Origin of the sequence: Candidatus Hinthialibacter antarcticus, from assembly GCA_030765645.1 — a bacterium.
GTDB classification, from domain to species: Bacteria; Hinthialibacterota; Hinthialibacteria; order Hinthialibacterales; family Hinthialibacteraceae; genus Hinthialibacter; species Hinthialibacter antarcticus.
In genome coordinates this window covers 1-57,671 of the sequence record JAVCCE010000021.1, presented here as the reverse complement: position 1 = coordinate 57,671, position 57,671 = coordinate 1, and the positions used below count along the sequence as shown (strand labels likewise).

Here is a 57,671-nt window from a genome sequence, read left to right as displayed (position 1 = left end):
CTGATGTCTGGCGTACGCGGCGACCATGCGACGCCGGGGGAAATGCGTCGTAGCCAAAATTGGATCGGTGCGCCTGGTTGTACTCTGGATGAAGCAACCTATGTTCCCCCGCCTGTTGAGGAAATGAAGGTGTGCTTGGCTGATTGGGAGAACTATTTGCATTCAAATCCACAAGAGCCGGTGCTGATTCAATGCGCCTTAATGCACTATCAATTTGAAGCCATACACCCCTTTATCGACGGCAATGGCCGCGTCGGGCGTTTGTTGGTTCCATTTTTACTATGTGAGCGCGATGTATTGTCGCAACCCTTGTTATATTTATCGGCATTTTTTGAACGCTATCGTGATGAATATTATCAGCGACTTTTAGCGGTCACTCAAAAGGGAGACTGGGCGGGATGGATTGATTTCTTTCTGAGAGGCGTGTGCGCACAGTCACAAGAAGCGTTAAAAAACGCACAAGATTTAATTAGCCTACACGAAAAATATCGAAATAAATTTATGCGAAAACGAACTCCTCAAACGGCCTTGCGTTTAATTGACCACATTTTTTCAAACCCGATGATTTCGATTTCCAATTTATCAAGAAAATGGGACATCCCCTATATGTCAATTCAACGCGGCGTTGAATATCTAATCAAAGAAGGCATCCTCCACGAAGTGACCGGGCGACAACGCAACCGCATTTATGTCGCCAATGAATTGCTCGCCTTGTTTGGTACCGACCGTACGAAGTCATTGGTAAGGCCCACCCAAGGCCAAACCTTTAACGTGAAGTTGTAGTTAAACCGAGGTTATTTTTTGACTTATTTCTTTCGACTACGCGCTGGTGTTGCTTTCTTTATTTTATCCACAACTTTTTGAAGAATCGTCGATTGCAAGAGGTTTTCTATTATATCCATAACATGCTGAACGTCTTTAGCCTTAGGCGTGTACCCCCGATGTGATACAGCGCTGCCCATGTCAAATGCTGCGAATAAAGCTTCACCATTTTTCTTACTGAGAAAACCCGCTTTTTCCAGAGCGTCTAGTTTATTTCCAAAACTTCCCTTATCGCCAACTTCCTTGAGCATCACCATGTCAATAAGTGTTCTAGTCCCCATCATAGCAAGCCGCCAACTATTTGCCTGAAGTGCGGTATATACCTCTTCGAGAAGTGAAACCATTTCTTCAGGCAGTTCGTCTTTCCATTGCGGAAGTCGACGCGCTATTCTGGGTGGATAAAAATGGATTTCAACATCACCGGGATTCCATTCTGAGAAATAATACCGACTTCGTACTGTGATTTCTTCGCATCCACAGCATTCAAACATTTCATAAACAGTTGTCCAGCTTAAATCACAATACTCATCGTAAGGTTGGGAGCCTCTTTGAGTATGTTCTTTGATTATTTCATGCTTCGTTTTATGACCACATATATTGCAGTGAATACGCTCTGTCTGCTTTTTAGAAGTATCCATTAACATACACTTTCGCTAAGTCTTAAATTCCATTTATTCAAATAATTTACCCGTTTGAAACCTCGATCAACGCTTGCAGCTTTTTGTAGGCGGCGCCCGATTGCAGCGATTCGCGGGCGAGTGCGACCCCTGCTTTGATCTCGCTCGCCTTGCCCGCAATGGTCAGCACCGCGCCCGCATTGAGCAGGGCCGCGTCGCGTTTCGCGCCGGAATCTTCGTTCTTTAAAATCGCCATCGCCAGCACAGCGTTTTGTTCGGCGTCGCCGCCCAGCAGGTCTTCAATTGCGCAAGGTTCCAACCCGGCGTCTTGGGGCGTGATTTGAAATGACGAAATATCACCGCCGTTCATTTCAACAATCTTCGAGGGCCCGGTCAACGACAGCTCATCCAAACCGTTTGTACCATGCGCCACCCAGGCGCGTTGGATGCCCATTTTATGCAGGCACTTGGCGTAGAGTTCCATGTAGGTCGCGTCGCTGATGCCGACCAGCTGATAGGTTGGCTTCGCGGGATTGGTGAGCGGCCCGAGAAAATTAAAGATGGTGCGAAAGCCCAACTCCGCGCGTACGGGGGCGGCGTGTTTCATGGCGGGGTGGACCATGCGGGCGAACAACACGCCGATGCCGCACTGGTTGATGCAACGCGCGATGCCGTCCGGGCCGAGGTTGATGTTGACGCCCAGGCATTCTAACAGATCAATGCTGCCGCATTTGCTAGTGGCGGAGCGGTTGCCGTGTTTGGCGACGGGCGCGCCCGTCCCGGCGACGATGAGGGCGGTCAGGGTTGATATATTAAAGGTGCCGCTGCGGTCGCCGCCGGTGCCGCAAGTGTCAATCAAACCTGTTTGATTTGTGGGGATGGGCAACGCATGGTCGCGCATGGCCCGCGCCGCGCCCGCGATTTCGTCGAGGGTCTCGCCTTTGCAACGCAGCGCTGTGAGTAACGACGCGACTTGCGCCGTCGCCATCTCGCCGCGCATGACGGAGGAAATCGCCTCGCCCGCAACGGATTCAGATAATGATTGTCCTACAATAATTTGGTCGATCCATTCGGCGAACGGCATAGTTTTTCCCCTACGTTGTTATTTCAGTATGAATAAGATTCAACAAAGTTAGAGGATATTGGAGAGCGGATCAACCGCGCCGCTTCATGTGGAACAGCAGGCGTCCGCAGCCGTGGATGCCGAAACCGAATAGCAAGAGGTTTAACGCCAGGAAGGATTGCGTGTTTAACAATAGCAGAAAAAAGCCGATGAAAAAAATCGCCCCGCCGATGACTTGCATACCAGCGCGGTGATACAACATCACCAGGATCGAAAAGAACCAGAGAAACGCGCTGAACAACGCGGCGGCAAGCCCTGGGCCATAACTTTGAGTTACGTGTTCTATAATCATCGCTCAGTCCCTATGATAAAAGCGTATCACAAGTTGGCGGCGGCGCCCATAGTTTTGACGGGTTCAGCCAAGAACGAGACCGTCAGCAAGCGGCGGTTTCATCTTTGTGTAATTGAATTTCAAGCAACGCTTCATCATCGCCTTTGAAGGTAAAATTTATCTTGCCCCATTGACCAGTGCTGGGCAAAAAAGCGTGAAACGAAAAACTTGAGTTAAACGGGAATACGCGCTGGTTGATGTGAAACAACCACCCGTGGTCAATTTTTTCGCCTTCGATTCCAAGCGAACACTTTACCTCCGCGTCATTGAGCAATTTTCCATCTTGATCTTGGACGCGAACTTTGACGCGATACTTTGGGTGTATCCAGAACAAATGTTTATAATATTTTTCGCTGACAGCCGCAATTAAAATGACGAATAAACCAAACAGTAAAGGATTATATCGAATAGGCAGTCCATAATATATAAGCGCAAAATAATAACACGATAGCCAAAACGATACCCAGATTATGGCAAAACGCGTCCTCTTCATGTCACCGTTCCCCCCTGACTCACCAATCTAATATTCGATTGATTTATTCATAAACGCTGCATTGAGATTGTCTGGACCATCTCATAAATACTTGATCTTTCGTTGCGAGCGGCATGGATACAATTCTGCCTGAATACGTTTTCGTAATCAATATGATATCCATCCATCTGTGTAGGCGCTCACTTACCGGATGAACCAAAAATCACGGGAACGACCACAATCAAGCAGAGAAAAAATATGCGGTATAAAATTTCTGCCTCATGCTTACACCTGTTTGACCACCACGCGGTTGCCGTCGACGCGCAAGACCTGAATACGCGAGCCGTGTTCGACAAATTCGCTGTCGGTCACGACGTCAATGCGGTTTCCATCAACCAGCGCGATTCCAGCCGGACGCAACTCGCTTTCGGCCACGCCTTCTTTGCCGACCAGCCCGGCGTCAATGTATGAGTCGGAATGATAGCCGCGCTCTTTTGAGGTCGAGTCTGAAAGAATAAACGCGCGGCCTATGGCGGTTTTTGGAATCACGGTAAACGCGCTCACTACCGCCGTGATGGTCAACACCACCGAGAGCAGCATTACCCCCAGGCCGACCTGAGAACCATATTCGCGAAAACAAAGGTAGACGGCGATGCCCATCAGCGTCATGCCGAGCAACCCCAAAATTCCACCTGGAACAAACAACTCGGCGAACATCAACAACACGCCGGTCAGCATGAGTATCACAACAGTGAGAAACATCGCGCCCTCCCAAATTCGAGCTAGACTACCTTCACTACTATACGACGCCCTTCGACTTTTATTACTTCCACAGCGGAATTCGTTGGTATAAATCCCCCCTGGCTGACCACGTCGATGCGCTTGCCGTTGATATCGGCAATGCCCGCCGGACGCAGCGCACTATGCGCAACCCCGCGCAAGCCCATGAGCGCATCCAAGCCGTCTTCGGCGCTGTGATATCCTGCGGCGCGTTGTTGCGAGTCGCCCAAAATAAGCCAATTACCAAATAGGCGCCGATCCGCAAGCACTGGAATCAGCAACGGCGAGGCCATCGCGCCGATTAGGCCGATGCACACCGAAAACGTGGTCACCATCAACGGACGCGACAAGTCGCTCCACTCAAACGTCTCAGAAAAACCGGGAGTGGTGATGGGCGTATCCATCAGGGTCAACACCACAGACGCCAACAGACAGAAAATGCCCGCGATGCCAGCGACGCCGAAGCCGGGGATGATAAAGACTTCCGCGCTGAGCAAGGCAAGGCCGAGAAAGAAGAACAACAGACCTTCATACCCCGCCAGGCCGGTCAGTGAGTGACTGAAGAAAAACAACAGAAACGCGATCACGCCGACGGCGCCGGGAACGCCAAAGCCGGGCGTACGAAACTCGATAAAGACGCCCAGAAAAGCGAGGCTCAACAACAGGCTCGAGACAAAGGTCGATGACAAAAACCGCGCGAAAACTTCGACGGCGGTTTCATTCAGAAACAACTGTTTCGCGCCGGTCATTCCCAGCTCGCTCAAAACAGCTTCGCGACCGACCCCGGCTTTTTCCGGCGTGGTGAAACCGGGGACGTCAATAATTTTTTCAATAAACCCGAGATCAAGCGCTTCTTGCGCGGTCAGCGTCAACAGTTTGCCCGCTGGTGAAATAATCACGTCGGGGTCATTCGGGTCGGCGACTTCTAAATCCGTGTCAACCATTGCCAGCGCGAGTTGGGTTTTCAATTCATCATACTCGCGGCGCTCGCAAATGGTGCGCACCTGGGCCAGCACAAACGAGAGCGCTTTTGCGTTCATGGTTTCGCTCTCTTGTCCTAACGTGACCGGGGCCGCCGTGCCGATGGTGGTCCGCTGGCGCATATAAATACGCTCGGCGGCGAGGCTGATGATCGCTCCGGCGGAGGTAGCGTTGCCGGTCACAAACACGGTGACAGGAACGGGAGAATCCATAATCAGGTCGGCGATTTTCAGCGCCGAATCGACGCGCCCGCCCGGGGTGTCCATTTCGAATATGATATGGTCGGCGCCGAGTTGTTCCGCCTCGCGAAAGCCGCGCGACAAAAATCCATACAGCGCGTTTTCGACCTCGCCTTCAAAGGGAATAAAATAGACGGTTCCGCGATCGTCGTCTTGCGCGAATGTGGATGAAACGCCGCCTGCCAAAAATAAGAGAAGTGCAATGGTTGCGAATATTGAGATTGAGATGATTGGTTTCATAAGCGTCTTTTTGATTATTTTTTCAGAATGGTTTTGACGCCTTCATTGTACTACAAATTAATCCAATGAGGGGTTGATTCGTTCGGCTTGCAGATAAACCGGTTCGGGCGTGAGTTTGATTTCAAGCTTGTCGCCGACGCGATAGAGCGGCATGCGCTCGCCCAACAGCGTGGTCGCTTCATCAATGGATGCGTCCAGGTTGAGTTGGATGACGTGCGGGCGTCCGGTCGTCCAGGCGGCCAGCGCTTCGCGTTCGCTGTTGCTGAACAACAGCAGGTAGTCTTCTTTCTCTGATGTTTTCAATCGGGTGATATAGGTCATGCCGCGCAGTTGTTCGGTCAGCGTTTTGGCCGCCCAATAGGCCAGTTTGGGTTCCATGTTTTGGTCGACGGTACCAAAGTTGTGTTCGCGCTCTTCGGGGTCGTCGCCGTCGTTGCGCCAGTCGTACCAGATGCTAACGCGTACGCCCGAGATAAAATTCGACAAAAACTGGCGCGCCAGATATCGCGCCTGGGTCATCTCGTCAATATACGTATCGCCGTAGGCGTGGACCGAATAGCCCCACTCGCCCGACAAGATGGGAACGAAACGGTCGGGTGAATATTTATCGATGACTTTGCGTAATGCGCTATATTCTTCCATCACGGTTTCGGGTTCGGAGGTGCGGTAGGGATGAACGCTGACGGCGTCGATCCATTGCAGCATTCCTAACTCGAAACATTGGGTGAGATAGTCGATTTTGATTTGAGAAATCGCGGGCGCGACAATGGTGCAATGCGGGTCGATGCGGCGCATAAGTTTTGAAGTGGTTTCAACCAGCATGACGTAATCTTCAGCGCTTGGTTGCACGTCCCAAAACAGTTCGAGGTTGGGTTCGTTCCATATTTCCCAAATCACCGGGCCTTGGCCCAGCCTCACCAGCGCTTCGACGGCGAAGCGGGCGAACGCCTTTCGGCCTTCGGGGGTGGTCACCGCGCGGCTTTCTTCATAGAGCGGGTTGCTGTAATCCAAAATATAAAGCGGGATCTGGTTGCGCTTGCGCATGGCGTTGGTCAGCTTGCGATAGCCCGAAAAGTCATACACGCCTTTTTCTTTTTCGACCACTTCCCATTTCAGGTCCATCCGCACCACGCCGAAGCCGGCTTGTTGCATCATGTCCATCTCGTCGGGGTCGGGGTCCACAAAATGGATGTTGACGCCCAGGCAATCGGGCACGCGAAAATGCGGCAGGCTGCGCAGCGACGCATGTGCGGTTGAAGTCAACAATACAAGAGCGAATGCAAGATGCCGCATTCTCATGTCAGGCCGTCCCGTTTGCGGTTCAAAATTCCGTTCGGCGTATTTTAGGATAGATAGCTCATTAAGGATAGATATAGTTATTGTCCCTTACCGGGGTGTCATTGCGAGCGCAGCGAAGCAATCTCAAAAACAATTGAGTACGAAAAGGGATTCCGACAGTTCAAAAAACGACAAACCAACTCTGGCATGGGTGCAACTCTGGGAGCGCCTGTGCTTAAGGGCCTGCCATTGACATCAGACTTTTAGCCCCCCTTTTTAAGGGGGGCTGGCGCTGAAAGCGACAGGGGGGATTCGGGCGCAACGCGTTTTCTTTTCATGCGGCTCACCAGGAGGTTCGCCCTCCCCACATCATTCGAAATATTGGTGAGTTATTACCTGCCGTTAATGATGATTGGTGCAAAAGGGCCTGAAAGCCCGCACCGAAGCAAGCAGAGTTGCACCTATGCCTTTCGCAACGAAAGCATAAATTATTTTGAGATGGCTTCGGTCGTTTCACTTCCTCGCAATGACACGGATGAATCGATTTATACTATTTGATCCGTTTGTACTCTAAAAAGACGAATCATTGCTGTCATTGCAAACGCAGCTTCAGGCTCACTCGTAATTGACGCGTTTTTAAAAAAACAGAAGATGTTTTAATATATAGTTCTTCCCGCCTGGCGCCAAAATGCAGAAATGAAAATTGGCCCTTAAAGCGCGTCTAAAATATCTGAGTAGGAAATGGTTCCCGGCCGGAGAATTTGAGGAGGCGAAGTGCGGCAATCGACCACCGCTGAAGGCGACTGCGGCGGTAGCTCGCCCGCGTCGACCGCGATGTCCACCCGCTGAATAATAGGATGTGTTTCGTCAATGCGCGTTGCAGGCGGTTTACCGCTAAAATTTAAACTGGTGTTGACCAACGCGCCCCCGCAGTGCTCTAACAATTGCTGCACAAACGCATGGTCAGGACAACGCAGCCCCACCGCGCCGTCATACGCCGCTGGACAGCTGTTGTGCGACGCGACCACCAAGGTCAGCGGGCCGGGCCAAAAGGCTTTCGCCAGCGTTTCCGCTACGGGGTTCGGCTCGATCCACGCCCGCGCGGTTTCAAACGATTGCACAAACAGCGCGAAGGGTTTATCGACCGGACGGTTTTTGATCTCGAACAATTTTTCCGCCGCGCCAAAACGGTCGTGGCGGCACACCAGGCCGTAAACCGTCTCTGTCGGCAGCGCAACCACGCCCCCCTGGTCTAACCATGCGGCGCATTCGGTAACAGCGTTGCAGCAATCACTCAGTCGTATAATTTTGCTCATGCGTTTGGTTGAAAGGTTTTGGCTTCGCTCGGTGAAAGAAACATTTTGACGAATTCTTTAAACACATCTTCATCAAAGCGGTCGGGCGTTTCCTGGCGAATCTGTTGCAGCGCTTCAAATGAAACAAGCCGCACGTGTTCTTTCTTGCTGGTGCTGAGGTGGTCGAAGCGATCAACAATCGCGCAGATGCGCGCGCCCATCGAGATGTCGTCTCCACGCAGCCCGAATGGATAACCGCTTCCATCAAGCCGTTCATGGTGATGAAGAATGATCGACTCGCTTTCTTCAGGCAAATCGGTAAATTCCTTCACCATTTCAGCGCCTTTGATCGTGTGTTGACGGATCGACTCGATATCCTCGGTCTCGCCCGACTCTTCTTCTTTATCCCACAGTTCTTTTGGAATTAGCAACTTGCCCAGGTCGTGCCACAAAAACCCGGGGCCGAATCGCGTCAGCGCTTCTTGTTTGGAGATATCCATCAGCCGATGCGCCAAGCCAACGCCAAACAGACAGACGTTAAGCGAGTGCGAATACAGCGCATAATCTACGCTGGCTTTGACAATAAAATTATGGGCCGCAGCGTGGTCGGAAAAAATGACGTCCAAGACGGACGGCAGCAGTTGTTCAGAGGTTTGAAAAACATATTCGGGATTCGACGAATTAAAAACGCGCTGCATCCAATTGTAGGAAATATTATAAACCGCTTCGCATTTTTCTTCGACTTCGACGTTTTCGTCGCCCACGATTTCGATCAGGCTTTCTTCAAAGCGCTGGTCCAGGTTGCCCGCCTCGTCATCGCGAACCACCAGCCGCAGGTCTTCTTGGGTTTTCAGATCTTCCCAGTCGCCTTCGCTCAGCGGGTAATTCTTGCTGCGGAAAAGAAGCGGACGTTCGTCGCCATTTCTCAGGATGTAGATATCAACAATGGAGTCGCCGATGCTCTCCAGAATATCTACGGTTATAGGAACAAACGAAACTTCCGCCATAGCAAGACGCCATCCCCTACAAAAATTGGCGAATCATATTACAACTAACATTATAGCGCTAAAGCGAAATCTTCCACAATTTTAATAGATGATCTAATTGATCTAGATCATAAAAATGAATATCAATTCGCCCCTTATTTTTGCCCTTCATGCGGATATCGACCTTTGTTTGCAGGGCTTCTTCGAGTTTTCGTTTCATATCGGAGACGAATATATCTTTATCTTCGGGGGCGGCTTTTGCGGGTTTGGGCGCTGCGGGCGGCTTACCGCGCAGTTCTTCTTCCAGCTGACGGACGCTCCATTCTTCCTCAAGAATGCGGAGCGCGAGCGACTCGATCTTGTCGGTGTCTTTGACCGAAAGCAGCACTTTGGCGTGCCCAACCGACAATACGCCGCTATCCAGTAGGTCCAAAACCGATACCGGCAGGTTAAGCAGCCGCAGCGCATTGGTCACCGCAGCGCGGCTTTTGCCGACCTTGGCGGAAATTTGCTCTTGGGTCAGATTGAAGCGCTCCACCATTTGTTTATAGGCGCGGGCTTCTTCGACGGGCGAGAGATTGCTGCGTTGAATATTTTCTACCAGGGCGATTTCGAGCGCCTGGGTTTCTTGGGCTTCGAGGAGAATGCACGGCACTTTTCCCAGCCCGGCGAGTTTCGATGCGCGCAGGCGGCGTTCGCCAGCGATTAACTGGTAGCCAGCCGAGCCATCGGGTTTGCGCCGCACCAACAGCGGCTGCAACACGCCTTGAGCGCCAATGGATTCGGACAGTTCTTTGAGTTGCTCGTCATCAAACTGGGTGCGCGGCTGCCAGCGGTTGGCTTCGATGGCGCCGACTTCGATTTCGTCTATCCGCTTGGATTGCGGTTCGGCGACAGACTCGACGCTTGAATCAGACAGAAGCGCGGAGAGGCCACGGCCGAGGGCTTTTCGTTTCATTTTCTATGACTTCCTCTGCTAACGCCATATAGGCTTTGGAACCGATTGACTGCGGGTCGTATTGAATGATCGGCGTCCCGTGACTGGGCGCCTCGCTGAGGCGGACGCTGCGGTAAATCACGCTTTGGAACACAAAATCACGGTACACGTTGCGAATTTCTTCTTCAACCTGATGGCTCAAGTTGAGCCGACGGTCTGCCATTGTAAGAAGGATTCCCTCTAACGACAAGCCGGTATTGAAATTTTGGCGCAACATGGTGGTGGTGGTCAAAATATCGGTGAGGCCTTCAAGCGCGTAATATTCACACTGAACGGGGATAATCACCGTATCAGACGTGAGGATCGCGTTGATCGAAAGTTGCCCCAATGACGGCGGGCAATCAACAATAATGTACTTGGGTTGAAGCGCAGGCGGCGTTTCATTGAAAAATTTGACCACCGCCCGGCTGAGACAGCGCTTGCCATCCGGGTCGCCCGCCAGGTGAAGTTCCGCCGACAGCAGATCGCTATTAGCGGGTGCGATCCGCAACTTTGGCTGTTTAGTGGGCTTGAGGATGCTCTGCATGGGGGCTTCATCAATCATTACGTCGAAAATGGTCTTTTCGAGTTCCGCCCGATTGATTCCCAGGCCGCTGCTGGCGTTTCCCTGCGGATCAATATCAAGCAGCAGGGTTTCATGCCCTTTTGCCGCCAGACAGGCTGCGAGGTTCACGGCGGAGGTGGTTTTGCCAACCCCGCCCTTCTGGTTTATGACGCAGATTACTTTTGCCAAGATTATTGTTCCACGTAGAACGGATTGTGATTCTATTTAGAAAGCGGTATCCCGCTTGTAAGAAACCAAAGTGTGACGATTATAAAGGACGCTTCTTGATTTTCCCAGGTTTTCGCGGGTATTTATCGGCAGTTGGGGCATTTTTTCGGTAAATTTCGATGCGAAACGCCTTTTCGCGCCCCGGTAATTGATAGTTCAGCACTTTTTCACGCAGACACCCCAGTGTTTCAGCATATTGGTTGTTGGCGTGAATCAAGTCTTCATCGCTTCGTAAAAGCGCGATACCGCCCCCGGTTTTGACAAACGGCGCGCACAGTTCCAGGCAATACGCCTGTGTTCCTAAGGCGCGGGCGGTCGCACAATCATACTGCTCACGGTGCGCTGGGTCATGCCCAAGGTCTTCCGCTCTCGCACTGACCGCCGAAGAACCGCCCAATTGGAGCGCTTCCAACGCAGACGCTACGAAATCCATCTTCTTTTTCACAGAATCCAATACGCAAAGCCGCATGTCGGTCGAAATGCAATTGAGCAACACCCCGGGAACCCCTGCGCCGGACCCCACGTCAATCAAGGATTCGATGGGTTCATTCGATAAGGCCTGATTTATTGCCAGCGCATCTAACAGGTGATAGTCCACCGCATCCGCAGGCGAATCGTAGCGAGTGAGGTTCATGGACTGGTTTTTTACATGTATTAAATAGAAATAAAGCCCGCAACGCTTTGACGCCGCAGGCTCTATCTGAATGTTGCGCTTGTTCAAATGGGCTTCAAAGGCCCTTAAATAGGCGCTTTCGTCCATTATTGTCCTGGAAACAGGATATTTTCGAGGCCGTACGTCACGCCGCCCCGCTTGATCGCTTCTCTCACCGCCATCAACACCCCCGGCATATAACAGGTGCGGTTATACGTATCATGGCGGATAGTAAGCGTTTGGCCTTCAGCGCCAAAAATGACTTCCTGGTGCGCCAGATAACCCGGAAGGCGGATGCTGTGAATCGGGATGTTCTGATTCACTTCGCCGCGTGAGCGGTGTTCCTCTGTTCCACGTGGAACATCGGTGTCTTTGACCGCATGGGCCATCATGTCCGCTGTTTTGACCGCTGTGCCGGAAGGCGCATCCAGCTTAAAGGGATGATGCATCTCAACGATTTCGACATGGGGCATGTGGTGCGCCACAATGTGGGCGCAGTGCATCATCAGGATGGCGCCGATCGAAAAGTTTGGCGCAATAATCACGCCCGGTTTTTTCATCGCTGCTTTGTCGCGTAATTCATGGATTTGCTCTGTGGAGAACCCGGTGGTTCCAATCACGCCGCCTGCGGTCGATTCGGCAATGATGCAAGCATTTTCAAAGGCGCTGTCCGGTACGGTGAAATCAATCACGATATCTGGTTTTTCGGTCTCAATCGTCTTTGAAAGATTGTCGCCCAAATCTAACGCGCCGACCAACGTCATATCAGGCGCATCGCTCACGGCCTTCACGGCCTCTGCTCCCATACGCCCTTTGGCGCCGTTTACGACAACGCGAATGTTGTCTGCCATGATGAAACCTCCGTTTGTACGATTTCAGTTATTGCACTGGCAAGGCTTTATGATAGGCTTGCTGCAATCTACGCTACGCCGTAGGATACGATGGACAACCGCTACGGTCAATTCTTTCAATGGCGAACTTGCTGCTCTTTCTCTCTTTCTTATCGCTTGCCGCCCTGTTCACTGCGCCGGGCATTGATATGGCGATGCGCGTCCGCCTCGGCTTTGCCGTCGGTTTGCTCGCCGCTTCAATCATCTACTGGGCGAAAAAGCAAGGACGCCCGCTGTCTGCGTTAGAATATCTCTCCAGTATAAAAGTCAATCTGCGCCGTGAAACGATCAGTTTTTGCCTGTTAGCAACCTGTGGAGTATGTTTGTCGTTTTTGCCTCAAAACGGATTGAGCGTCGAATGGAGCGGTTCTAACCGCCAAATCATTAAGACTTTTGGAACTTCTGGCGAGTCCTTCCAATTACGCCCGTCGCAACTTGAAGATGGTGCGCTGTGGATGAATGCAGAAATGCTTCGTTGCAGCGGCTGGTTTGAAAACAAAAATCCGGCGGCTGGATTGGTCTTTTACGCCAACCACGGCGATGCGCGTTGGATGCTCAATGGAAAGCGCATCGCGTCGATCCAAAATGACGATTCAAACCGCTATGTCTATATTCCAACCGAGTTGGCGCCGGGTGCGCACAAACTGGTGTTTGAGAGCAGCGCTGTGACCCCGCCCACACACATGTATGCGGCCACCGTTGAAAAACAGGACGGCGTCCCGGTATTGTTGTCGCCCATTTACTCGCGCCCGCTGAGTCTGAGCGTCGGCTTTCGCTCACTATTCACGGTGTTAGCGCTACTTTTTTGCTATCTCGCGGTGTGGGGTTGGCTGCCGAGGCTGAATGTAGTCCTTAAAAATATGCAGCGGCTGCGGCTGGCAAAGCCAATCGGGTTTCTGATTTTAATCTGTTTGGCTGGGTATTTTTGCATAAAACACTTGGATATTCCACAATTTTTGATTGGCCCGGCCTCGTATGAAGCCGATGAGGCCGCCTTTGGCGTCATGGCGCAGCGCCTCGCGCAAGGCGAACTGCCGCCGCTATTTCACTATGGGCAATCTTATCAAGGCACGCTTGAAGCCTATCCGCTGGCGCTATTGGTTTCAACTTTCGGCCTGGGTTCGATCCATTGGCTTTCTGTTGTGTTCTGTATTGTGTTTATATTAACTGTTTTGCTATGCGCATATCGCCTGGGTTCATTGCCGCTGGCTGTTTTTTCTTTGATCGTCTTATTGCTCTCTGGATCGCATTTTTATTGGATCGCGGCGAAAACCTGGTTTGGCTATTCGTTTTCGCTCGCGTGCGGCGGGGTTATGATGTGGGCCGCGTTGGATTGCTGGCAAAAGAGACGCCTACGCCCCGCCCTCGCGCTTCTATGGGGGACCGCTGCAGGCGCCTCGCTCTATGAACTGCCCATTTCGGCGCCCTTTGTCGCCGCGTCGGGTGTTTTGATCTTGATGGGAATTTTTCGCACACCCTCGCCCTCTGCGAAACCTTCACACTCATACGCCTCGTTGGTTCTGGCGGCGGTCGCATGTTTGATCTTTTTGACGCCGTATCTCCCCGCCAGTAAAAGTTCAGACGCAGCGCAGTTTCTTGCCCAGGGACGCGACTTACCAACAGCGCGGGTCGAAAACGAAGCGCCGTTGATTGACCGTTTTCTCGGCGAGTGTCTACCTGTTTTACTTGGCGCCCGTACGCCGTTTGATCAGCAGCATGATACTTCTAGCGTATTTCTGCCCTATTTTGCGCCGTTATTATTTTTCGCATCGCTGTTTATTTTACCGCTGGGCGCAACGGCTTCGATAAGCCTTTTATCTTGTCATTTTTTGCGAAAAATTTTGGCTGGATTTGGATTTTTTACCATTCTGCTGGTGAGTTACTCGCCGTTTGGCGTCTGGCCCTGGTATGCGTTGGCGTTGTATTGGGTGCTGCCGTTTTCGATGTATTGGTTGTTTCAATGCGTATGGCGCGTTTCGCCCGGATTACTGGTCATTATCGCCGGGATGTTCTTCCTCTCGATGTGGAGCGCATCAAATTATGATTCTGCCCGATTAAACAATCCATCAAGTCTTTCGCTTGACGGCGTGGTTTTAAATACCGATTTTGACGAATTGATTGATCTCGCAAAACAACATGATATTCAATCGTTCATTTGTGAATCGGGTTTTGACTCGACACCGATTAACGCAGGACGCGATTGGATCGGCGAATGTTTAACCTTTGCATCAAACGGATCGTTAAACAGTATCGACCGCCTATCCAGGCGTTTTCCTTCACTTGCCTATGAAAATATACGTAGCCAGCGGGTTGGTTATGTTTTCCAGGAAAATTTTTATTACAACAATCCATCGTTAGAAGCGGTTGAGCGCTACGCGCCTCTTACAATGAAGTCGCTGCAAACTTTGTTTGGCGAAAGTGGGCTTGGGTATCAGGGTTTTTTACTTGACGGCTATCGAGTATTTATTCCAGGACTCTCTCACAGAACGATGAATAAGCCGTCGTGGACGGTTGATTCAAATAATCCAGTCTTTTTGGATGCGGCGTTTGACAATAATATCAGCGTTCGTGGATATGGGCGCCGCACCTATTGGTCGAGCGGCGAGATTCCAAGCGACGGCGGTTGGATTCAAATAGAACTTGCTGAATTCAAACCGATTTCGCGCATGTTGTTATTTCATGGAACCAAAAAACTTGATTACTTGCATGAGAACACCATGCGGGTGCGCAACCGTCAAGGCGAATGGCTGGACGCGGGTTCGTTATCTTACAAGCCGGATATGCGCTCGAGCGTTTTGATCTTGAATGAAGCGGTTGAATGCGACGCTGTGCGAATCGAATTTTCCCGCCCGCAAGACGGCAGTTGGCTGACGATTTTCGAGATGTGGATGTTTTAGCTGCCCTGCCGCTTTTTTTGTTGTACTTACTTCTGCTGAATCCAGCCATATCTGGTGGGTTAAGAACCCACCCTACGGGACTAAGATGGTGGGTCGATACTGCGCGACCCACCCTACCTAACTCATCCTGATCCCCCCTGGCGCTTCGCGCCGTCCCCCCTTAAAAAAGGGGGGCAGAAAAACCGATATAAATCATCTGAACGTTCGTAGAAATCCCCGGCGCCGAGCCAAAGCGGAGTAAATCGAAGCAAGTTTAATCTCTTGGGTTAAGAACCCGCCCTACGGGACCACAGCGACTACGTTTGGTTTGTGTCATCGCGAGCGCAGCGAAGCAATCTCGTTTATTTCTGGTCTTCTTCTTTGATATCTTCGAGTTCGCCCGGTTTCATGTAGGTCGCAACCACAATGGTTGACGGCTCGCGCAGGCCGTTAATCGGGCATTCTTCACAGATATCCAGCGGGGGTTTGGGTGAATCGCAGACAAAATATTCCTGGATGCGAATTTTACTCGGGCTATATGATGGGCAATAACAAGCGCGTTCAATGGCGAGTTCACGATCAAATCGTCGATTACTTTGCGGAGAGTCTGAAGGCATAATTCTCTAATTTCTATAAATTTTTTTGATTGCGTTTCACAACAGAGAGAGAGTATAGCGCGTGAACGCGCACAATCAAGAAAAATTTTATATTTACCTTCATTACATACTGATATTGTTTAGGATATAAATTTTATTCTTCTTTTTTCTCTTCGTCTTCCGGGGGCCGCATTGGCATCAAAACATACAAATAATCATCGACGCCCTCGCTGCGAAACACACCGGGTTTACGTGAATCGGTCAATTCCAATTCGATTTTTTCTTCATCTAACGCGCGCAAAACATCGCTGACATAACGGTGATTGTAACGAATTTCCATTGGGTCGCCTTCATAGCCGCAATCAACCACATCGCGTCCTGATCCGCCTACTTCTTCGCGCTCGCCGACCACTTCGATCTGGCCTTTATCCATCTTAAACACCAACATGCTGGTCTCAAGACTGGTTAAATTGGCGGCGCGTTTGACTGCTGACATCAATTCGCTACGGTTAATCAGCGTTTTGAATTTACCTTCTGAAGGCAAAATTCGTTCATATTGGGGAAAATTATCCACCAGCAAGTTAGAGACGATCACAACATCGCCGCAACTGAATTGTATTTTTCGTTCCTGGATGCGTATCGTCACTTCGCCTTCATCCGGCATGGATTGCTGAATGGTGGTCAGGGTCTTTGAAGGAACCAGAATGCTGATGGGGCCTTTTGGCCATTTTTCGTTTGACGCTTTGTACATCGCCATGCGGCGTCCATCGGTTGCGATGCAAGTGAGTTTTCCATCAGCGAGTTCAAATTTGACGCCGTCGAGTTCATAGCGCGACTTCTCTTGCGAGGTGGCGAAGATGGTGCGCTTAATCAGCGATTTCAGGGTTTCGACCGGCATCCCTAACTCATCGCCTTCATCCACCTGGTTGAAGGGAGGATATAACGCTGCGTCTTGTCCCTTTAACTTCGCAGAAAACTTGGCGCACTTAATCGAGACGTTTTCGTTTTTCTCTTCAAATACCACATCATCATTGGGCAGCGACTGCACCAGGCCGACCAGAATCTTGGCGGGCAACACCGTCGAACCAGGCGCTTCGATTTCCGCCTCGCCGTCGCAACGAATGGTGACGCTCAAGTTGGTCGCTAAAAAAGAAACCAGATTGTCTTCACACGAAACGTGAATGTTTTCGAGAATCTGATTGGAGATCGCGCTGCCAACGGCTGTTTGTACCGCGCTGATTCCACGCATCCAGGTAGCGCTTGATGTGGTAAATTTCATATTCTTAGCCTCATCTATATAATAAAGAGTATTAAATTCTTTATATATCTTTTATTATTACTATTACTACTATGGCTCTTAGTAAAGTGTATAAGTTTTTAAGTCTAATCAATCAAGAGATTAAAAAATTTAATTTCTTGTGGAAAACCCCGAATAAGACTGTGTACGGATTTTATGAAATGTGGATAAAACACGCCATGTTGAAAATAATGCGATACTGTACACAGGTTACAAAACTTAGTCACAGCCAGCTCACAACTTATACCGATTGGCAGAATAGCATATCCTGACCGTGTATCGAAGGCAATAAGTTGACATTATAGAGGGAAAACCCTATATTCAGTTATGTAATCTTATTTTATCCCGGGGAAACCAGGACCATGACAAAAAAAGGCTTTACGCTTGTTGAACTTCTAGTGGTAGTTGCCATCATTGGCATCTTGGCCGCGATTCTTGTACCGAACGTCCGTCAAAATTTAGAGCGGGCCAAGGTCGCTAAAACCAAAGCGCTTATCAGTAGTTTAGAATATGCGCTGGTGGCATACAAAAACGATTTTGGAAAATACCCAGCCAGTTATGATCTGCAAGGGTTATTCATTGCGCTGACTGAACAAGCCAAAACATCCTACGAACCTGACGCCGACGAAGTGTTGAAGTTTCCTGATAGCAGGGGCGGCAGCGACAACGAGCGTTATTGGTTTGACCCAATTTCGAGCGATTCGGAATTAGAAGGAACCCTGCAATCTGCGGGCGTCCCAGACATCGGTATCACAGCGCAGCAAGAAGAAGAGTTTGTTTTTGTTGACGCTTGGGACCGCCCCATTTATTACATCAGCAGCGATGAATATAACCCCGGCGGCCGCAAAGATTTTCGTCGTGGAAACTCTTCTAGGCGCTCGTTGGATAAACCCTGCGCGTATGAATTAAAAGACGGCGACCGTTTTCGTCCGTTTAAGCCGACTTCGTTTCAATTGATTTCATTTGGGCCGGATGGTTTGACTGTTTTTGATAACAATTCCGGCGGTCTCGGTTCGATGATTGACTCAGACAAAGAAGACAATGATGACGATAACTTTATCGACAAGTCTGATGTTCCGAGAACGGATGATAACAATTTAGCGACGAGAGCAGGCGAAGACGACATTACCAACTTCCAGTAATCGTTGTTGAAGTTAATTCAAAGTGAATAACCAAGCGGGACGCCGAAACAGCGTCCCGTTTTTTTTGTCTGTTAATCTAAATTGGGTTTAATTCCCCGCCTCTTAGGGCGCAAGAAATACTTGAAGCCATCTCAAAATAACTTGTATTTTCGTTGCGAAAGGCATGGGTGCATCTCTGCTTGCTTCGGTGCGGGCTTTCAGGCCCTTATGCACAGGCGCTCCCAGAGTTACACCCATGCCAGAATTGGTTTGTCAATTTTTGAACTGCCGGAATCCCATTTCGCACTCAATTGTATTTGAGATGGCTTCTAAATATTTGATTTGATACACCACTGCTTGCGGCGGGGTTATTCATTAAGGGGTGGCAAGGGCAAGGCTGAATAAAATGAAGCCAGCCCTTGAAGCAATCTTAAACCGGCTAGATCAGGCTCTCGAATAATCCCCCCTGGCGCTTGCAGCGCCGTCCCCCCTTAGAAAAGGGGGGCGAAATACAAGATTTTTAGACTTCATTGTTATTGTTCTTATACTCTTTATCTTGCGTTATAAAACAAAAAAACGGTTCGTTTATATGATGCGCCTACAGTTCTATCCCACCCCTGTCGAAAACAATACTTGCATATATCCGGATGAACGGATATATTATTCATATACAAAAAAATATAAATAGCGACGCTTAGCATGAAACGGGTTTTCCGCTCGCTGGCGTTGCATCCACTACACACTGTGAGAGGAAGAATAGGAATGTCAGAACGTATCGTCACATCCGAATCCGTCACCGAAGGGCACCCCGATAAAATCGCCGATCAGATTTCAGACGGCGTGCTTGATGCAATTTATGCACAAGACCCGCAAGGCCGCGTTGCTTGCGAAACCATGATTACCACTGGCCTAATCGTTATGGCGGGTGAGATCACCACCGACGCCCGCGTCGATTACTCCAACATCGCCCGCGAAGTTGTCAGAGAAATTGGCTACGACAACGCCGACTACGGCTTTGACTGCGACACTTGCGGCGTATTGGTTTCGCTCGACCGCCAGTCGCCTGACATCGCCCGCGGCGTTGACCAAAGCAAGACCCACGCCCAAGGCGCCGGCGACCAGGGCATGATGTACGGTTACGCCACCAACGAAACCAAAGAACTGATGCCCGCGCCGATTCTGTACGCGCACAAACTCACCAAACAACTCGCCAAAGTTCGCAAGAACGGCAAGCTGCCTTGGGTGCGTTCTGACGGCAAGTCGCAGGTCAGCGTCATTTATGACGGCGACAAAATCGTGCGCGTTGACGCAGTGGTCATTTCCACCCAACACGCGCCCGACGTCAAACAAAAAGACATCAAAGAAGGCATCACCGAAGAAGTCATCAAAAAAATCATCCCCGCCAAGTGGCTTCACAGCAAAACCAAGTTCCACATCAACCCGACTGGTAAGTTCGTGGTCGGCGGCCCGATGGGCGATTGCGGCCTCACCGGACGCAAGATTATCGTTGATACCTACGGCGGCGTTGGCCGTCACGGCGGCGGCGCTTTCTCAGGCAAAGACCCATCGAAAGTTGACCGCAGCGCAGCCTACGCCGCGCGCCACGTCGCCAAGAATATTGTCGCAGCAGGCTTGGCGAGCAAGTGTGAAGTGCAAGTCGCTTACGCCATCGGCGTTGCGGAGCCGGTCTCCGTCAATGTTGATACCTTCGGCACCGGCAAGATCGACGAAGAAAAAATTGAAGCGTTGGTCAAGAAGCATTTTGACTTGCGTCCGGCGGCGATCATCGACCGCCTCAACTTGCGTCAGCCCATCTATCGCAACACGGCGGCGTACGGCCACTTTGGCCGCAACGAGTTCCCCTGGGAAGAACTGACCCACGTGGACAAGTTGAAGAAATAACTCTTTCACCAAAAGTGAAAGCGCCAAAAAAACGAGTCACTAAATCACAGGAGAAACTATATGTCGACCGCAGTCTCAGACACGAAAGGGATCGACCTTTCAACGATCCAATTGCCGGATTACTCCGGCTTGCCCAACAAAGTCGCTGATATGGGCCAGGCGGAATTTGGCCGCAAAGAAATCACCATCGCCGAAGAAGAAATGCCCGGCCTGGTTTCCACCAACAAAAAATACGGCCCTGAAAAACCGCTCAAAGGCGTGCGCATCACTGGTTCGCTGCACATGACCATTCAAACCGCCGTGTTAATCGAAACATTGAAGACGCTTGGCGCCGATGTGCGTTGGGCGTCATGCAACATCTTTTCGACCCAAGACCACGCCGCCGCCGCGATTGCCGAAACCGGCACCCCGGTCTATGCGTGGAAAGGCGAGAGCCTCGAAGAATATTGGGAATGCACCCTGCAAGCGTTGAGTTTCCCTGGCGGCAAAGGCCCGCAGATGATCGTTGACGACGGCGGCGACGCCACCTTGTTGATTCACCGAGGCTACAAAGCTGAAGACGACGCTTCGATTCTCGATGAGCCGACCGACAACCGCGAACTGGCGATTATCAACGCGTTGCTCAAACGCGAACTCGCCAAGAACCCGACCCGCTGGCACGACGTTGTCAAAGAAATGAAGGGCGTCTCCGAAGAAACAACGACGGGCGTTCATCGCCTCTATGAAATGCAGCGCAATGGGACTTTGTTGTTCCCGGCGATTAACGTGAACGACTCGGTCACCAAATCGAAATTCGATAACTTGTACGGCTGCCGCGAATCATTGGCGGACGGCATCAAGCGCGCCACGGACGTCATGGTGGCGGGCAAGGTGGTTGTTGTGTGTGGATACGGCGACGTCGGCAAGGGCTGCGCCCACGCCATGCGCGGTTTCGGCGCTCGTGTTCTCGTTACTGAGATCGACCCGATTTGCGCGTTGCAAGCCTGCATGGAAGGCTTTGAAGTCACCACGCTTGAAGATGCGTTGCCCGAAGCCAACATCTACGTTACCACCACCGGCAACAAAGACATCATCCGCGCCGACCACATGGAAAAAATGAAAGACCAGGCCATCGTTTGCAACATCGGCCACTTTGACAACGAAATTCAGGTTGACAAACTGACGAAGATTTCCGGCGTCAAATTGACCAACATCAAGCCGCAGGTTGACATGTACACCTTCGCGGACGGGCATTGCATTTACCTGCTCGCCGAAGGCCGTTTGGTCAACTTGGGATGCGCGACCGGCCACCCGTCGTTCGTCATGTCGAACTCATTCACCAACCAGGCGTTGGCGCAGATCGACCTCTGGCAAGACCCGAAAGAAATCGGCGTCTACACGCTGTCGAAAGAACTCGACGAAGAAGTGGCGCGCCTTCACCTCGGTAAGTTGGGCGCAAAGTTGACTACGCTCAGCAAAGATCAAGCCGACTATATCGGCGTAAAAGTCGAAGGCCCTTACAAGCCTGCACACTATCGCTACTAAGCAAACGTAGATTGATTCGTAGACGCCCTCGTAGAAATACGGGGGCGTCTTTTTGTTTTAAGAACAAATGAATTGTGATAGAATCTTGTTGAGGTGGATTATGAACCCGATTCAAGTTTCTTTGACAGATTTACAAAAAAAACACCTAGAAGGCCAAGTTCAATCTGGCGCCTTTTCTGATGCCAACCAGTATATTCAAACACTTATTGATAAAGACCGTACGGAGTCAGAACGCTGCGAGCTCGAACAGACCTTGCTTCAACGGTTAGACTCGCCCCCAATTGAAATGACAGAAGAAATCAAGAGCGATCTACATCAACGGTGTCGTGATTCTCTCAACAAAACCTCAAAATGAAAACCGCTTATAATATCTTGCCTTCAGGGCTTGAAGACATTGTAGAGATTTATAATTACATTGGCGCTGAAAGGCCAAACGCAGCAGAAAAATTCTTTCGCGAAGTTTTTAATACGATTGACAATCTCGCAGCACTGCCCGAAATGGGCAAGCACTTTCTAAGTAAGAACCCCAAATTGAATGATATAAGATTCTTTCCAATCCATTCGTTTCCTCGGTTCTTAGTATTTTATCGAATCAAAAATAGAAAACTCCAAGTGATCCACATATACCATGACGCAAGAAATATAAATGCCTTGTTTGAATTAAACGAATAGCTGAATTGTCGAGTAGACGCCCTCGTAGAAATACGGGGGCGTTTTTTTGTTTACTTTTAAGATGAACAAATGTATACTATAGCGTCGGGGGAAAATCAACATGAAAAAAGAACTGATCATCGAACTTCATCAAGACTTTGAACAAATCGTTCAATACGAAAAAGAAATCGAATTTTGGCTTGCGCGAGATCTTCAGCCACTATTGGGTTATAGCAAGTGGCAGAACTTTTCTAAGGTGGTAGATAAAGCGAAAACATCTTGTATAAATTCAGGTTATGGGGTTAAGGATCATTTTATTAATGTCAGTAAGATGATCAAAGCAGGCAAAGGCGCCGAACGTGAAGTGGAAGACATCGCGCTCACTCGCTATGCCTGTTATCTCATCGCGCAAAACGGCGATTCGACAAAAGACCCCATTGCGTTCGCGCAGACCTATTTTGCTGTTCAGACCCGTAAACAAGAAGTCATCGAAAAACGGCTGGCAGAAATGGAACGCTTAGATGCGCGAAAAAAACTCACGCTGTCTGAAAAAGAGCTCTCTGGAATCATCTATGAACGGCTCAAAGATGAGAAAAGCTTTGCGCTGATTCGCAGCAAAGGCGACACAGCGCTATTCGGCGGCTTGTCAACGCAAGACATGAAAAAGAAATTGGGCGCTCCCCAAAAAAGAGCGTTAGCCGATTTTCTTCCGGTCATCACCATTAAAGCCAAAGATTTCGCGAATGAAATCACCAATTTCAATATCAAAAAAGACGACTTAAATAGTGAAGCGGTTATTACCAATGAGCATGTGAAAAATAATCAAGACGTTCGAAAGGTGTTAACCGACCGGGGCATTCACCCTGAAGATTTACCGCCTGCTGAAGACATAAAAAAGATTGAGCGTCGCGTCAATTCAGAAGAGAAAAAACTCACCAAGAATGCGAAAGCGCAAATTCAAGAAAAAGAGTCGGATGGTTTACAATAAGACGCACTCGTGGAAATACGGGGGCGTTTATTATTGATATGATACTTGTTCAGTTTTTCTGTTTGGCGTGGGTACATCCCTCTTCGCTTCAGTGCGGGCTTTCAAGCCCTTTTGCACAGGCGCTCACAGAGATGCCCCCACGTTTCACAGGCTTGCTCATTGATGAAAAAAACGGTTGGGTGGCAAGGGCAAGAATGAGCAATGCGAATTCAGCCCTTGATTGAATGCGGTTTCTTCAATTGATAACAATTCAATCAACGTCAAGCTTTCTCAAGGGCTGGACGCTATCGCGTCCTTGCCCTTGCCACCCAGCCACGCCGTCATGCGCCGCGTCTATGGCCTGGTTATTGATGGTCTGCTCAAGCGCCCGCGCCGGGATTGGCGAATATTTCAAAGCCGGATTCCGTGGCGGCTGAATATTTCAAAAATATGGAATCGAAACTTGAAGGAGCCGGGTAGGGTGGGCTCGCGATAGCAGCCCACCAAGCAATCTTTCAATTTCCTTTAACGGCATGTAAGAACCCACCCGACAATCACTCGTAATATTCAATGCGGCGGTGTTCGCCGCGGGTGACGGCGCTGAACCATTTCGATGATTTATTGTTGATGCGAATGTCTAGTGCGTAAGAAACGTCAGGCACAGCCCGAGGCCGATGAGGTAAGTGGTGAGCTGCAAAAAGAACGAACGATAAAGAACCACGCTCGCCAGTAAGACGACGCCTGCCGCCAGCGCGGATACATTAAACAAGGCGATTAAGTTGAAAATGGTTTCGCTGCCGGGGCCGGTCAGTAACATTCCAATGAGAAATGAAACCCATATCATGATGGGCGCCGCCCATTGAACGCGGGAGTCTTTGAGCCATTTGGTCATCATCTCGCCTTTCATGCGTCCGTTCGGTTTATACTCATTCTATCATTTTCTGTTCGATAAGCGCATAGGTTTTTTGCTGCCTATGTAGTTTGCACTGCTACTGAAAAAGAACCTGTCTATAATTGCTTGCATTCACGCAATCGAATCGTAATAAAGGAACGACGCCATGCCCGCCTATTTTGATCACAACGCCACCACCCCGGTTCACCCCGATGTGTTCGCGGCGATGAAGCCGTATCTCAACGAGCAGTTCGGCAACGCCTCTTGTCTCTATCGCCTGGGCGTCGATGCGAGTTACGCGGTCGAAAAAGCGCGTATGCAACTGGCGCGGCTGCTGGGTTGCAGCGAAGACGAGATCGTCTTCACCAGCGGCGGGACGGAATCGGACAACCTGGCTCTCAAAGGCGCAGTCTATTCGACGGGCAAAAAACACATCATCACCTCGGCCATCGAACACCCCGGCATTATTCGCGCGTGTGAATTCATGCAGCAGTACATGAATTGCACAGTGACCTACCTGCCCGTTGATGGTGAGGGCCGCGTTAGTCCCGCAGATGTTGATAAAGTGATAACTGAAGATACCGCAATCGTGAGTATCATGACCGCGAACAATGAGATCGGTTCGATTCAGCCGATTGCTGAGATTACAGAAATCACAAAAAAACACGGCGTGTTGTTTCATACGGACGCTGTGCAGGCTGTCGGACGCATCGAGGTTGACGTGAACGCGATCGGCGTTGACTTGCTCTCACTGTCGGGCCACAAATTTTATGGGCCAAAAGGCGTCGGCGCTCTGTATGTGCGTAAGGGCGTCGATCTGGTTTCGATTCAGCAGGGCGGCGGGCACGAACAAGGCCGCCGCGCCGGGACGGAAAACGTCGCGGGCATCGTCGGCCTCGGCAAGGCCGCCGTCATCGCCCGCAAGGAGCGCGAACAAAAATCGCAACGCGCCGCCGCGCTGCGTGACCGGCTCTGGCAAAAAGTGGATGCGCTTGCGATAGGCGTCAAACGCAATAGCCCCGCGAACGATGTGCTGCCGGGTACGCTCAATGTCACCTTGCCCAATATCAACGCCCGCGAGTTTGTCCGCGCCATGGACAGCGAAGGTTTTTGCATCGCCACCGGCTCGGCGTGTTCGACGGGAAAACCCACGCCGTCGTACGTCTTGAAAGCGCTGGGCCGCAGCGACGCCGATGCGATTGCGTCGGTTCGACTGACCTTGGGCGCCAGCAACACCGAAGAAGAAATCGAGAAATTTGTTGCAATTCTGCCACGTGTGGTAGAGACTGTGTCAGAGACGGCCTCGGCGTAATTTTGATTGGGGAAACCGCATGAAATTTTTAGACGACGAACCGAAAAGAAATAACTCAAACGGCCTCGTGCAAGGCCTCGCGATTGGCATCGGCGTCGGGACCGGGATTGGCGTCGCGTTAGGTAACATTGCCGTTGGAATCGCTATCGGGATCGGCGTCGGCATGGCGCTGGGCAGCGCCTACGACGTGAGCTGTAAGAAAGACGACGAGGAAAAATAGTTAGATTTTATTCAGGACCTTCTGCGTATAAATCAGGTTGAGGCCTTTGAGAGTGAGCGCAGGGTCGAGTATGTCGAACACGTTTTCTTCCGCCAGAATTTCGCTGATGCCGCCGGTGGCGATGACCTTCGCGTTGTCGCCGAGTTCGGCCTTCATGCGACGCGCCATGCCTTCGATCAAACTAATCGAGCCGTAGTACATACCCGATTCCATGTGCCCCAGCGTGTTTTTGGCGATGAGGCGCGCGGGCTTTCTCCACACGGCGGGCGGCAAGAGCGCGGTGCGCTGGCTAAGCGCTTCGAGTGAAATTTTCACGCCGGGCGCAATCGCGCCGCCCAGATATTCGCCGTCAGCAGAGAGCGCCTCAAACGTGGTCGCGGTACCCATGCTAATGACGATGGCGGGGGCGCCGTAGAGATGCAGCGCCGCGTAACAATTGACTACGCGGTCAACGCCGACGGTCTCAGGGCGATCGACTTTCAGAGGCAAGAGGTCTTGTTTGAAGGGCTCGACGGCAATCGGGACAAGGCCGGTATCACTTTCGATATGGGTGACGATCAGGTCGCCCAAACGCGGCGAGACCGAGGCAATGATCGAAGCGGTGAAATGAAATTCCTCATGCCACAAGGCCGCCTGCTGGCAAACCTTGTCAGCGTATTCCGGTAGAGACGGCAGGTAATCCTGGCGCAGTAAATCGCCGTTGCGAAACGCGGCGAACTTGAGGCGCGAATTGCCGATATCTATCGCTAACAGCGTTTCAACCATGATCGACCTTCAGTTGCTTTGAAGTGCAGCGGAACCGATTGGCGCGGGTGTGTTGTCGCGGTTGATGCGGGCGCGTTCGGGCGGAACGCCGTTTAATAACCCGACCCGCGCAAGCGGCCAGAAGCGGAAGAACGCCTTGCCGACGACGTTTTCAATTGGTACGCCGCTCCAGGCGCGGCTGTCGAGGCTGTTATAACTGTTGTCGCCGAAGCAGAAAATTTCGCCATCCGGGACGGTAAAGCGCGAGTTTGAGCGATAGGGCGTGTAATAATTTCTCAAGAAAAATTCCGGTGTATCTAACAGCTTGCCGTTGCGATAAATGAGCCCGTTTTGGATGCGTAGTTCATCGCCCGACAACCCCACCACCCGCTTGATGTAGTATGGCTTGGCGGGGTCATAAATTTCTTCGATGCCTTTGGTGCGAAACACGACGATATCGCCGACTTCAACGTCTTTAAATTGATATAAGAACTTGCTGACGAAAATACGGTCGCCTTCGAGCAAGGTGTCGTGCATGGAGGCGGATGGAATTTTGTAAGCGATGACGATGTATGCCGTCACCAGCAAGACAATCACCAGCGAGGTGTAGAGCGCTTCAAAGTTGGCGTAAAACCAGCCGTGGCGTGAAATGTGGTTGAGCAGTTGGCGCCCCCACAAGTAGTTTTTCATTTTTTCGGCGACATACCGATAAAAACGCATCATTGTTTCGTCCTCACTTTGGTCTCTCTTTTATTACGATTGGGCCGGGGATTGGTGAGCGCTCAATTGCGCCTGCCCAAAATCCAGCCCGCGGCGAATGCTGGCGCGCATGGGCGGTACGCCGTTGATGCCGCCGACCCGGTCAAATGGATAAAAGCGGAAAAACGCTTTGCCCACTAAATTTTCTAACGGGACCCCGCCCCAGCCACGGCTGTCGTAACTATTAAAACTGTTATCGCCAAAAACGTATACCTGTCCCGGCGGAACTTCAAACACCCGCTTGAAATTATCCATCGAGATGTAGTAGTTCTCCAGAAAAAAAGGGGGCGTTTCGGAGCGTTTGCCGTTACGAAAGAGGTAGCCGTCGCGAATTTCAATGATGTCGCCCGGCAGCCCGACCACCCGCTTGATGTAGTAGGGTTTGTCGGGTTGGTCGATGGGTTCAATGCCCTCGGTTTTGAATACCACCACGTCGCCGACTTGTACGTCGAAAAAGGTATAAATCATTTTGCTGACGAAGATGCGGTCGCCTTCGAGCAGGGTGTCGTGCATGGAAGCCGATGGAATTTTATAGGCTTCAAACAAAAATCCCTTGATGAATAACGCCAGAATCAACGCGATATAGAGCGCCTCAACATTCTCATAAAGTAATTGATGCCGTGAGAAATGGGCAACGATTGCGCGTCCCCAGAGAAAGTTGTTCAGTTTTTTGGCTGCATACAAATATAAGCGTCGCATGGCGTTAGTCTACGTCGTTTCTCAAAAGTCAGTATTCAAGCGCGTTTCCATGTGTTCCTCCCCCAAAGTTTGTGAGGGCCTGCTCCCTCTCCCTCTGGGAGAGGGCTGGGGTGAGGGCATTAAACATTTTTATCCCTCATCCTAACCTTCTCCCAGGGGGGATTCGGGTGCAACGCGTTGCGCCTTTACATGCCTGATATATTTTTGTTTCGTTGTATCAAGGGCTGCCGTCACTTCGCGACGCCTTGCCCTTGCCACCCCTTCAGAATTTGGTTTGTTAATAATCAATATGCGAATTGCCTTTTCATCATTGCTGTTTTGGGAACGCACCTACAAAAAATACATCAGCGCTTCGTTGCTGATAAAGTAGGCGTCGGGCGCGAGCCAAATGCGTTGTGAATTAAAGTCAATCAACCCTCTGGCTTGCAGCGTCTTCATCACCTCGCCCCAGCGCTTTTGCGGCGGATAACCATAGCGCGTTGCGAAACAAGCGACGTCAACGCCTTGGGTTAACCGCAACCCGAAGATCATAGCATCCGACGCGGCTTCGTCTGAGGAGAGCATGGTCTGCTCGTCGAGCATCTCCTCTCCAAAAGGTAATACGGATTCGCTGGCGTTTAGTTTTTCGATCAATTCGACATAACGGTTGGGGTTGCGCTCCAGGCCGTAACGCAATCCGTCGAACCAGCCGTGCGCCGAGACGCCGAAGGCCAGATATTCATCGCGCCGCCAATAGATGCAGTTATGTTCGCAGCGCTTGCCGGGCCGCGCCCAATTTGAGAGTTCATATTGCTCAAAGCCCGCTTGCGCCATCATCTCGCGAAGCGTGTTGTACATCGACTCATAGCGTTCATCATCGGCAGGGGTTACTTTGTTTTGTTGCAGCAATCGGTCGAGCAGGGTGCCGTCTTCATACGAAAGCGCGTACGACGAAAAGTGGTCGATATCACACTCGATAGCGCGTTCGACCGATTGCGCCCAGCGTTTCTCGCTTTGGTTTGGCAGCCCGAAGATCAAGTCGAGCGACAGGTTGTCGATGCCCGCGCCGCGCACCGCTTCAACCGCCCGGTAGACGCCGTCTACCGAATGCACCCGCCCCAGCCACTGTAATTCGTCATCATGAAACGACTGCACACCCAGGCTGACCCGGTTCAGACCCAATGGACGTAAGCGCTCAAATAAATCCTGAGTCGCGCTTTCGGGGTTGGCTTCGATGGTGATTTCAGCAGTGGATGAAATTGCATACGCGTTGTGAACGGCCTCGAACAATCGCGCGAGCCGTTCAGCACCCATCAGGCTGGGGGTTCCGCCGCCAAGAAAGACGGTGGAGATTTCACGCCCGTCAACCAACCCCGCCCCGGATTGCAAGTGAACAATCAGCGCATCCAGATAGCGGTCGATTTCCTCGTCAGAACGCGGCGCCCCAGACACAAACGAGCAGTATGTGCACTTGGTTTTGCAATATGGCAGGTGTAAGTACAAACCTAAGGGCATATTTCAGATTATACCTTTCTGTTCCACAAAAAAACGTGTGGTATCTGGCGCCAAACGGTGTACAATAATTGAAGGGAGTAAGCCAAATGAGCCTGAATGAACGTATAAGTACACGAATTGACGGCGATTTGAAAGAAGCCGCCATCAAAGTATTCCAACAACTGGGAATAACCGAAGGGGAAGCCATTCGGATGTTTTATGCGCAAGTCAATCTCCGGCAAGGATTGCCATTTGAACTACGTGTTCCAAATCGAGAAACGATTGAGGCAATGGAAGAGGGGGAAAGGAACTTAGAAAATCTTCAGACGAACACGAGCTTTTCTGAGATACGAAAAGAGTTGAAGGTTTAATTGCTCACAATACAATCCACCAAAAAATTCTTGAAGGATTTAAAGCGCGCTTCAAAGCGTGGAAAAAATATAGATGATTTAGAACATCTCATCGATTTACTTCAAGCAGAAACCCCTTTACCCCCAAATAACAAAGATCACCCGCTGATAGGCAACTGGTCAAAGCACAGAGAGTGCCACATTGATCCAGATTGGCTTTTGATTTATCGCATAGACGGTCAAAGCCTTATCCTTGAACGCACTGGGTCCCACGCTGATCTTTTTGAATAGGGTTTAACACAATGCGGTAATTTTTGACTCATCAGGTCGGCGTCCGGTAATTTTTGCCATGAATTTAGGCGGCGATGGCATGGAGTTCGTTTAGTGTATCTTCTGCAACCCACTGAAACAAGCAAAGTTACGACATTTCTTTTCTTTCCCCTCGCGTTGGTATGGCAGTTGCCAATTCATAGAGGCGTTGACGATTCTGGAAAGCGCTTCAGGTAATCGGGTGCGACCGAATGGGCTCCGCATATTCGCTTGAAGCGCCCATCAACAATGCGGGGCCAGTTTCCTTCGCCAATCGGCGGAGATCAATTGAGGTAATTGAGGGAGTCGGATTGGTTCGACGCAGCGCGACCGCCATTATGGGCGAGTTGCGCGCCGAGCGCCTACTCCAACAATTTGTGGAAGATGCTTTTTGTGATGTAGAGCGTTTGTCAAAAATATGTGCGTAAAGCACGCCCGTAGGGCTCAGCGATAGAAACCGTTACGTAAACTCTATCCGCACATAATTCTGGCAACCACTATAAAAGGCAAAACCGGTCGCTCCGGTTCTGTCGGTCGGGTTCGCGTTGCGCTCTATCGGGCAATCGGGAACCCAGTGCAATCACAAAAGATGGAGTGAAGTAAAGAGGGCAAGACACTGCATTCGGACCAATCGCCGGCGTTTGAATGTAGGGGAAAACACGGAGGTTTTCTCCTACATCGAAGACAACACCGCCGTAAGCGGTGATAATGCGTTCGCCCCGGAGAAGAGCATCTCGCCGGGATAAGCGTTTCACAGGCTGCAAAGGGCGAAGCCGTGAAACGAAGTTCAGCCAGTTGTTGTTGAAAAGAGGGTACTAGCATGTCCAAGGAAAAAAACGGAAATCAGAGTGAAATGTATCTAATGGCCAACCGCAACCCGTGGTTGGTATGGCGCTTAAAAGCGCTCGACGCAGGCCATGTGCCGCCGTTGTTGCCGGGGCGCGTATCGCCCGAAATGGCGCGTCTTGCGTTTGGAACCAATGAAGAAGTGTATGAGCCGGATGTTTTGGCCAAACACGCCCGCTGGTTTACCAGCAATCAGCGTCGGCTGATTCGCCGGGGCTTTACGGCCTGTTTGATCGGGTTTTTGATTATTGCTTCCGTCGCGTTTTTATACGTATGGAAGGTGGGCAACGATTATCGCTTTGGCCTCATCGACTCCCTGCTGCCGCGCATTGAACGCACCCAGCCGCTGCAGAAAATATAGCCCCGCTTCCGCCAATTGGGGCGCGTGGAACCAGACGCCGTCAGCCAGATGTTTTGCTGACGGCTTTTCGGTGTCTGGTTATTCATCAAGACTAAATTTCTCGCTGATTGTTACGCCAGCGTCCAGCCTTTTCGGTATTCCCGCTTGATAAACGGATCTGCCTCAGGCGCGTTTGGCGCTTTCATCTTTTCCGCGTCCCACTCTAGCTTTTTGCCGGTTCGATAGGCGACGTTTCCTAAGTGGTTGGCTTCGGTCAGCCATCCCGCATATTCAAAATTACAGGTGGTCGGCGCCCCGGTTTTACAGGCGTGTATCCATTCCGCATGATGTCCAATCGACGGCGGAATGAAGGGCTCAGGGCGTTCGAAATCTTTAAAGTCTTGTTCGGGCAAGAGCACGTGCTTTCCATAATCCGCGAGCAGCATCCCTTTGCTGCCGATGAACAATACGCCGCTGTCCCATTGGGGAATCTTGCCGTCCTGCCAAATTTTAGGCCTGCTGGTTCCTTGATACCAAGTCAAATCAAGCGGCGGCATGTTGCCTCTGGCGCCGTAAGTATAATGAGCGGACATTGACGCCGGGGCGATTTCCGGGTGAGCGGGCGGGCCGTCTGCTTCGATGGTTAAAGGGGATTTCAGTTTCAGCGCCCAGAAGGGCAAATCGATCCAATGGCTGCCCAGGTCAGACATGGTGCCGTTGCCAAAATCCCACCAGCGATACCACTTGGGGCCGGGAAAGTACACTTGGTTAAAAGGCCGATAGGGCGCCGGGCCAAGCCATAGGTCCCAGTCTAATCCTGCTGGAACCGGGTCGGTATTCTCCGGGCGGTCAAAGACGCAGACGATATCTTTGGCTTTTTCACATTCCGCTTGGGACGGATGCAGCCCCCATGCGCGCCCGACCCAGACATGGGTTTCGGTTACGTCGCCGATGGCGCCGGACTGCACCAACTCGACCACGCGGCGGTAGTTGTCTCCGGCGTGAATCTGCGTCCCCATTTGGGTCGCCAGTTTTGTTTTTGCGGCGGCTTCACGTACCACCCGCGCCTCATAGATATTGTAGGAAAGGGGTTTTTCGCAATACACATGCTTGCCCATTTGTAGAGCGGGCAGCGTCGCAAACGCATGGGTATGTTCGCAGGTGCTGACGACGACGGCGTCGAATAGGTCAGGCGTATCAAACAGTTTTCGAAAATCCGAAATTTTGCGCGCTTTAGGAAACAGTTCAGAGGTCGCGTCTAAATTACCGCCAGCGACGTCGCACAACGCGACGATGTTTTCAGAGCTGACGGATTGTAAATTGCTTCGTCCTCTGCCGCCGGCGCCAATGCCCGCGATGTTCAATTTATCATTGAGGTTTTGGCCTCTGACAATCGCAGGAAAAGAAAGCGCAGCGGCGGTTGTCGCTTTGAGAAAGCCGCGCCGTGGTATAGATGAAATTGATTTTGTATTCTTTCTCGACATGATCTTTGTCCCTTCGTCGCCAGAAAAATTGTCTGAATTGCAAGACCATCATACTAAGCGAATTGATGAATTGATAGCGTTATTTGTTTTTATAAAAGGCAGGAATTGATAATTTTAATGCGATAGGCATGGGTACCACTCTGCTCGCTTCAGTGCGGACTTTCAGGTCCTTTTGCACAGGCGCTCCCAGAGATACTCCCATGCCAAATAGATTATCTGTAGGATTGAGAGTTTCATCTTTTTGAAATGAAAATTATTGAGATGGCTTGGTGCGCCTATTTTGCTCATAGGAGCCGCTTCGGACGCCGTCAGTCAAATGTTTTGCTAACGGCTTTTCGGTATCCCGTCACCAATAGCCCGTCGGGTTTTACTTCGACAATGGCGTAGGAGTTATTATCTTCTCCGCTGCCTTCGACCATCGCCTTGAGGGTGTAGTAATGAACGTCATTGATTTTGTTATATTGCCCGTCGTGATGATGGCCCTGAAACACCGCTTTGACCTTGCCGGATTCTTCCAACACGCCACGCACTTGTTCCGCGTTTTTGATAAACACCGAGCCCTCGCCGTCTAACAATTGATGAACAAACACCACGCACGGACCCGGCGCGTTTTGCAAATCGCTTGTGAGCCAGTCTAGTTCTTTGGGCGGGATGTTGGCGTCGGTCCAATCAAAATTGCCGTGGTCGTAGTCGGCGCCGCTACTGGTAAAACACGCGTCGAGTACGACGAAATGGACGCCGCCCTGATCGAAAGAATAAAATGAGCGCTCGCGGTCAATGCCGCTGTTTACGATGCGTTCGAGGTACTGCGGTTTTGCAATGCTGTCGAGATCGTGGTTGCCGAGAACGTGAAAGCGCGGACCGTTGAAGCGTTGGAACTCGGCTTCGATTTCGGTGAGATAGCGTAGCGTTTTTTCTTCGACGGGTTTGTCGTCTTGGTCTTTGAGGTCGCCGAGTTCGACGAGAAATTCAACTTGTTGTTCGTTCATAAACTCGACGCACTCGCGCATCTTGGCGATAGATTCGCGGTAATGGCGCGAGCCGCGCGGGTCGCAGTCGCAATAGTGCGCGTCGGTGACGACGCCGAAGCGCAGCGCTGATTGCGCAAAGGCCGAAGATGAAAACGCCGACGCGAAAAATGCCGCGCCGGCGTATGATAGCCAATCCCGTCGTGTGATTTCATACAACGGTTTCATTTTTATTCTCCAGGCAACGAGTAATCCAGCGGGGCCAGATCGTTCGGTTGCATGTCCCAGAAGTTTTCATAGACCAGTTTGATTTTGTCGGAGTTCGCCATTTCATTGAGCAGTTTGGCGTGATAGTCGCTTTGAATTTGTTGCTTCAAGCGCAGATCAATTTGTTTCTGCACGCTCTCATCGTCGTAGGGTTCAAACTCAGCGGGCAGCCGCTCGAGGACGGTATACAGATAGTAGGCTTGGTCGTATTTCTGCGGGCCGTCGGGCAAGGCGTTGACGCCCAACCGCGCCGAGCGGGTCACGATGGTCCCGGGCAGCAAGTCCGTGGTTGAATCAATGATGCCGATGTCGCCGCCGTCAGCCGCTGACGCGCTTTCTGACATTTCACGCGCAACGGTTTTAAAATCTTCGCCCGCTTTCAAGCGGTCGTAGGCTTTTTGGGCTTTTTCTTTTGCGGCATCGTCGGCTTTATAGACTTCATACTTCGAGTCTTTATTGTGTTTCGGCAGTTTGAAGGTCATCTCCAAAACATGTGATTTTTGTTTTTTACGAAACAGCGGCTGGTTCTTTTCGTAAAAGGCTTTCTTCAATTCTTCGGTGATGGGGTTGTCGGTTACATACTCTTCGGCCAGTTGTTCAAAACGTACCTGTTGCACATTGTTGACGATGAAGAGCCGCGACAACAACTGAAACGCGGGAATGTTTTCATAGCCCGCGTCGCGCGCAATCGAAGCGATCAGCATCTGCGTCATAAAGCCGTCTTTAAACGCATCGGTCACGCGCTTCTGGTAGTCGTCATCGCTTTCGCCCTCTTGTTTAGAAGACCCGGCGGGACGCGCATAGGTAAAATCGCGCTTGGTGATAGGCGTGTTGGCGACCACGGCGACCACTTCTTCTAACTCGGCGTCATCATCAAACAAAATTTCCGGCTTAAAGTTTTTGACGGCCTTGTCCCAATTTTCTTCGACCAGCGCTTCGCTCCATTCGGCGAACTGGCGTTTGCGCAATTCGGCTTTGAGGTCAGTGGTGACTTGCGCCATCGGCTTATGGCCTGCTTGCGACAACTCGACCAGTTCAAGAATCTCATAGCCATATTTGGTTTGCACCAAATCGCTGACGTCGCCCGGCTCCATCGCCAACAGCGCGTCTTCGAGAACAGGGTTAATCGCCTGATCGGGCGCGTCTTTGCGCGACTTTTTCTTAATGATATCGGCTTTGCGCTCTGAGTTGGAATACTCTTCGGCGACGGTTGAAAAATCAGACCCGCCGCGAACCAGCGCGAGCGCGGCCTTCGCGTTTTCGAGTGATTGTTCTTGTTCGGCTTCGGGCAGATCAATCGTACGGAAAAAGATATGACGGAACGAGAACGAAAGCGGCGTGAAGTATTTTTCTTCTTTGACTTCCTCATAGAGTTCGCGCAATTCGTTGTCATTGGGGTCAAACGTTTGGGTGAACTGTTTGTAATTGTATAAACCCGACAGGTAGTTTGACTCCATGATCTTGCGGCGGCTGATAAATTCGGGGTCGGCCGCCATGCCGTGTTTCATGGCGTCGGCCTGAAGTTTGAATTGAAAAAACGTCCGTTGCAAAAACTTGTTTAGTTCCTGGTCGCGAGCATCTTCGGGCGCCTGGTAGAGATTCTTTAGCCCATCGCGGTTGTGATAGAAAAACTCACCAATGGTCAGTTTTTCGTCTTCATATTGCGCCAGCACGGTATCAAGCGGAATGCTTTTTACGCTGGCGGGCTCAGTGGGATTCGAGTCTTGCGCGAAGAGCGGCGTTGCGGCGGCAATCGCGATTATGCAGTATGCCGCAACGGCGGCCAACAGCCTGTAATTGTTCATTATTCATTAACCTCCCGTGTGTTGATCGTCGTAGCGAATGAGTATTGTACACGCATGAGAAAGGGATGGAATGTCGCCCGCGTCCCCATAGGATCAAACGAGCGTTGTGCTAATCTGTAACATTGCAACTTTGCGCTCGGCATCCGGGAGGAATTATGATGAACCGCCAATGAGGAGTAATTGATTATGTCGAGTGAAAAACACGCTGCAACCATTGATGCGCTGCTCGAAGAAAAACGCCACTTTGACCCGCCCAAAGAATTCGCCGAAAACGCCAACGTAAAAGACAACAGCCCCTACGAACTCGCAGAAAAAGACCGAATCGCCTATTGGGAACAACAAGCCGAAGGTCTCGACTGGTTTCAAAAATGGGACACCGCCCTCGAGTGGGACGCGCCCAACGCCAAATGGTTCGTCGGCGGAAAACTCAACGCCAGTTATAACTGCCTCGACCGCCACATCAAAAACGGACTGCGCAACCGCGCCGCCATCATCTGGGAAGGCGAACCCGGCGATCAGCGCACCCTGACCTATTGGGACATGTACCGCGAAGTCAATAAATTCGCCAACTGCCTCAAGGGCTTGGGCGTGAAAAAAGGCGATCGGGTTACGTTCTATATGCCGATGATTCCCGAACTCGCCATCGGTCTCTTGGCTTGCGCCCGCATCGGCGCGGTCCACTCGGTGGTTTTCGGCGGCTTCAGCCCCGACGCGCTCAAAGACCGCATCCACGATTGTGAATCGACCGTACTTATCACCGCTGACGGCGGCTACCGGCGCGGAAATCTGCTTCCGCTCAAACACGACGCCGACATCGCCCTGCGCGACTGCCCCACCATCGAACACGTGGTCATCGTCAAGCGCGGCGATTTTCCCCTGCATATCAAAGAAGGCCGCGACCATTGGTATCACCGCCTCATGCAAGAGGCTGATCCCTACTGCGAGCCGGAACCGATGGACGCAGAAGACCTGCTGTTTGTTTTGTACACCTCCGGCACCACCGGAAAACCCAAGGGCATCATGCACACCACCGGCGGCTACATGACCGGGGTCACGGCGACGACCGAGAAGGTCTTCGACCTCAAGCGCGGCGACGTCTATTGGTGCACGGCCGACATCGGCTGGATCACCGGACATAGTTATATTGTCTACGGCCCCATGGCCAACGCCGCGACGCAGATTATGTATGAGGGCGCGCCCGACTGGCCCGACCGCGACCGCTTTTGGGAAATCATCGAAAAATACGGCGTGTCGGTGTTCTATACCGCGCCGACCGCGATCCGCGCCTTTATGAAGTGGGGCGATCAGGAACCCAAAAAGCACGACCTCTCATCGCTGCGCCTGCTGGGCTCCGTCGGCGAACCCATCAACCCCGAAGCCTGGATGTGGTATCACAAAGTCATCGGCGGCGAGCGCTGCCCGATTGTTGATACCTGGTGGCAGACCGAGACTGGCGCGATCATGATTACCCCGTTGCCGGGCGTGACCCGCACCACCCCCGGTTCGGCGACGAAACCGTTCCCCGGCGTGGTGGCTGATATCGTTACCGAAGAAGGCGAACACGTCGAAGTCGGCGGCGGCTATCTGGTGTTAAAAGAACCCTGGCCTTCCATGCTGCGCGGCATCTACGGCGACCCCGAACGCTTCAAAGAAGTCTATTGGAGCAAGTATGACGGCATCTACTTTGCGGGCGACGGCGCCAAGCGCGACGAAGACGGTTATTATTGGATTCTGGGCCGCGTCGATGATGTGATGAACGTCGCGGGCCACCGCATCTCGACGATGGAAGTCGAAAGCGCGTTGGTTGACCATAAGGCCGTGGCCGAATCGGCGGTCATCGGTATTGACCATGAATTAAAAGGGACCAGCATTGCGGCTTTCGTTACCATTCGCGAAGGCTATGAAATGGGCGCGGCGCTTGAGAAGGCGCTCAAAGACCACGTGGTGCAAAAAATCGGCGCGATTGCCCGGCCGGAGAAGATCATCTTCTCGGCGGATTTGCCCAAGACCCGCAGCGGAAAGATCATGCGCCGCTTGTTGCGTGATATCGCCGATGGTCGCGCCCTGGGCGACACCACCACGCTGGCCGACGCCTCGGTCGTCCAAAATTTGCAACGTAATTACGAAGAATAATTTCCTAACGGAGTTAGGAATAATTGAATTCATTCTCAAACGCCCCTGAAACCTCGGGGGCGTTTTTTTTAGGCAAAATAAAACGTAACGCATTCCAGTAATATCCGATTATTGTATAGAAGGGAAAATGTCGGTTCGTGTCATTTCGAGCGCAGCGAAGCAATCGGCCTACGGCAGGCAGGTCTCGTTTTTTTATTGCCCTCATCCCAACCTTCTCCCAGAGGGAGAAGGGGTAGGTTGGCGCTTAGCGAGCGGAAGTATCTTGGTAGATTGTAGGGTGGGTTCTTAACCCACCAGAAAAAGCCCTCACCCTGGTTCTCTCCCAGAGTGAGAGTACGAATTATAACATTGCGGCGGTGGGCTGCCTTGGATGAATGATGCGTTTCAAGTAGGGTGGCGTTGAGCGCAGCGAAACCCACCAATAAATATTTTCCGAATTCAATAATCAAAAGTAAACGGTGGGATTCATTGCATTCATCCCACCCTACGGGAGCTGCTTAGATTGATCCCCCCTGGCGCGGAAAGCCTGGGAGCGCCATTGTCCGCCCATTGAGAATCGGGGCGGGCGCCGCCATCATATAGGCTTCGGCGCGAAGTCAGTAAAAACTTCGATTCCATAGATTTTATGATGAACGCCAACGCCAGCGCGCGCGAAGCGCTCAACGGTAGATACTGAACAAATTCATCAACTAAACACCGTGATAAATGCAAAATAACAAAACGGTGTTTTCAGGAGCAGACCATGAGCGACGTAAAAAAAGTTGTACTCGCCTATTCGGGCGGATTAGACACCTCCATTATTATCCCCTGGCTGAAAGAAAATTACGACTGCGAAGTCATCGCTTACGCCGCCGACGTAGGCCAGGGCGAAGAACTCGAACCCCTCAACGAAAAAGCCATCCGCACCGGCGCGTCGAAAATTTATATCGAAGATCTGCGCCAGGAGTTTCTCGAAGACTTCTGCTACCCGATGATGCAAGCGGGGGCGATTTATGAGCGCCAATACCTGCTGGGCACCTCCATCGCGCGTCCGCTGATCGCCAAACGCCACGTCGAAATCGCCCGCATGGAAGGCGCCGACGCGGTCGCCCACGGCGCCACCGGAAAAGGCAACGACCAGGTGCGCTTCGAGCTCACCTTCCAGGCGCTGGCGCCCGATCTCAAAATCATCGCCCCCTGGCGCGAGTGGGACATCCGCTCCCGCGAAGACGCGGTCGAGTACGCCAAAGAGCGCAACATCGACGTGCCCGTCACCGTCAAAAAACCCTATTCGATGGACCGCAACTTCTGGCACCTGTCGTTTGAAGGCGGCGTCCTCGAAGACCCCTGGAACGAGCCGCCCTCGGACATGTTCGTCCTCAGCGTGAATCCCGAAGACGCGCCCGACCAGCCCGAAGTGGTCGAGATCGAATTTGAAGAAGGCGTCCCCAAGGCGGTCAATGGAAACGCGATGGGCGCGATTGAACTGATGGAGACGCTCAACGCCGTCGCGGGAAAACACGGCGTGGGACGCGTCGATCTGGTCGAGAACCGTCTGGTCGGCATGAAGTCGCGCGGCGTGTATGAGACCCCCGGCGGCACGCTGCTCTACGCCGCCCACCGCGAGCTGCTCACCCTGGTGTGCGAGCGCGAGACGCTGCATTACCGAAACATCATCGCCGAAAAATACGCTGAGTTGGTTTATTACGGCCAGTGGTTCACTTCGCTGCGCCGCTCGCTCGACGCCTTTATCCGCGAGAGTGAACAATACGTCACCGGCGTGGTGCGGCTGAAATTGTACAAGGGCAACGTGACGCCCGCCGGGCGCAAGTCGCCGCATTCGCTCTATAGCGAAGACTACGCCACCTTCGGCGAGGACGAGGTCTATAACCAACACGACGCCGAAGGCTTCATCAAATTATTCGGCCTGCCCAACATGATCGAGAGCATCGTTCGAAGGGGCAAATAATGATGCGTATCTTCGCCGCCATTCTACTATTTGTTTCGTTTGTATGTGTATCATTTGCGGAACCGAATGGCGGCGCGCTCGACGGTGAGCGCTATCGCGTATTGATTTCCTCTGACATCGGCGGCAGCGACGATGACGACGACCAGTCGTTGGTCCACTATCTTCATTACGCTGACTTGTTTGACCTCGAAGGGCTGGTGTCGTCGCCGCCCCACGCGGGACGTACGGCCGATTATCTCAAAGTGATTGACCTGTACGAAAGTGACTTTGCTTCTTTCAAAGCCGCCTCGCCGAAGTTCCCGACGCCAGAAACATTGCGCGATCTGTGTAAGCAAGGCGCGACCGAACCCGCGCCCGCAGCGGGTTTCAGACAGCCCACCGACGGCTCAAAGTGGATCATCGAATGCGCTCGGCGCAACGACCCGCGCCCGTTGTATGTTCTCGTCTGGGGTTCGATCACCGACGTGGCCCAGGCGCTGCATGACGACCCTTCGATCAAAGAGAAAATCCGGGTGTACTTCATCGCCAGTTGGAACCAACGCATGGATGAACACGCCTTCGCCTATATCGACCAACATCACTCCGACCTGTGGATGATCTATTGCGACACGACGTTTCGCGGATGGTATGTGGGCGGCAAGCAAGACGGCGATTGGGGCAACCAGACTTTTATTAACGCCTTCATCAAAGAGAGCGGCGCCTTGGGCAAGTATTTCGCGCCCTTAAAAAACAACGCTATCAAGATGGGCGACACGCCCTCGGTCGCCTACTTGCTTAAGGGCGATCCGAACAACCCTGAAAGCCCGCATTGGGGCGGGCGCTTCATCAAGCAAGAAGGCCGCAAGCATTGGTGGCGTGACGACCAATCTGAAGACCTGCGCGAAAAGAATTTTCCCGGCGCCAAGACGGTCAACCGATGGCGCAAAGCCTACCTTGCCGACTGGCGCGACCGCTTAGCGAAGATATACGGGAATCATTAAATCTTATTGATTGAGCGCTTCGCGAAGTTTGATTGACAGCGCGGAGGCGGTGAACGGTTTTTGGATGAACACCACATCATCATCCAAAATACCATGATGGGCGATGACGTCAGATGTATAGCCTGACATGAACAATAGTTTGACGCCTGGATATCGCTCTCCCAAGCGCTTTGCCAGTTCTCTTCCGTTCATCTCCGGCATGATGACGTCCGTTAATAATAAATGAATCTCGCCGTTATATTCACTGACAACCTTAAGCGCCTCGTCCGGTGAATCGGCGGTCAGGGTGTGGTAGCCAAGCTGATTGACGATTTGCGTCGTCAGTTCTAAAAGCGCCGGTTCATCTTCGACTAACAAAACCGTTTCGGTTCCGCGCGCGTTTTCTGCGATGGAAGCGGCCGGGTTTTTATGGACGGTTTCGCCCTGGTAGCGGGGCAGGTAGATCGTAAAACACGAGCCTTCTCCCTCTTCGCTATCTACATCAATGTAACCATTGTTTTGTTTCACGATTCCATAGATGGTCGCGAGCCCCAGGCCGGTCCCTTTGCCGGTTTTTTTCGTCGTAAAAAACGGTTCAAAAATTTGATTCACGATGTCGTTGCTCATGCCAACCCCGTTATCGGTGACAGAAAGCCTGACATAATCGCCAGCGATAAATCCCGGTTTGTCGGCGCAACTCTCATCATCAACCGGCTGGTTATTGGTTTCAATGGTGACTTTGCCAACGCCTTTGATCGCGTCGCGGGCGTTGACGCACAGGTTGATCATAATTTGGTCTAGCTGAGTGGGGTCAACTCTGACAAGCCACAACGGGGCGCCGGGCGCCCAAACCAGGTTGATATCTTCGCCAATCAACCGCTTTAACATTTTCATCATCGAATCAACGGTTTCGTTTAAATTCACAACCTTCGGAGAGATGGTCTGTTTGCGGGCGAACGCAAGCAGTTGGCGGGTTAATTCGGCTGAGTGTTTGGCGGCTTTCATAATCTCTTGCAAGTTGACGTAAATCATGTCCGATGATTTGACCTGTCCAATCGCCAGTTCGGAGTGGCCCAAAATGACGCTTAACATATTGTTAAAGTCATGGGCTACGCCGCCCGCCAGCCGACCGACCGACTCAATCTTTCTGGATTGTTCTAAATCGGACTGAAGTTTTTTGTTGTCTTTTTCCGCCTTCATTTTTTCTGTAATATCTTCATAAGTCCCCAACACGCCGATGACATTGCCGTCCTGGTCGTGCAGTGGAATCTTGTTGGTATCAAGCCAGGCGTGTTTTCCATTCGATTGAAGTTGTGGCTCGATAAGATGAAGTTCGGGCGTGTTTGAGTCCATCACCCGTCGGTCGCATTCTATAAAGAAGTCGGCTTCTTCTTTTTTCCAGGCGAGTTCATAGTCTGTCTTGCCGATGATTTCATTTGGAGAGCCAACGCCCGCTACTACAGCGAAATTCTGGTTGCATCCTATATAGACGCAATTGCGGTCTTTCCAGAAAATAAAATCAGGGACAGAGTTTAGTATGAGCTGAAGCATCTGTTTGGTCGCGCCGATTTCTTGTTCTTGGTGGCCGACCGTTTTTTCGAGATTGAGCGAGTGATGGGCCAATAGACGCTGGCTGCGCTTTAATTTCATTGCCATAAGCGTTGTGAAAATACATAAGAAAACAATAAAAATAAACAAGGCCGAAATGGCGGGCGCGAACCAGGGTTGTTGCTGAATGGGCAAAGGCAAGATGGTGAATGACAAACTCGCTGGAGTTGGATCAATTTTAAGGCCCTGGTCGCGCGACCTGACATACAGAGTGTGACGGCCCAGTGAATAATTCTGTGAATTCACAACGATGACAAAATCGTCTACGCGTTCAAACTCGCTCCAAGGCGCATCGTCATACTTCCATGAAAAAGTGATATTGTTTTCATAACCGCGAGGCTTCATATAGGCAATGGCGGCGCATTGCGCGTGATACTGCTCACCTCGAACAACTTGACGAATTTCACTTACTACTTCGGTGTCTGGCGGTTTTTCATTATTGATGACATGGAAAATATCTTCGCCATAGCCAACCCATAAATGCTCTTGGGCGTCTTTGTTCACAGAATAGATGTAATCATCTTTTGACAGGAGATACTGAATCGGCTCCTTACTCAGCGAAGGATCAATTTGAAACAAGGCGCCTAATGCGCCCAAAAAAATACTCCCGTCATATAACTGCTCGCCAAAATTGACGGCGCTTTGGGTTGGGTAAAATTTGATCTGGTCGCCGTCTAGTCGAAAAATGCCCAACTCGCCGTTATTTTGACCGCTGCACGGAAACCAGAGGCAATGGTCGCTTTTAAAAATATAACGGACCATGCTATCGTCTAAAAATCCCAAATCGCGGTCAATTGGGTTCATCTCATAGTCGTATGTTTTGATGACTGGGCCCTGATAAATCCACAATGAATTGGCGGCGTCAGAAAAGAGGCTGGGCAAACCATAAAATAATGCAGATAGCGAATAAGCGTTTACCTGTTGACCGCCAGAACTGACTTTCAATACGGCGTATTGGTTTTGCTGGCCTGTTGAGAAAATAATAAAAAGATTGCCGTCTTCTGTGACGAGTCCACTCGAAAAATCTTTGCCTTCCAACAACTCCGACTCGACCCGTTGAAAACTTCCACCATCAAAGTGAAGCAAGACCCGGTTGCCTTGCGGGCCTGTGCCATATAACCAGACATGACCGTTGTTGCCGGTTAAATGTCCGTCAATTTGGCTGAGGCCAAGATCGGTGAAGAGATATTGAACTTCAGTGGTCTGTTTTTGAAGTACGATTTTTTCTAAATCATAGTTCCAAACATTGCTTTCTGAATCAATAAAATATGCCCCCAAATTGTTCCGCCATTCGCTCCATTCTTCATCGACGAGCCGTATGTGAGCATCGTCGCCAATAAACCATAGTTGGTCGCGGTTGTCTAAAAACGCCGACGGCGGGAACTGGGCGTACCTCATCATCGTTAGTAACTCGGGAGGAAACGCGCGAAAGATAAAGCCGTCTCCGCATCCCCACACCGAACCGTCGGGCGCTGCTTTGAGTTGTTGGTTAAAAAGGTCGCCGACATCGATTTGGCTGTCTTCAATGGGTGAGAAACTCCCATCCACAAAACGATGCAGCGCTTGTTCGTTTGGCGCAGCGGTTGGCAAGAATGAAAGCAGGTCATCTCCGTATACGACCAATTGAGGAACAATGAAAGGGTACACTTCGCTGCGGTTTATATCAGCGTAAAAGGTCCACTCGTCGTTGGCGAACTGATAGATACCCTTATGAGTTGATGCGATGAGATCTCCTTGCTCTGTTTCAGCCATGCTCCAGAATTGCAAATCGCCGTCAAAATCACTGGGAGAAATAATGGGAAGCCATTCATCATCAGAAAGTTGATAAATGCCGCTCGCGGTCAGAAAAAACAAGCGCGACTGGCTGTCTTCAAATACATCCATCACATGGTCGTTCGGCAGGCCGGATTCGAGCGTATAGGTTGACCACTGCCCGTTCAATAACCGTACGGCCCCGCCTGCAGTATTGATATCAGGCCAGCGGTCGCAACAGAACCAGATGGCGCCGTTTTTGGTTTCACGAATACGGCGAACGCTCTGCGATGACAGCCCGTCTTCCGGGCCTAAAGACAAAAATTGAGAGCCGTCAAAAACGCCCGCGCCTTTGTCTGTGCCGACCCATAATTTTTTATCGCTGGCGACGAGAACGCAGCGCACGAAATCGCTGGGCAGTCCATCTTCAGTCGTGAACTGTTTCCATTGATAGCCGTCATAATGATAGAGGCCGTCAGACGCTGCGGCCCATAAGGCCCCCTCTTGGTCGAAGTCAAAATCAAAAACCGATTTGTTTGTCAGGTTTGCGTCTTGGGTGAAGTCATGGTATGCCCACCTTCGATCAAAATGCTCAATCCCGGTCAATGAAGATTGGGCATGACCAATAAAAGGGGCCAGAAGAAAAGACAGAAGGACAAAAGAGTAAAGAAACGCGCGAGAAATCACAAACACGGCTCCCACAAAAAAACTCATGACACTATCGCATAGTATATCCTCTCAAATCAAGTTTCTATTACCTCATTTTTAAACCTAAGAGCCATTTACGCCAGCAATTTCCCAATCAAGTGTCATTACGAGGGAGTCAGCCGCAGCGGACGGCCGAAGTAATCTCACGGGTTGATATCTGAATCAATTATGTGGTGGGTCAAAAAGCGCGATCCACCCTACGAGGCTAGCCTGCAAAAAATGCAAGACCGAAAAGCCGCCGCATTGGCCTAACGCCAATTGACTTTCGCCCCGCCTTTGATTGCAATAGGCAAATACAAGAATGTTTGTCAAAATATGTGCGGTTAGCGCGCCCGTTGGGCTCAGCGATAGATACGGTTACGGAAACTCTATCCGCACAGAATTCTGGCAACCACTATAGAATGTCAACGCAATGCCGCAGGGGATTGGGTGGAGCGGCTTTCGTAGTCAGCGGCAATAAGCCGCGACGGAGACAAGCAGAACCCAACCCCGAGGTATTGCGTCTATGTATACAAACTTCGGGAGGAACCTCATGAAACGATTGCTGTTTAGCTGCCTTGCGATAGTTTTCGCCGCCGTTGCCGTGAACGCCGACTCGTTCAAACTAACCAAGCCTGAAAAGGTGGGCATTTCCAGCGAGCGGCTCGAAAAACTCGACGCCGTCATGCAAGGCTTTGTTGATCGCGGAGAGTTGGCGGGCATGGTGTCGCTGGTTGCCCGCAAAGGCAAGATCGCCCATTTTAAAGCCTATGGTTTTCAAAACATCGAAGACAAGACGCCGATGAATGAGGATTCGCTGTTTCGCATCTACTCGATGACCAAGCCCATTACCTGCGCGGCGCTGATGATGTTGGTCGAAGACGGCAAGTTGTTTTTGACAGACCCGGTTTCGAAATACCTGCCGGAGTTCAAAGACATGCAAGTCTTGATCGGCGAACTCGACGGCGAGGTCAAAACGGAACCCGCCAAGTCAGAAATTACCCTGCAACGCCTCGCCATGCACACCTCCGGCATTGGCTATGGCATCCCAGAAAACAAAAGCCCTACTCTGTCGAAAAAACATGCAGAAATCGATATGTTTAATCCAGCCAACCCCATCAAAGACGCGATCAGCGCTCTAGCAGAATTTCCGCTGCTGCATCAACCGGGAACCACCTGGGAATACGGCGCCTCGATTGACGTATTGGCGCGGGTAATCGAAGTCGTCGCCGGGCAGCCGTTCGGTGAATTTTTACAAGAACGCATGTTTGATCCTCTCAAAATGGAAGACGCTGGCTTCTCAACGCCAAAAGAAGATTGGGGCCGGGTGGCGACAGTCTATACGATCAAAGAAGGCAAAATACAACCAGCGCCGGACAGTGGATTACCATTAGAAAAATACTACAAAATCGGCGTGCAACATGCGGGCGGACACGGCCTGATGACCAGCGCGATGGATTACGCCCGCTTTGCGCAGATGCTACTCGACGGCGGCGAGTTGGAAGGCGAACGCGTACTGGGGCCGAAGTCGATTGAACGCATGTCAACAAACCTGATTCGCGACGAAGCGAATAATACGTCTTGGCATAACGATCAAGAATCAGGGTTTGGCTTAGGTGTATCAGTGAAGAAAGACCAGGCGTACAGTTCCACGCTGTCGTCGCTGGGAACCTACGGTTGGAGCGGATACGCCAGCACGTTGTTTTTTGTTGACCCCGAAGAAGACCTGATCGCCGTCTTTATGAGCCAACATGTCCCAACCAACCCAAAACAGAGCTGGCAGACATACACCAACCTGGTGTATCAAGCGATTGTAGAATGAGCGACGCGATTCCTGTCGTTTCCGCCGTCCTTATTAGTTGGAACCGGGCGGACGATCTCAAACGCGCGATTGAGTCGTTGCGGCGGCAGGCGTATTTAAACCTCGAAATCATTATCATCGACAACGGTTCTACGGATGAAAGCCTGCTCTGGCTTCGTCAGCAGCCGGATATTCAACTCATCGAGAATTCGACCAACGTCGGCGCCTGCCGCGCCCGCAACCAGGGCATTCAACGCGCCAATGCTGAGTATGTTCTCTTTATGGATTCCGACGCGGTGCTGGTGACGCCCGGCGCGATTGAGCGGCAGGTTCAAACATTGCAAGCCGACGCGAAACTCGCGGGCGCGGGGGGGATCATCTACGGTGACGAGGCGATGGAGGATATTTGGTGTGTCTCGCCCACCACCGATTGGGAAGGCAACTACGACCCCGCTGCGTCGGTGCAGATGACCAACGACCCGCATATCTTGTCGACTTGCTTCAGTTTGTTTCGTCTCGATGCGGTGCGCGAAGCGGGCGGCTTCGACGAGTTTTATTTTTATTTATTTGAAGACGGCGACCTGTGCCTGCAACTGCGCAAGCGCGGCTGGCGGCTGATGATCGACTCCGAAGTGAAAATCATCCATCACTATTCCAAACAAGGCCGCACCGAGCGCGGGCAGATTGCCTATCATTATTATCACGAACGCATCCGCATGTATTACGTCTTGAAGAACTACGGGCTGGGGCGCTTTTTGGCGTCGTGGCGGCACAAGATCGGCGAGACCTTTTCGTTCAAGTCGCGCTTTGCTTACATGCCCTTTTGGCGCTATGTGGATTTGTACTACCTGCGCATGGCGGCGATGCTGCTGCGCTACCCCTACATCGTCGCGCAACGGCGGCGGACGTGGGTGTGAAGATTTGGTTCATCCGGTAAGTGAGTACTTACATTGATGGATAGCCATAATTTTGTTTAAGAAAACGTATTCGGGCATATTAAAAATTGACGTACCAATCAGGTAGGGGTGCAACTCTGGGAGCGCCTGTGCATAAGGGCCTGAAAGCCCGCACTGAAGCGAACAGAGTTGTACCCATGCCACACACAGCGAAAGTTCAAGTATTGATGAAGAGGCTTCTATAAATCTCAATTCTATTTGTGAAAAAGTATCCAAATACCGGAAGAAGCATAAATTTTGTTAATTGCGGGAATCTTTGATCTGCTTTTTTCTGTTCAAAAAAAGAAGTTGAAAATTGATTTGATTTGGTTACGCTTTATTTAAGCCCAGTGGGGCAGTTTTCTTCTGAAACTTTAGTGATATGACCGTAAAAATCGGCGCGGTAAACATCACTCGAAGCGTAAGGAGGAAACGGTCAATGACCAAACAAAAGACCGGTTGGTTTTGGAGCCTATATGAAATAGGCTCAGCAGTTTGCCGACTGCTGAGCCTTGTCGTGTCTCTCATAGAGAGAATTTCACGGTTCTTCAACTAACTAACTTGTGTTGTCGCCCCACTGGGTGACTACTTATTTTAATATCGACTTTCAAGCTTTGTTGCTTTAACTAGCTTAATTAGATCGACTAGCTACCTACTATATTAACTACCAACCGCAGAAAAAGCAACAAAATTACGACAATTTTGCGATTTTTTTGCGACAAAAATACGGCGAATTGTAGAATGCAATTCCAAATCAATCGTCAGGATTTCTTTTTAATACGCAGAAGTTGTTGTGGTTACGGCTTTCTCTTACCAAACTGTTTCTCTTTTTCCATCAGTGTTTTGTATTCTTCCCTGGTGGCTTCCATCAGCGGGGGGAACCAGTTGTCCCCCATTTCCAGCGCGGCAGAACACAAGATGTGATATTCATACGGGGCCGCGTCGATGCTGGGGTAGCGCTCGCTGGGGCGCAAGGTGCGCTCGAGTTTTCCCTCGCCCACGGTGAACAACAAAAGATATTGCGGGACGCGCTGCGTCTGCGGCATGGGGGTGAGAATGCGAAAACTCATGTCGTCTTCAACCGCGCCGTATTGTTTCCAGATGACCTCGCCGTCGCTGGCGACCACCGCCGCGCCCACCGAAAGCGTGAGCGACGCTGTGGGAAAATCAATGGTTGCTTTGGAGGCGACCCGTCCGGTGACGGCGAAGAATATTTTGCGTTGGTGCGGCGGCGCGGGCTGGTCGGGCGCGGTTTGCGGGCGCAACTGCGGCGGCGTCATATCCAGCGCGCCAAATACAATCTCATCATACAAAAGCGGTTCGGGGTGAATCATCACGCTAGGCGCGGACGTTAATTTCCCATTAGGGACCAGCAGAAAAATGCCTTTGCCGGGCTGCGCTTCCACAAAGGGAAACATCATGGTCGCGGGATTAAAGTAGGCCTCGTTCGGCTCAGCCGGGGCGGTGGCGGAGGGCAATATCACCCCGGCTTCGCGGGCGCGTTTTTCATAGTCGCGGCGCAGGTCGACCGCCGTTTTCAGGCTGGCGTATGGGCCTTTGTAATCGGGGCCGATGCGCACAAAGTAGCGTTCACCCGTCTTGAGCAACACCGCGCCGCGTTGCTTGGCGGCCTGCAACTCTTGCAGCGATTTACACTCGGTGACGGGGTAGTCGCCCGTCTGCGCGTTGGTGGAGAGAATGGTGAGTAGCGCGAGAAAGAGAAATGTGAGATAACGCATTGCGTTCGTTCCATTTGTGATTTGTGTTATGATGAACCGTTCGCTAATGACGATAGCACGAGTCTGCGCTTTTGCCCATCCATCAATATCGTCATCATTCTATGCGTCTCAATGGGGGCCAATGAACCAAACGCCCAGCCAGGAAACCTATCTCCAGAATTTGCAGTTGATGGCCCAACTGTATCCACACTACGTCCCCCAGATCGAGGCCGCATCGGCAAACGGCGCCTATACGTTTGAAGACAAAAGCGCCGACGTGGTTTTGTGTCAACAAAACGCCGACGGCGCCTGGATTCACGGCCCCAACGACCCCTGGAAGACGGCGGAAGCCACGTTGCGCAATTCTGACGCCGACAAACAGCGCTTATTTATCATCTTGCGCCCCGGCCTGGGCTATCTGCCGCTGCATCTCTATCCGCAATTGCGAAAAGGCCGCAACGCCCAGCGCATGTTAATTATCGAAGACCGCATCGACCTGCTGCACGAAGCCTTTAAACGGTTTGACTGGACGGACATGCTGCGTTCCGACCGCACCATTTTGATTCTTGACCCAAACCCGGCCGAGACGGTTTTAAAGTTTGTTCACACCAATCCCGTCTCGGCGCTGGTTCCCGTTTCGGTGCAATGCGGGGTTGAGTGGGGCGATTATGAAAAACGCATGGTCGCCGCTTTGCAGCAGCACTATATGCCGATGGCCGAGCAAGTCTACAAAGCCTCCCAGCAATACATGGGCGAGATTTTCGACCACTTCAAACAACCCGCTGCGGGGCGTAAACGCAAGGTGGTGTTGGTTGAGCCTGAGCATGACTATCTCTCTAACGCGCTGTCGCAAGGCTTCGAAGACAACGGCCTCGACGCGGCGTCATTCACCGCCAACAAGCGCATGATCAATTTTTTGAACCCCTACGTGTGGCTGGTCTACACCCGCGAGCATTTTCCCGATGTGTTGTTGTGGATGAACCGCAACACGCTGTCTGATGAAGGGGCCGAGTCGCTCAGCAAGTTGCCCATCAAAAAAGTGTTGTGGTTTCTCGACAGCCCCAAGCGCGTACAAACCACCAAAGAAGAACTCGACGCGACCGACGCCTACTTCTCATTCGACCCGACGTATCTGGATTACCTAAAAGAACTGAGCGGAAAAGAAGGAACCTACTTGCCCACGGCGGCGGGCATCCGCCCCCTGCCCGAATGCCAGCCGGGCAAAGAATGGCCGCAACGCACCGGCCCCAAGGTCGGTTTTATGGGCGCATTGGCCGCTGCGCGCTTTCAAGAAGTCCGCGCCTATTGGCTCAAACGCGACCCTGATTTTGTGGTGGTGCTCGACGGCATCGTCGAAGACTATCTCGCCGATGAAAGCGTCACGCTCGAAGAACGCTTTAATCAATCGAAAGGGCGCGAACGCCTGCCTTACGAAGGCTTCGTGGTTCTCTATTTAGAAGAACGCGCCACCTATTTGAAACGGCTGGCTGCGCTGCGCCGCGTCAACGACCTCGGGCTGCAAACCTACGGCTCGCCCGAATGGGGCGCGGCGGATTGGGCGCAAGAACTGGTCGGCTGTTATGCGGGCTACGCGCCCGAATACAACCAGGATTTGCCCTCGGTTTATTATCACGCCCAGGTCAACATCAACGTGTTTCACGTACAGTGTTTCAATTCGGCCAACCCGCGCGTCTATGACGTGTTGGCGGCGGGCGGGTTTTTGCTGACGGAATACAAGCCCGTGCTCGAAGAGGAATTTGAACTGAATAAACATCTGGTTTGTTTTCATAGTTTGGATGAATTACGCGAGAAAACAGAATACTATTTGGAACACGCGGATGAGCGCGACGCCATCGCCCGCGCAGGCCAGGAATTTGCGCTCAACCATTGCACCTATTCGCAGCGCGTGAAAACGATAATGAAAACGCTTTACGGTGAAGACGAAGCCTAACCAGACAATGAAATACGCAACGGTTGTTTTTTTGGCGGCGTTTCTACTGGCGTTGATTGGTTGCAGCGGTCAATCAACCCATACGCCGGGCGTTCCCGCCAACGCGCTGGGGGCGTTGCGCACTGTTGAATGCGTCATCGCCAAACAGATCGTGACCATCGAAATCGCGATTACCCCGCGCGAGCAACGCCAGGGGCTGATGTACCGCGAGTCGATGCCTACTGACCACGGCATGTTGTTCGTTTATCGCGAGCCGCAGTACATGTCGTTTTGGATGAAGAACACCAAAATTCCGCTGTCGATTGCGTACATCCGCGACGACGGCGTGATTGGAAATATCGAAAAAATGGAACCGCATCGCGGCCCGTTTGACCCGGTGGTCAGCTACCGGTCAAAGTATAAGAGCCTGTATGCGCTCGAAATGAACCAGGGATGGTTTGAAGCCAACGGGCTAAAACCCGGCGAACCGATCTCGCTGCCCTATGACGAAATTCAACGCATGGTGAACGATGTCATGGCGAAGGCCCAATGAACAACTCCGCCGCAAGCAGCGGGGTATCAAATCGAGATTCAAAAGCATCTCAAAAACGATTGAGTAGGAAAAGGGATTCCGGCAGTTCAAAAATTGACAAACCATTTCAGGCATGGGTGCAACTCTGGGAGCGCCTGTGCATAAGGGCCGGAAAGCCCGCACTGAAGCGAGCAGAGTTATACCCATGCCACACGCAACAAATGTTTTGAGATGGCTTCTAGTCGTTCTTGCGCCCAAAGGGGCGAGGAATTAAACCCGAATTAGATTAAACCTGAAGGAGAAACCAATGAAACGCTTTGCCTGTTTTTTATTTGCTGCACTGGTCTGCGCCGCCGTCACGCACGCGCAAACCATTAACCCCGTCGCGCAGTTAGAAGTGAGTGCGCTTGCGCTTCACCTCGACGGCAATCGCATGTACGTCGGCGGCGACAGCGACGTTCGCATCTACGATGTCAGCAGCCCGGGTTCGCCCTCGTTGCTTGGAGAGTTTCCCGTCCCCAGTAGCGTAATTGGCCTGACCTCCGTCGGAAATACATTGGTCGTTGGTATGGATGAAGCGACGGGAAATAATATTGTCATCGCTGATGTGACTGACCCGGGCGCGCCGTCGATTATTGATGAACGCGCCGTGACCGAAAACCGCGAGAACGTCAACTTTGTTCACGCCATCGGCGATGTAGTTTACATTGGCGTCAACAACCGCATTGTGGTTACGCAATTACAGATCGCCGCGCCCAACAAACTGGCGCCGTTGTCGGTGATCGACGCCAATGACGAAGCCATCGACATGACCACCGCAGGCGGGCGCTCCTACGTCGCCACGTGGTCAGACATTATGATTTTAAATACCTCAAACCCGGCCCAGACCACGCTGGTCAATACATTCGTCAGCGTCATCAACGAGTTTGACGGAAACAACGGCGTTTCGGTTGACGGCAATACTCTCGGCGTCGCCGTGGGATTCACCGGCATCGACTTGTTCGACATCTCGAACCCGGACGCGCCCCAACATCTCGCCAGCGCATTCACCACCCATGATAATGAAGTGTGGCGCATCTCCGTACGCGAAGGCTTCGCTTATACGGCGACATCTTTTGATAGCGGGGTTGGTTCTCAATTGACCTTCAACGGCGGCCTGCGTATTTATGACTATGAGCGCATCCCCACCGTGAACCGTATTTTCTCGAATGAGGTTGTTCAAACTGCGCTAGACGTGATTGCATTTGACGGGTATGTCTATTTGGCGGGCGACGGCCTTTTGCAAGTCTTTGAGCACGGGCCGAAAGGCGTACGCCCAACGTCAACGCCAGTCGTCCCAACATCGACCCCGGTCCCGACCCGAACGCCGACGCCAACCAATACGCCGCCGGTGATTATCCCGCAAAATACGCCGACGCCGCTCAATGCGCCCACGGCGACGCCTGCGCCTCCGACGAGTACGCCGGTGGTTGCGCCAACGCCCACGCCGACCGTGATCGCTGCAATCCCCACCCCGACGCCGACCACCCCGCCGGCCAGCGGTTTGCAGCCATTGGCGACCTACGCGTTTGATACGGCGACGTTGGTCGAAAGCGGGTGGTCAGAACTGCCGGGCGGCTTTACCAATGCCGCGCCGGGCCAATTCGCGATGACGGCGCTTTCGCCGCTGGTTCTGCCGCAATCCAGCGACGGCAAAGGCCTCGCTATTTCCGTGGCGCCCGAGCAGGTCGGGTTTATGTATAGTTCTTTAGCGATTGACGGCGGCGGCGATCCATTGCTGATCCGCGCCTTGCTGCGCGCTGATTTCCCCAACGCTTCGATTGCGGTGGGCGCGTTGCGCGGCGGTTTGACGGTCGCGGGTTCGTTCGATGGTTCGATTGGGTTGAATTTCCCCGCGACGACTCAACAGTTGGTTGAAGGCTCCACTTGGATGAGCATTGTCTACCAGCCCGACCAGGGTTCGCTGATCAATCCCATTTTGCAAGTAGCGAACATCGGCGCGGCGGGCGACCCCAACGTGACGGTGTTTGTGGACGTGATTGAGGTCTACCGTTTGCCGAAGGGCGTTTCGGTTCCTGTGGAGTTGTTGCATTCGCAACCCTAGGCAGTGTTTTCGATTCTGTATGTAAAAGAGCGCGGCGTTTCGTCGCGCTCTTTTTTTATGCCCAGTCTATTTTGTGGATGAAATAGCGATTGGCTTGAGCAGTTGCGATAAAAAATTTGGTTGGGTGGCAAGGGCAAGGCCGTTTGGTATTTAGATTCGGATGCCGTACTTGGTTGGGTGGCAAGGGTAAGGCCGCGAAGCGGACAGCCCTTGAAAGGCCGTTTTGGGACTTAAATTCGGATGCCGTACTTGGTTGGGTGGCAAGGGCAAGGCCGCGAAGCGGACAGCCCTTGAAAGGCCGTTTGGTATTTAAATTCGGATGCCGTACTTGGTGAGCGCGGTGACGGCTTTTTGCGTCCAGCCTTTGTTGGCGGCGGGGCTGGCGGGGCTGGGGTGAAGTATTTTACCGATTTTTTGGTCGACGCCGTCGAGCGCCATTTGTGCGCGGCGTTCGGCAAACCCGCCGACGCCGATTACCCATTCGGGTTGCAGCGCGTCAATCATGGCGCGAAAGGCGCGGTCGCAGGCGTCAAACAGCGGCGCGCTTTCGGCGACGGGCAATTTGTCGGGGGTGAAGTTGCGCCCGCTTTCTTCCATAAAACACAGCGGACAATAATTGATGACAAAGAAGCGTTCAAAGAACGCTTGCGGCGTGTTGAATTCGTCGCGCGCCCATCCCCACAATCGGCGCCCGCTGACCTCGCTGCGTTGGCAGTCAAAGCCTTCGATGGGGCGCTTGGGGTGTTCGCGGGGGGGCTTGCCGACGGGCGCTTGCAGGCCCATCCAGTCGCGCACCAGTTCAATCTCGCCAAAGGGAACGCCCGTCTGCGCCATGCCCCAGGGGCCGGGGTTCATGCCGAGAAAGACGGCTTCTTTTGGGCTGGAACCAAACCGTTTGAGGTAGAGTTCGTGCGGCGCCCGCGCATACACCAGCGGGTTATAGACATGGGTTACGGGTGGAGAGAACGAAAGTGTCTCCACCTCATTCACGAGTTCGCGCGTAATCTTTATCAGTTTCATGGCGGGAGTATAACGCGAAAAAAAGAATTCATCGCCCCCTTATGGATGGCGAACTTGAGAACACACGCAACCGCGAGAGATACCGCGTCGAAGCCGCCATACAGGAGCGCGAGTATTTATACTCGCATCGTTGAATGCCGTTGTGGACAACGCTTCGCACCCTTCGGATGTATGACGCGTCTCAAGTAGGGTGGCGTTGAGCGCAGCGAAACCCACCAATAAAAATTTCCGAATTCAATAATCTAGAAGTAAACGGGTTTTTGTATTAAGGCTCCAAGCGTCGGGGGGAACAAACAGGAGCGCGAGTATCTATACTCGCACCGGTGAATGCCGTTGTGGACAACGGCGCTCCCAGGGAAATAGGCTTTTTGATGAGTATCAGCCTTATCGGACAACCCCCACCTTTGTCCTCCCCCAACTTGAGGCAATGTCATTGACTTAAGACTTTTAGCCCCCCTTTTTAAGGGGGGACGGCGCTGAAAGCGCCAGGGGGGATTCGGGCGCAACGTGTTGCGCCCCTACAGGGCTGATATTTTTGATTTCGTTGCATCAAGGTCTGCCCTCATGCCATTCGCAAGGGGATTACAAATTCAGAGACGAAATAATTCTACTCTGAAAAGTGATATTCATTTTTGCGCTGAGGTTTTTTCTTGAGGTCTAAATTTTCCTGGTGCGTGATCAGGCGCGCGCCCCGGTTTCGGGTGAAATAGTTCCACGCCCATTGGGTCGCGACCAACAGGCGGTTGTCATATTCAACCAGATATAAAATGTGGACGAACAACCACATCAACCACGCCAGCAGGCCTTTGACGTGTACGCCGTGGATGTCGGCGACGGCGGCGTTGCGGCCAATGACCGCCATGTTGCCTTTGTCGAAATACTCGAAGGGTTTGAACGCGCGGTTTTGCCTCTTCATTTCAATATGCTTGGCCGCAAAGGCGCCCTGCTGCATGGCGACGGGCGCGATGCCGGGCAGCGGCTTTTCGTCTTTGCCGATGCAATGCGCCAGGTCGCCGATGACCATGATCTCGGGGTGGTTGGGGATGGCGAGATGTTCATCGACCATCACGCGCCCGATGCGGTCGAGCGATGCGGTGGCGCGGTCGGCGAGAATGCGCCCCAACGGCGACGCTTGTACGCCCGCCGCCCACAGGACGGTCTTGGCGCGCAGGGTTTCTTCTCGTCCGTTGTGTTTCATGGTGACGCGGTCGCCGTCGATGTTGGTGACGAAGGTGCTGGTTTTTACGTCAACGCCCAGCTGCCGCAAATGATATTCGGCGTCTTCCGATAAATTTTCGTGATAGGGCGGCAGAATGCGGTCGGCGCCTTCGACGAGATAGATGTTCGCCTTGCTGGCGTCGATTGAGCGAAAATCATGGCGCAGCGTGTGGTTCGAGAGTTCCGCTAGTGCGCCCGCCAACTCAACCCCGGTGGGGCCGCCGCCGACGATAACGAAATTCATCCAGGCGCGGGTCTCCTCGAGATCGTCCTGACGCTCGGCGCCTTCAAAGGCGAGAAAAATTTTGCGGCGCATCTCGATGGCGTCTTCGATGGTTTTGAGGCCTGGCGCGATTTCAGCCCAATCGTTATTGCCGAAGTACGAGTGTGTGACGCCGGTCGCGACGATCAGGGTGTCATAGGGTACCACGTCGTCGCGCAGCACCACTTCGCGGCGTTCAACGTCAATGTCGATGACCTCTCCCATCAGGGTTTTGACGTTTTTGTGGTTCTTGAGCACCGCCCGCAGCGGCGAGGCGATGTCGCCCGGAGAGAGGCCGCCCGTCGCGACTTGGTAAAGCAGCGGCTGAAACAGATGGAAATTTCTGCGGTCGATCAGCGTCACTTGAACGTCGCGGTGGTTTTTGAAGGCTTTCGCGGCATACAGCCCGCCAAAGCCGCCGCCAATTATTACGACATGATGTTTAGGCATCAATTTGATTTTCCTTAATGGCTATTTTTATATCTATTATTTGATTGTATCACGCATTTTTATATAATGAATAATATTAGTAAACTTTAAAGTAAATAAATATAAATAGGTAAGTGTATTTTTGTCCCTAATATGGGACTTCTGGGATTATTACATCATTTTTATTAGCATTTTTTGATTTATGAAAAAAAGATAGAAACGGTTTATTCGGTATAGGAAGTTTTTATTACCCGGATTTTTTAGTAATGAAGAAAAATAACTCATTTTTGAGATAAGACATTTTAGTCGTATCCCAATTTTAGGACACTTGTGTAGAGGCAGTGGCTCGCGTTTTTATACTTTGTACTATTTTATTGTCAGTTTCTGGGGCTTTAGTTTGATAATCATAGGTTGATCGCTTCGCTCGCAATGATGCGGATGCGGTAGAGGGTGATGATCCGTTTAAGTTCCGCCCCCAAAGATTGGGTTCGCCTGCCTGCCGCAGGCGAACCTCCTGGTGAGCCGGATAAAACCGAAAGTTTGCTCCCTCTCCCCACTGGGAGAGGGTTGGGGTGAGGGCTTGGATATATATCCGTATTTATTCAAACGCGGCTCGGCGGGGGCCTCGCCCTCCCCGAACGAATGATAAGCCAAGGTAGTTTGGCTCGCGAAGCAGCCCACCATGCAATGTTTCAATCATCATGAACGGCAGGTAATAACCCACCAATATTTCGAATGATGTGGGGAGGGCGAACCTC

The 57,671-nt window shown here is 51.7% G+C and carries 48 protein-coding genes (1 of these 48 running past the window's edge); 20 read left to right on the top strand and 28 right to left on the bottom strand.

Translation table 11 applies throughout. The annotated features are described in order from the left end of the window. On the top strand, positions 1-783 hold the 3' portion of the coding sequence (locus P9L94_06575; protein ID MDP8243728.1) for a Fic family protein. It extends 318 nt beyond the left edge of the window; the window shows 783 of its 1,101 coding nt (coding positions 319-1,101); the start codon falls outside the window, past its left edge; its stop codon occupies positions 781-783. Positions 784-806: 23 nt separating this feature from the next. Here the strand turns inward: P9L94_06575 and P9L94_06570 are convergent, their stop codons facing one another. The 13 genes from P9L94_06570 to dapB all read right to left on the bottom strand — a co-directional run bounded on the left by P9L94_06570 (position 807) and on the right by dapB (position 12,436). Continuing rightward, entirely contained in the window at positions 807-1,460 is a 654-nt protein-coding gene (locus P9L94_06570) for a DUF4145 domain-containing protein (GenBank protein MDP8243727.1), read from the bottom strand. Positions 1,461-1,506: 46 nt separating this feature from the next. Beyond that, a complete protein-coding gene (trpD, locus tag P9L94_06565; GenBank protein MDP8243726.1) occupies positions 1,507-2,523 on the bottom strand; it encodes an anthranilate phosphoribosyltransferase in 1,017 nt (338 codons plus the stop codon). Positions 2,524-2,593: 70 nt separating this feature from the next. Next, a complete protein-coding gene (locus P9L94_06560) occupies positions 2,594-2,854 on the bottom strand; it encodes a hypothetical protein (GenBank protein MDP8243725.1) in 261 nt (86 codons plus the stop codon). Positions 2,855-2,936: 82 nt separating this feature from the next. Continuing rightward, the gene (locus P9L94_06555) at positions 2,937-3,386 is read right to left on the bottom strand and encodes a hypothetical protein (protein MDP8243724.1); all 450 of its coding nucleotides are present in this window, start codon (positions 3,384-3,386) and stop codon (positions 2,937-2,939) included. A gap of 264 nt (positions 3,387-3,650) precedes the next feature. Next, positions 3,651-4,127 (bottom strand): NfeD family protein, encoded by a 477-nt coding sequence (locus P9L94_06550; protein MDP8243723.1) that lies wholly within the window; start codon positions 4,125-4,127, stop codon positions 3,651-3,653. A gap of 20 nt (positions 4,128-4,147) precedes the next feature. Next, on the bottom strand, positions 4,148-5,605 hold the full coding sequence (locus P9L94_06545) for an NfeD family protein (protein MDP8243722.1): 1,458 nt from the start codon (positions 5,603-5,605) through the stop codon (positions 4,148-4,150). Between the two features lie 57 nt (positions 5,606-5,662). Continuing rightward, a complete protein-coding gene (locus P9L94_06540; GenBank protein MDP8243721.1) occupies positions 5,663-6,904 on the bottom strand; it encodes a cellulase family glycosylhydrolase in 1,242 nt (413 codons plus the stop codon). Between the two features lie 689 nt (positions 6,905-7,593). Next, positions 7,594-8,199, bottom strand: a complete 606-nt coding sequence (locus P9L94_06535) for an L-threonylcarbamoyladenylate synthase (protein MDP8243720.1) — start codon at positions 8,197-8,199, stop codon at positions 7,594-7,596. Beyond that, positions 8,196-9,185 (bottom strand): HD domain-containing phosphohydrolase, encoded by a 990-nt coding sequence (locus P9L94_06530; protein ID MDP8243719.1) that lies wholly within the window; start codon positions 9,183-9,185, stop codon positions 8,196-8,198. The genes P9L94_06535 and P9L94_06530 overlap by 4 nt, the downstream gene beginning before the upstream one ends. Positions 9,186-9,243: 58 nt before the next feature. Continuing rightward, the gene (locus tag P9L94_06525; GenBank protein MDP8243718.1) at positions 9,244-10,122 is read right to left on the bottom strand and encodes a ParB/RepB/Spo0J family partition protein; all 879 of its coding nucleotides are present in this window, start codon (positions 10,120-10,122) and stop codon (positions 9,244-9,246) included. After that, on the bottom strand, positions 10,076-10,894 hold the full coding sequence (locus P9L94_06520; protein ID MDP8243717.1) for a ParA family protein: 819 nt from the start codon (positions 10,892-10,894) through the stop codon (positions 10,076-10,078). The genes P9L94_06525 and P9L94_06520 overlap by 47 nt, the downstream gene beginning before the upstream one ends. Positions 10,895-10,973: 79 nt before the next feature. Then, the gene (gene rsmG / locus P9L94_06515) at positions 10,974-11,693 is read right to left on the bottom strand and encodes a 16S rRNA (guanine(527)-N(7))-methyltransferase RsmG (GenBank protein MDP8243716.1); all 720 of its coding nucleotides are present in this window, start codon (positions 11,691-11,693) and stop codon (positions 10,974-10,976) included. Beyond that, positions 11,693-12,436 (bottom strand): 4-hydroxy-tetrahydrodipicolinate reductase, encoded by a 744-nt coding sequence (gene dapB / locus P9L94_06510; GenBank protein MDP8243715.1) that lies wholly within the window; start codon positions 12,434-12,436, stop codon positions 11,693-11,695. The genes rsmG and dapB overlap by 1 nt, the downstream gene beginning before the upstream one ends. 119 nt (positions 12,437-12,555) lie before the next feature. Between dapB and P9L94_06505 the strand changes: the two genes are divergently transcribed. Continuing rightward, positions 12,556-15,372 (top strand): hypothetical protein, encoded by a 2,817-nt coding sequence (locus P9L94_06505; protein ID MDP8243714.1) that lies wholly within the window; start codon positions 12,556-12,558, stop codon positions 15,370-15,372. Positions 15,373-15,713: 341 nt separating this feature from the next. Here P9L94_06505 and P9L94_06500 read toward each other — a convergent pair whose 3' ends face one another. Together P9L94_06500 and dnaN are read right to left on the bottom strand one after the other, a co-directional pair. After that, on the bottom strand, positions 15,714-15,968 hold the full coding sequence (locus P9L94_06500; GenBank protein MDP8243713.1) for a hypothetical protein: 255 nt from the start codon (positions 15,966-15,968) through the stop codon (positions 15,714-15,716). Between the two features lie 133 nt (positions 15,969-16,101). Then, positions 16,102-17,226: a DNA polymerase III subunit beta gene (gene dnaN / locus P9L94_06495; GenBank protein ID MDP8243712.1), complete on the bottom strand. Its 1,125-nt coding sequence runs from the start codon at positions 17,224-17,226 to the stop codon at positions 16,102-16,104. A 380-nt stretch (positions 17,227-17,606) separates the two neighbouring features. Between dnaN and P9L94_06490 the strand changes: the two genes are divergently transcribed. The 5 genes from P9L94_06490 to dinD all read left to right on the top strand — a co-directional run bounded on the left by P9L94_06490 (position 17,607) and on the right by dinD (position 23,430). Then, entirely contained in the window at positions 17,607-18,386 is a 780-nt protein-coding gene (locus P9L94_06490; protein ID MDP8243711.1) for a prepilin-type N-terminal cleavage/methylation domain-containing protein, read from the top strand. Positions 18,387-19,127: 741 nt separating this feature from the next. Then, positions 19,128-20,267 (top strand): methionine adenosyltransferase, encoded by a 1,140-nt coding sequence (gene metK / locus P9L94_06485; GenBank protein ID MDP8243710.1) that lies wholly within the window; start codon positions 19,128-19,130, stop codon positions 20,265-20,267. Between the two features lie 60 nt (positions 20,268-20,327). Then, positions 20,328-21,791, top strand: a complete 1,464-nt coding sequence (gene ahcY, locus P9L94_06480; GenBank protein MDP8243709.1) for an adenosylhomocysteinase — start codon at positions 20,328-20,330, stop codon at positions 21,789-21,791. 100 nt (positions 21,792-21,891) lie between these two features. Continuing rightward, the gene (locus P9L94_06475) at positions 21,892-22,146 is read left to right on the top strand and encodes a hypothetical protein (GenBank protein ID MDP8243708.1); all 255 of its coding nucleotides are present in this window, start codon (positions 21,892-21,894) and stop codon (positions 22,144-22,146) included. A gap of 417 nt (positions 22,147-22,563) precedes the next feature. Then, a complete protein-coding gene (gene dinD, locus P9L94_06470) occupies positions 22,564-23,430 on the top strand; it encodes a DNA damage-inducible protein D (protein MDP8243707.1) in 867 nt (288 codons plus the stop codon). Between the two features lie 250 nt (positions 23,431-23,680). Here the strand turns inward: dinD and P9L94_06465 are convergent, their stop codons facing one another. Continuing rightward, positions 23,681-23,824, bottom strand: coding sequence for a hypothetical protein (locus P9L94_06465; protein ID MDP8243706.1), 144 nt, complete (start codon positions 23,822-23,824; stop codon positions 23,681-23,683). A gap of 222 nt (positions 23,825-24,046) precedes the next feature. Next, complete coding sequence (locus tag P9L94_06460; protein ID MDP8243705.1) at positions 24,047-24,304, bottom strand: hypothetical protein; 258 nt, start codon at positions 24,302-24,304, stop codon at positions 24,047-24,049. Positions 24,305-24,467: 163 nt separating this feature from the next. Here P9L94_06460 and P9L94_06455 point away from each other — a divergent pair, with 163 nt between their 5' ends. Next, positions 24,468-25,613, top strand: coding sequence for a cysteine desulfurase family protein (locus P9L94_06455; GenBank protein ID MDP8243704.1), 1,146 nt, complete (start codon positions 24,468-24,470; stop codon positions 25,611-25,613). A gap of 19 nt (positions 25,614-25,632) precedes the next feature. After that, positions 25,633-25,833: a hypothetical protein gene (locus P9L94_06450; GenBank protein MDP8243703.1), complete on the top strand. Its 201-nt coding sequence runs from the start codon at positions 25,633-25,635 to the stop codon at positions 25,831-25,833. Here P9L94_06450 and P9L94_06445 read toward each other — a convergent pair whose 3' ends face one another. The 4 genes from P9L94_06445 to hemW form a co-directional block, all read right to left on the bottom strand. After that, positions 25,834-26,598, bottom strand: coding sequence for a type III pantothenate kinase (locus P9L94_06445; protein MDP8243702.1), 765 nt, complete (start codon positions 26,596-26,598; stop codon positions 25,834-25,836). Positions 26,599-26,607: 9 nt separating this feature from the next. Further along, positions 26,608-27,300 carry a signal peptidase I gene (gene lepB / locus P9L94_06440; GenBank protein MDP8243701.1) on the bottom strand — a complete coding sequence of 231 codons (693 nt, stop codon included), beginning with the start codon at positions 27,298-27,300 and terminating at the stop codon, positions 26,608-26,610. A gap of 30 nt (positions 27,301-27,330) precedes the next feature. Next, the gene (gene lepB, locus P9L94_06435; protein ID MDP8243700.1) at positions 27,331-28,035 is read right to left on the bottom strand and encodes a signal peptidase I; all 705 of its coding nucleotides are present in this window, start codon (positions 28,033-28,035) and stop codon (positions 27,331-27,333) included. A gap of 330 nt (positions 28,036-28,365) precedes the next feature. Then, on the bottom strand, positions 28,366-29,529 hold the full coding sequence (gene hemW, locus P9L94_06430; GenBank protein ID MDP8243699.1) for a radical SAM family heme chaperone HemW: 1,164 nt from the start codon (positions 29,527-29,529) through the stop codon (positions 28,366-28,368). An 86-nt stretch (positions 29,530-29,615) separates the two neighbouring features. Between hemW and P9L94_06425 the strand changes: the two genes are divergently transcribed. The 3 genes from P9L94_06425 to P9L94_06415 all read left to right on the top strand — a co-directional run bounded on the left by P9L94_06425 (position 29,616) and on the right by P9L94_06415 (position 31,374). Further along, complete coding sequence (locus P9L94_06425; protein MDP8243698.1) at positions 29,616-29,879, top strand: type II toxin-antitoxin system RelB/DinJ family antitoxin; 264 nt, start codon at positions 29,616-29,618, stop codon at positions 29,877-29,879. Beyond that, entirely contained in the window at positions 29,880-30,149 is a 270-nt protein-coding gene (locus P9L94_06420) for a type II toxin-antitoxin system YafQ family toxin (GenBank protein MDP8243697.1), read from the top strand. 838 nt (positions 30,150-30,987) lie between these two features. Further along, a complete protein-coding gene (locus P9L94_06415) occupies positions 30,988-31,374 on the top strand; it encodes a hypothetical protein (GenBank protein ID MDP8243696.1) in 387 nt (128 codons plus the stop codon). A gap of 110 nt (positions 31,375-31,484) precedes the next feature. Here the strand turns inward: P9L94_06415 and P9L94_06410 are convergent, their stop codons facing one another. The 3 genes from P9L94_06410 to P9L94_06400 form a co-directional block, all read right to left on the bottom strand. Continuing rightward, positions 31,485-32,837: a Gfo/Idh/MocA family oxidoreductase gene (locus P9L94_06410; protein ID MDP8243695.1), complete on the bottom strand. Its 1,353-nt coding sequence runs from the start codon at positions 32,835-32,837 to the stop codon at positions 31,485-31,487. A gap of 308 nt (positions 32,838-33,145) precedes the next feature. Further along, a complete protein-coding gene (locus P9L94_06405; protein MDP8243694.1) occupies positions 33,146-34,033 on the bottom strand; it encodes a metallophosphoesterase in 888 nt (295 codons plus the stop codon). A 2-nt stretch (positions 34,034-34,035) separates the two neighbouring features. Further along, positions 34,036-35,877 carry a peptidylprolyl isomerase gene (locus P9L94_06400; GenBank protein MDP8243693.1) on the bottom strand — a complete coding sequence of 614 codons (1,842 nt, stop codon included), beginning with the start codon at positions 35,875-35,877 and terminating at the stop codon, positions 34,036-34,038. Positions 35,878-36,063: 186 nt separating this feature from the next. Between P9L94_06400 and acs the strand changes: the two genes are divergently transcribed. From acs to P9L94_06385, 3 genes are all read left to right on the top strand, one after another. Beyond that, on the top strand, positions 36,064-38,010 hold the full coding sequence (gene acs, locus P9L94_06395) for an acetate--CoA ligase (GenBank protein ID MDP8243692.1): 1,947 nt from the start codon (positions 36,064-36,066) through the stop codon (positions 38,008-38,010). A gap of 742 nt (positions 38,011-38,752) precedes the next feature. Then, entirely contained in the window at positions 38,753-39,958 is a 1,206-nt protein-coding gene (locus P9L94_06390; GenBank protein ID MDP8243691.1) for an argininosuccinate synthase, read from the top strand. After that, on the top strand, positions 39,958-40,938 hold the full coding sequence (locus P9L94_06385; GenBank protein MDP8243690.1) for a DUF1593 domain-containing protein: 981 nt from the start codon (positions 39,958-39,960) through the stop codon (positions 40,936-40,938). Before P9L94_06390 ends, P9L94_06385 begins: the two co-directional genes overlap by 1 nt. A 3-nt stretch (positions 40,939-40,941) precedes the next feature. Here the strand turns inward: P9L94_06385 and P9L94_06380 are convergent, their stop codons facing one another. Beyond that, the gene (locus tag P9L94_06380; protein MDP8243689.1) at positions 40,942-44,991 is read right to left on the bottom strand and encodes an ATP-binding protein; all 4,050 of its coding nucleotides are present in this window, start codon (positions 44,989-44,991) and stop codon (positions 40,942-40,944) included. 526 nt (positions 44,992-45,517) lie between these two features. Between P9L94_06380 and P9L94_06375 the strand changes: the two genes are divergently transcribed. Further along, positions 45,518-46,786 (top strand): serine hydrolase domain-containing protein, encoded by a 1,269-nt coding sequence (locus P9L94_06375; protein ID MDP8243688.1) that lies wholly within the window; start codon positions 45,518-45,520, stop codon positions 46,784-46,786. Beyond that, positions 46,783-47,682, top strand: a complete 900-nt coding sequence (locus P9L94_06370) for a glycosyltransferase family 2 protein (GenBank protein MDP8243687.1) — start codon at positions 46,783-46,785, stop codon at positions 47,680-47,682. The genes P9L94_06375 and P9L94_06370 overlap by 4 nt, the downstream gene beginning before the upstream one ends. A gap of 815 nt (positions 47,683-48,497) precedes the next feature. On the opposite strand, the gene P9L94_06365 is transcribed toward P9L94_06370, so the two are convergent. Then, positions 48,498-49,439, bottom strand: a complete 942-nt coding sequence (locus P9L94_06365; GenBank protein ID MDP8243686.1) for a hypothetical protein — start codon at positions 49,437-49,439, stop codon at positions 48,498-48,500. A 121-nt stretch (positions 49,440-49,560) separates the two neighbouring features. Between P9L94_06365 and P9L94_06360 the strand changes: the two genes are divergently transcribed. From P9L94_06360 to P9L94_06350, 3 genes are all read left to right on the top strand, one after another. Next, positions 49,561-51,369, top strand: coding sequence for a glycosyltransferase (locus tag P9L94_06360; protein ID MDP8243685.1), 1,809 nt, complete (start codon positions 49,561-49,563; stop codon positions 51,367-51,369). Then, complete coding sequence (locus P9L94_06355) at positions 51,353-51,901, top strand: DUF192 domain-containing protein (GenBank protein MDP8243684.1); 549 nt, start codon at positions 51,353-51,355, stop codon at positions 51,899-51,901. The genes P9L94_06360 and P9L94_06355 overlap by 17 nt, the downstream gene beginning before the upstream one ends. A 286-nt stretch (positions 51,902-52,187) precedes the next feature. Next, complete coding sequence (locus tag P9L94_06350; GenBank protein MDP8243683.1) at positions 52,188-53,984, top strand: hypothetical protein; 1,797 nt, start codon at positions 52,188-52,190, stop codon at positions 53,982-53,984. A 309-nt stretch (positions 53,985-54,293) separates the two neighbouring features. Here the strand turns inward: P9L94_06350 and P9L94_06345 are convergent, their stop codons facing one another. Both P9L94_06345 and P9L94_06340 read right to left on the bottom strand, forming a co-directional pair. After that, positions 54,294-55,004 carry a hypothetical protein gene (locus P9L94_06345; protein MDP8243682.1) on the bottom strand — a complete coding sequence of 237 codons (711 nt, stop codon included), beginning with the start codon at positions 55,002-55,004 and terminating at the stop codon, positions 54,294-54,296. A 607-nt stretch (positions 55,005-55,611) separates the two neighbouring features. Then, the gene (locus tag P9L94_06340; GenBank protein MDP8243681.1) at positions 55,612-56,934 is read right to left on the bottom strand and encodes an NAD(P)/FAD-dependent oxidoreductase; all 1,323 of its coding nucleotides are present in this window, start codon (positions 56,932-56,934) and stop codon (positions 55,612-55,614) included. Between the last annotated feature and the right edge of the window lie 737 nt (positions 56,935-57,671).

Coding starts and splice junctions, on each gene's coding strand:
- dinD (MDP8243707.1), top strand. CDS start 22,564: ATGAAAAAAGAACTGATCATCGAACTTCATCAAGACTTTGAACAAATC.
- P9L94_06525 (MDP8243718.1), bottom strand. CDS start 10,122: ATGAAACGAAAAGCCCTCGGCCGTGGCCTCTCCGCGCTTCTGTCTGAT.
- P9L94_06455 (MDP8243704.1), top strand. CDS start 24,468: ATGCCCGCCTATTTTGATCACAACGCCACCACCCCGGTTCACCCCGAT.
- dapB (MDP8243715.1), bottom strand. CDS start 12,436: ATGGCAGACAACATTCGCGTTGTCGTAAACGGCGCCAAAGGGCGTATG.
- P9L94_06380 (MDP8243689.1), bottom strand. CDS start 44,991: ATGAGTTTTTTTGTGGGAGCCGTGTTTGTGATTTCTCGCGCGTTTCTT.
- ahcY (MDP8243709.1), top strand. CDS start 20,328: ATGTCGACCGCAGTCTCAGACACGAAAGGGATCGACCTTTCAACGATC.
- P9L94_06545 (MDP8243722.1), bottom strand. CDS start 5,605: ATGAAACCAATCATCTCAATCTCAATATTCGCAACCATTGCACTTCTC.
- P9L94_06425 (MDP8243698.1), top strand. CDS start 29,616: ATGAGCCTGAATGAACGTATAAGTACACGAATTGACGGCGATTTGAAA.
- P9L94_06365 (MDP8243686.1), bottom strand. CDS start 49,439: ATGCGTTATCTCACATTTCTCTTTCTCGCGCTACTCACCATTCTCTCC.
- P9L94_06490 (MDP8243711.1), top strand. CDS start 17,607: ATGACAAAAAAAGGCTTTACGCTTGTTGAACTTCTAGTGGTAGTTGCC.
- P9L94_06550 (MDP8243723.1), bottom strand. CDS start 4,127: ATGTTTCTCACTGTTGTGATACTCATGCTGACCGGCGTGTTGTTGATG.
- P9L94_06560 (MDP8243725.1), bottom strand. CDS start 2,854: ATGATTATAGAACACGTAACTCAAAGTTATGGCCCAGGGCTTGCCGCC.
- P9L94_06445 (MDP8243702.1), bottom strand. CDS start 26,598: ATGGTTGAAACGCTGTTAGCGATAGATATCGGCAATTCGCGCCTCAAG.
- rsmG (MDP8243716.1), bottom strand. CDS start 11,693: ATGGACGAAAGCGCCTATTTAAGGGCCTTTGAAGCCCATTTGAACAAG.
- P9L94_06385 (MDP8243690.1), top strand. CDS start 39,958: ATGATGCGTATCTTCGCCGCCATTCTACTATTTGTTTCGTTTGTATGT.
- P9L94_06340 (MDP8243681.1), bottom strand. CDS start 56,934: ATGCCTAAACATCATGTCGTAATAATTGGCGGCGGCTTTGGCGGGCTG.
- P9L94_06390 (MDP8243691.1), top strand. CDS start 38,753: ATGAGCGACGTAAAAAAAGTTGTACTCGCCTATTCGGGCGGATTAGAC.
- P9L94_06400 (MDP8243693.1), bottom strand. CDS start 35,877: ATGAACAATTACAGGCTGTTGGCCGCCGTTGCGGCATACTGCATAATC.
- P9L94_06530 (MDP8243719.1), bottom strand. CDS start 9,185: ATGGCGGAAGTTTCGTTTGTTCCTATAACCGTAGATATTCTGGAGAGC.
- dnaN (MDP8243712.1), bottom strand. CDS start 17,226: ATGAAATTTACCACATCAAGCGCTACCTGGATGCGTGGAATCAGCGCG.
- P9L94_06475 (MDP8243708.1), top strand. CDS start 21,892: ATGAACCCGATTCAAGTTTCTTTGACAGATTTACAAAAAAAACACCTA.
- lepB (MDP8243700.1), bottom strand. CDS start 28,035: ATGCGACGCTTATATTTGTATGCAGCCAAAAAACTGAACAACTTTCTC.
- P9L94_06460 (MDP8243705.1), bottom strand. CDS start 24,304: ATGATGACCAAATGGCTCAAAGACTCCCGCGTTCAATGGGCGGCGCCC.
- P9L94_06535 (MDP8243720.1), bottom strand. CDS start 8,199: ATGAGCAAAATTATACGACTGAGTGATTGCTGCAACGCTGTTACCGAA.
- P9L94_06505 (MDP8243714.1), top strand. CDS start 12,556: ATGGCGAACTTGCTGCTCTTTCTCTCTTTCTTATCGCTTGCCGCCCTG.
- trpD (MDP8243726.1), bottom strand. CDS start 2,523: ATGCCGTTCGCCGAATGGATCGACCAAATTATTGTAGGACAATCATTA.
- P9L94_06570 (MDP8243727.1), bottom strand. CDS start 1,460: ATGGATACTTCTAAAAAGCAGACAGAGCGTATTCACTGCAATATATGT.
- P9L94_06555 (MDP8243724.1), bottom strand. CDS start 3,386: ATGAAGAGGACGCGTTTTGCCATAATCTGGGTATCGTTTTGGCTATCG.
- hemW (MDP8243699.1), bottom strand. CDS start 29,529: ATGCCCTTAGGTTTGTACTTACACCTGCCATATTGCAAAACCAAGTGC.
- acs (MDP8243692.1), top strand. CDS start 36,064: ATGTCGAGTGAAAAACACGCTGCAACCATTGATGCGCTGCTCGAAGAA.
- P9L94_06350 (MDP8243683.1), top strand. CDS start 52,188: ATGAAACGCTTTGCCTGTTTTTTATTTGCTGCACTGGTCTGCGCCGCC.
- P9L94_06410 (MDP8243695.1), bottom strand. CDS start 32,837: ATGTCGAGAAAGAATACAAAATCAATTTCATCTATACCACGGCGCGGC.
- P9L94_06500 (MDP8243713.1), bottom strand. CDS start 15,968: ATGCCTTCAGACTCTCCGCAAAGTAATCGACGATTTGATCGTGAACTC.
- P9L94_06360 (MDP8243685.1), top strand. CDS start 49,561: ATGAACCAAACGCCCAGCCAGGAAACCTATCTCCAGAATTTGCAGTTG.
- P9L94_06450 (MDP8243703.1), top strand. CDS start 25,633: ATGAAATTTTTAGACGACGAACCGAAAAGAAATAACTCAAACGGCCTC.
- P9L94_06345 (MDP8243682.1), bottom strand. CDS start 55,004: ATGAAACTGATAAAGATTACGCGCGAACTCGTGAATGAGGTGGAGACA.
- P9L94_06375 (MDP8243688.1), top strand. CDS start 45,518: ATGAAACGATTGCTGTTTAGCTGCCTTGCGATAGTTTTCGCCGCCGTT.
- lepB (MDP8243701.1), bottom strand. CDS start 27,300: ATGATGCGTTTTTATCGGTATGTCGCCGAAAAAATGAAAAACTACTTG.
- P9L94_06415 (MDP8243696.1), top strand. CDS start 30,988: ATGTCCAAGGAAAAAAACGGAAATCAGAGTGAAATGTATCTAATGGCC.
- P9L94_06405 (MDP8243694.1), bottom strand. CDS start 34,033: ATGAAACCGTTGTATGAAATCACACGACGGGATTGGCTATCATACGCC.
- P9L94_06540 (MDP8243721.1), bottom strand. CDS start 6,904: ATGAGAATGCGGCATCTTGCATTCGCTCTTGTATTGTTGACTTCAACC.
- P9L94_06370 (MDP8243687.1), top strand. CDS start 46,783: ATGAGCGACGCGATTCCTGTCGTTTCCGCCGTCCTTATTAGTTGGAAC.
- metK (MDP8243710.1), top strand. CDS start 19,128: ATGTCAGAACGTATCGTCACATCCGAATCCGTCACCGAAGGGCACCCC.